The sequence below is a fragment of the Evansella sp. AB-P1 genome (assembly GCF_029688925.1).
GTDB lineage: Bacteria > Bacillota > Bacilli > Bacillales > Salisediminibacteriaceae > Evansella.
In genome coordinates this window covers 115,344-173,014 of sequence record NZ_JARUKY010000007.1, presented here as the reverse complement: position 1 = coordinate 173,014, position 57,671 = coordinate 115,344, and the positions used below count along the sequence as shown (strand labels likewise).

At 34.3% G+C, this 57,671-nt stretch carries 64 protein-coding genes and 1 riboswitch (2 of these 65 cut by a window edge); of the genes, 58 read left to right on the top strand and 6 right to left on the bottom strand.

The genetic code is table 11. From position 1 onward, the window contains the following. The 6 genes from lysA to ribH all read left to right on the top strand — a co-directional run. Window positions 1-715, top strand: partial view of a diaminopimelate decarboxylase gene (gene lysA, locus QA612_RS09185; protein ID WP_278283496.1) — the 3' portion only. It extends 635 nt beyond the left edge of the window; 715 of the gene's 1,350 nt are visible here — the last part of the coding sequence; the start codon falls outside the window, past its left edge; the stop codon is at window positions 713-715. A 128-nt stretch (window positions 716-843) separates the two neighbouring features. Next, a complete protein-coding gene (locus QA612_RS09180; RefSeq protein WP_278283495.1) occupies window positions 844-1,281 on the top strand; it encodes a peptidylprolyl isomerase in 438 nt (145 codons plus the stop codon). A 163-nt stretch (window positions 1,282-1,444) separates the two neighbouring features. Next, window positions 1,445-1,591: riboswitch (FMN riboswitch) on the top strand. Between the two features lie 348 nt (window positions 1,592-1,939). Further along, window positions 1,940-3,022 carry a bifunctional diaminohydroxyphosphoribosylaminopyrimidine deaminase/5-amino-6-(5-phosphoribosylamino)uracil reductase RibD gene (gene ribD, locus QA612_RS09175; protein WP_278283494.1) on the top strand — a complete coding sequence of 361 codons (1,083 nt, stop codon included), beginning with the start codon at window positions 1,940-1,942 and terminating at the stop codon, window positions 3,020-3,022. Between the two features lie 5 nt (window positions 3,023-3,027). Then, complete coding sequence (gene ribE, locus QA612_RS09170) at window positions 3,028-3,681, top strand: riboflavin synthase (RefSeq protein ID WP_278283493.1); 654 nt, start codon at window positions 3,028-3,030, stop codon at window positions 3,679-3,681. 22 nt (window positions 3,682-3,703) lie between these two features. Next, window positions 3,704-4,897, top strand: a complete 1,194-nt coding sequence (locus QA612_RS09165; protein ID WP_278283492.1) for a bifunctional 3,4-dihydroxy-2-butanone-4-phosphate synthase/GTP cyclohydrolase II — start codon at window positions 3,704-3,706, stop codon at window positions 4,895-4,897. Between the two features lie 21 nt (window positions 4,898-4,918). Next, on the top strand, window positions 4,919-5,386 hold the full coding sequence (gene ribH / locus QA612_RS09160) for a 6,7-dimethyl-8-ribityllumazine synthase (RefSeq protein ID WP_278283491.1): 468 nt from the start codon (window positions 4,919-4,921) through the stop codon (window positions 5,384-5,386). Between the two features lie 37 nt (window positions 5,387-5,423). Here the strand turns inward: ribH and QA612_RS09155 are convergent, their stop codons facing one another. After that, entirely contained in the window at window positions 5,424-5,948 is a 525-nt protein-coding gene (locus QA612_RS09155; RefSeq protein WP_278283490.1) for a DUF309 domain-containing protein, read from the bottom strand. A 432-nt stretch (window positions 5,949-6,380) separates the two neighbouring features. Between QA612_RS09155 and QA612_RS09150 the strand changes: the two genes are divergently transcribed. The 4 genes from QA612_RS09150 to QA612_RS09135 all read left to right on the top strand — a co-directional run bounded on the left by QA612_RS09150 (window position 6,381) and on the right by QA612_RS09135 (window position 9,328). Beyond that, on the top strand, window positions 6,381-7,154 hold the full coding sequence (locus QA612_RS09150) for a segregation/condensation protein A (protein ID WP_278283557.1): 774 nt from the start codon (window positions 6,381-6,383) through the stop codon (window positions 7,152-7,154). Next, complete coding sequence (scpB, locus tag QA612_RS09145) at window positions 7,135-7,746, top strand: SMC-Scp complex subunit ScpB (RefSeq protein WP_278283489.1); 612 nt, start codon at window positions 7,135-7,137, stop codon at window positions 7,744-7,746. Before QA612_RS09150 ends, scpB begins: the two co-directional genes overlap by 20 nt. A gap of 18 nt (window positions 7,747-7,764) precedes the next feature. After that, the gene (locus QA612_RS09140) at window positions 7,765-8,265 is read left to right on the top strand and encodes a DUF3907 family protein (RefSeq protein WP_278283488.1); all 501 of its coding nucleotides are present in this window, start codon (window positions 7,765-7,767) and stop codon (window positions 8,263-8,265) included. Window positions 8,266-8,443: 178 nt separating this feature from the next. Further along, window positions 8,444-9,328 (top strand): superoxide dismutase, encoded by an 885-nt coding sequence (locus QA612_RS09135; protein ID WP_278283556.1) that lies wholly within the window; start codon window positions 8,444-8,446, stop codon window positions 9,326-9,328. 74 nt (window positions 9,329-9,402) lie between these two features. On the opposite strand, the gene QA612_RS09130 is transcribed toward QA612_RS09135, so the two are convergent. Then, window positions 9,403-9,930 (bottom strand): hypothetical protein, encoded by a 528-nt coding sequence (locus QA612_RS09130; protein WP_278283487.1) that lies wholly within the window; start codon window positions 9,928-9,930, stop codon window positions 9,403-9,405. Window positions 9,931-10,065: 135 nt separating this feature from the next. Here QA612_RS09130 and QA612_RS09125 point away from each other — a divergent pair, with 135 nt between their 5' ends. The 11 genes from QA612_RS09125 to QA612_RS09075 all read left to right on the top strand — a co-directional run bounded on the left by QA612_RS09125 (window position 10,066) and on the right by QA612_RS09075 (window position 20,588). Beyond that, window positions 10,066-10,515: a hypothetical protein gene (locus QA612_RS09125; RefSeq protein ID WP_278283486.1), complete on the top strand. Its 450-nt coding sequence runs from the start codon at window positions 10,066-10,068 to the stop codon at window positions 10,513-10,515. A gap of 46 nt (window positions 10,516-10,561) precedes the next feature. Continuing rightward, window positions 10,562-10,912 (top strand): stage V sporulation protein AE, encoded by a 351-nt coding sequence (gene spoVAE, locus QA612_RS09120; RefSeq protein WP_278283485.1) that lies wholly within the window; start codon window positions 10,562-10,564, stop codon window positions 10,910-10,912. Window positions 10,913-11,138: 226 nt separating this feature from the next. Beyond that, window positions 11,139-12,290, top strand: coding sequence for a D-alanyl-D-alanine carboxypeptidase family protein (locus QA612_RS09115; protein WP_278283484.1), 1,152 nt, complete (start codon window positions 11,139-11,141; stop codon window positions 12,288-12,290). Beyond that, the gene (locus QA612_RS09110) at window positions 12,283-12,876 is read left to right on the top strand and encodes a nucleoside recognition domain-containing protein (protein ID WP_278283483.1); all 594 of its coding nucleotides are present in this window, start codon (window positions 12,283-12,285) and stop codon (window positions 12,874-12,876) included. The genes QA612_RS09115 and QA612_RS09110 overlap by 8 nt, the downstream gene beginning before the upstream one ends. A 6-nt stretch (window positions 12,877-12,882) precedes the next feature. After that, the gene (locus QA612_RS09105) at window positions 12,883-13,413 is read left to right on the top strand and encodes a spore maturation protein (protein ID WP_278283482.1); all 531 of its coding nucleotides are present in this window, start codon (window positions 12,883-12,885) and stop codon (window positions 13,411-13,413) included. 278 nt (window positions 13,414-13,691) lie between these two features. After that, window positions 13,692-14,411 carry a pseudouridine synthase gene (locus tag QA612_RS09100; protein ID WP_278283481.1) on the top strand — a complete coding sequence of 240 codons (720 nt, stop codon included), beginning with the start codon at window positions 13,692-13,694 and terminating at the stop codon, window positions 14,409-14,411. 91 nt (window positions 14,412-14,502) lie between these two features. Then, complete coding sequence (gene resA, locus QA612_RS09095) at window positions 14,503-15,030, top strand: thiol-disulfide oxidoreductase ResA (protein ID WP_278283480.1); 528 nt, start codon at window positions 14,503-14,505, stop codon at window positions 15,028-15,030. Between the two features lie 12 nt (window positions 15,031-15,042). Beyond that, window positions 15,043-16,719, top strand: a complete 1,677-nt coding sequence (resB, locus tag QA612_RS09090; RefSeq protein ID WP_278283479.1) for a cytochrome c biogenesis protein ResB — start codon at window positions 15,043-15,045, stop codon at window positions 16,717-16,719. Between the two features lie 2 nt (window positions 16,720-16,721). Continuing rightward, window positions 16,722-17,909: a cytochrome c biogenesis protein CcsA gene (gene ccsA, locus QA612_RS09085; RefSeq protein WP_278283478.1), complete on the top strand. Its 1,188-nt coding sequence runs from the start codon at window positions 16,722-16,724 to the stop codon at window positions 17,907-17,909. 169 nt (window positions 17,910-18,078) lie between these two features. Next, window positions 18,079-18,795: a response regulator transcription factor gene (locus QA612_RS09080; RefSeq protein ID WP_278283477.1), complete on the top strand. Its 717-nt coding sequence runs from the start codon at window positions 18,079-18,081 to the stop codon at window positions 18,793-18,795. After that, on the top strand, window positions 18,795-20,588 hold the full coding sequence (locus QA612_RS09075) for an ATP-binding protein (RefSeq protein ID WP_278283476.1): 1,794 nt from the start codon (window positions 18,795-18,797) through the stop codon (window positions 20,586-20,588). Before QA612_RS09080 ends, QA612_RS09075 begins: the two co-directional genes overlap by 1 nt. Window positions 20,589-20,828: 240 nt before the next feature. On the opposite strand, the gene QA612_RS09070 is transcribed toward QA612_RS09075, so the two are convergent. Further along, window positions 20,829-21,344: a MogA/MoaB family molybdenum cofactor biosynthesis protein gene (locus QA612_RS09070; protein WP_278283475.1), complete on the bottom strand. Its 516-nt coding sequence runs from the start codon at window positions 21,342-21,344 to the stop codon at window positions 20,829-20,831. A 140-nt stretch (window positions 21,345-21,484) separates the two neighbouring features. On the opposite strand from QA612_RS09070, the gene QA612_RS09065 reads away from it, so the two are divergent. After that, window positions 21,485-22,030: a cob(I)yrinic acid a,c-diamide adenosyltransferase gene (locus QA612_RS09065; protein WP_278283474.1), complete on the top strand. Its 546-nt coding sequence runs from the start codon at window positions 21,485-21,487 to the stop codon at window positions 22,028-22,030. A 45-nt stretch (window positions 22,031-22,075) separates the two neighbouring features. Here QA612_RS09065 and QA612_RS09060 read toward each other — a convergent pair whose 3' ends face one another. Continuing rightward, window positions 22,076-22,735: a SurA N-terminal domain-containing protein gene (locus QA612_RS09060; protein ID WP_278283473.1), complete on the bottom strand. Its 660-nt coding sequence runs from the start codon at window positions 22,733-22,735 to the stop codon at window positions 22,076-22,078. Window positions 22,736-22,978: 243 nt separating this feature from the next. Between QA612_RS09060 and QA612_RS09055 the strand changes: the two genes are divergently transcribed. Continuing rightward, window positions 22,979-24,049, top strand: coding sequence for a M14 family metallopeptidase (locus tag QA612_RS09055; protein ID WP_278283472.1), 1,071 nt, complete (start codon window positions 22,979-22,981; stop codon window positions 24,047-24,049). Window positions 24,050-24,191: 142 nt separating this feature from the next. Further along, complete coding sequence (locus QA612_RS09050; RefSeq protein WP_278283471.1) at window positions 24,192-24,833, top strand: Crp/Fnr family transcriptional regulator; 642 nt, start codon at window positions 24,192-24,194, stop codon at window positions 24,831-24,833. Between the two features lie 76 nt (window positions 24,834-24,909). On the opposite strand, the gene QA612_RS09045 is transcribed toward QA612_RS09050, so the two are convergent. Beyond that, window positions 24,910-25,158, bottom strand: a complete 249-nt coding sequence (locus QA612_RS09045) for a ferredoxin (RefSeq protein WP_278283470.1) — start codon at window positions 25,156-25,158, stop codon at window positions 24,910-24,912. Between the two features lie 255 nt (window positions 25,159-25,413). Here QA612_RS09045 and QA612_RS09040 point away from each other — a divergent pair, with 255 nt between their 5' ends. The 25 genes from QA612_RS09040 to fni all read left to right on the top strand — a co-directional run bounded on the left by QA612_RS09040 (window position 25,414) and on the right by fni (window position 49,193). Continuing rightward, window positions 25,414-26,478, top strand: coding sequence for a YpbB family protein (locus QA612_RS09040; protein ID WP_278283469.1), 1,065 nt, complete (start codon window positions 25,414-25,416; stop codon window positions 26,476-26,478). After that, on the top strand, window positions 26,471-28,009 hold the full coding sequence (locus tag QA612_RS09035; RefSeq protein WP_278283468.1) for a RecQ family ATP-dependent DNA helicase: 1,539 nt from the start codon (window positions 26,471-26,473) through the stop codon (window positions 28,007-28,009). The genes QA612_RS09040 and QA612_RS09035 overlap by 8 nt, the downstream gene beginning before the upstream one ends. A gap of 28 nt (window positions 28,010-28,037) precedes the next feature. Further along, entirely contained in the window at window positions 28,038-28,589 is a 552-nt protein-coding gene (locus tag QA612_RS09030; protein WP_278283467.1) for a CPBP family intramembrane glutamic endopeptidase, read from the top strand. A 22-nt stretch (window positions 28,590-28,611) separates the two neighbouring features. After that, complete coding sequence (locus QA612_RS09025; protein ID WP_278283466.1) at window positions 28,612-28,923, top strand: hypothetical protein; 312 nt, start codon at window positions 28,612-28,614, stop codon at window positions 28,921-28,923. A gap of 75 nt (window positions 28,924-28,998) precedes the next feature. Beyond that, window positions 28,999-29,442: a DUF2663 family protein gene (locus QA612_RS09020; RefSeq protein WP_278283465.1), complete on the top strand. Its 444-nt coding sequence runs from the start codon at window positions 28,999-29,001 to the stop codon at window positions 29,440-29,442. A gap of 144 nt (window positions 29,443-29,586) precedes the next feature. Next, window positions 29,587-30,324, top strand: a complete 738-nt coding sequence (locus QA612_RS09015) for a hypothetical protein (protein WP_278283464.1) — start codon at window positions 29,587-29,589, stop codon at window positions 30,322-30,324. Window positions 30,325-30,336: 12 nt separating this feature from the next. Then, complete coding sequence (locus QA612_RS09010; protein ID WP_278283463.1) at window positions 30,337-30,564, top strand: 4Fe-4S dicluster domain-containing protein; 228 nt, start codon at window positions 30,337-30,339, stop codon at window positions 30,562-30,564. Window positions 30,565-30,582: 18 nt separating this feature from the next. Next, window positions 30,583-31,647, top strand: coding sequence for a 3-methyl-2-oxobutanoate dehydrogenase subunit VorB (locus QA612_RS09005; protein ID WP_278283462.1), 1,065 nt, complete (start codon window positions 30,583-30,585; stop codon window positions 31,645-31,647). Next, the gene (locus tag QA612_RS09000; protein WP_278283461.1) at window positions 31,644-32,405 is read left to right on the top strand and encodes a thiamine pyrophosphate-dependent enzyme; all 762 of its coding nucleotides are present in this window, start codon (window positions 31,644-31,646) and stop codon (window positions 32,403-32,405) included. The genes QA612_RS09005 and QA612_RS09000 overlap by 4 nt, the downstream gene beginning before the upstream one ends. Further along, window positions 32,402-32,941 carry a 2-oxoacid:acceptor oxidoreductase family protein gene (locus tag QA612_RS08995; protein ID WP_278283460.1) on the top strand — a complete coding sequence of 180 codons (540 nt, stop codon included), beginning with the start codon at window positions 32,402-32,404 and terminating at the stop codon, window positions 32,939-32,941. Before QA612_RS09000 ends, QA612_RS08995 begins: the two co-directional genes overlap by 4 nt. Before the next feature lie 12 nt (window positions 32,942-32,953). Next, complete coding sequence (locus QA612_RS08990) at window positions 32,954-34,636, top strand: formate--tetrahydrofolate ligase (RefSeq protein ID WP_278283459.1); 1,683 nt, start codon at window positions 32,954-32,956, stop codon at window positions 34,634-34,636. Between the two features lie 293 nt (window positions 34,637-34,929). Continuing rightward, window positions 34,930-35,298, top strand: a complete 369-nt coding sequence (locus QA612_RS08985; RefSeq protein WP_278283458.1) for a hypothetical protein — start codon at window positions 34,930-34,932, stop codon at window positions 35,296-35,298. A gap of 32 nt (window positions 35,299-35,330) precedes the next feature. Then, the gene (locus QA612_RS08980) at window positions 35,331-36,248 is read left to right on the top strand and encodes a MerR family transcriptional regulator (RefSeq protein WP_278283457.1); all 918 of its coding nucleotides are present in this window, start codon (window positions 35,331-35,333) and stop codon (window positions 36,246-36,248) included. A gap of 107 nt (window positions 36,249-36,355) precedes the next feature. After that, window positions 36,356-36,937 (top strand): genetic competence negative regulator, encoded by a 582-nt coding sequence (locus tag QA612_RS08975; protein ID WP_278283456.1) that lies wholly within the window; start codon window positions 36,356-36,358, stop codon window positions 36,935-36,937. Window positions 36,938-37,165: 228 nt separating this feature from the next. Then, window positions 37,166-38,446 carry a Glu/Leu/Phe/Val family dehydrogenase gene (locus QA612_RS08970; protein WP_278283455.1) on the top strand — a complete coding sequence of 427 codons (1,281 nt, stop codon included), beginning with the start codon at window positions 37,166-37,168 and terminating at the stop codon, window positions 38,444-38,446. Window positions 38,447-38,538: 92 nt separating this feature from the next. Next, window positions 38,539-39,525, top strand: coding sequence for a YpdA family putative bacillithiol disulfide reductase (locus QA612_RS08965; RefSeq protein WP_278283454.1), 987 nt, complete (start codon window positions 38,539-38,541; stop codon window positions 39,523-39,525). A gap of 34 nt (window positions 39,526-39,559) precedes the next feature. Next, window positions 39,560-40,525, top strand: a complete 966-nt coding sequence (locus QA612_RS08960; protein WP_278283453.1) for an asparaginase — start codon at window positions 39,560-39,562, stop codon at window positions 40,523-40,525. A gap of 132 nt (window positions 40,526-40,657) precedes the next feature. Further along, window positions 40,658-41,329: a glutamic-type intramembrane protease PrsW gene (prsW, locus tag QA612_RS08955; protein ID WP_278283452.1), complete on the top strand. Its 672-nt coding sequence runs from the start codon at window positions 40,658-40,660 to the stop codon at window positions 41,327-41,329. A gap of 626 nt (window positions 41,330-41,955) precedes the next feature. Further along, window positions 41,956-43,050, top strand: coding sequence for a spore cortex-lytic enzyme (gene sleB, locus QA612_RS08950; RefSeq protein WP_481804430.1), 1,095 nt, complete (start codon window positions 41,956-41,958; stop codon window positions 43,048-43,050). Between the two features lie 18 nt (window positions 43,051-43,068). Continuing rightward, window positions 43,069-44,415 carry a germination protein YpeB gene (gene ypeB, locus QA612_RS08945; protein WP_278283451.1) on the top strand — a complete coding sequence of 449 codons (1,347 nt, stop codon included), beginning with the start codon at window positions 43,069-43,071 and terminating at the stop codon, window positions 44,413-44,415. 316 nt (window positions 44,416-44,731) lie between these two features. Then, window positions 44,732-45,373 carry a flagellar brake protein gene (locus tag QA612_RS08940; protein ID WP_278283450.1) on the top strand — a complete coding sequence of 214 codons (642 nt, stop codon included), beginning with the start codon at window positions 44,732-44,734 and terminating at the stop codon, window positions 45,371-45,373. Window positions 45,374-45,580: 207 nt separating this feature from the next. Then, window positions 45,581-46,267, top strand: coding sequence for a (d)CMP kinase (gene cmk / locus QA612_RS08935; protein WP_278283449.1), 687 nt, complete (start codon window positions 45,581-45,583; stop codon window positions 46,265-46,267). Further along, the gene (locus tag QA612_RS08930) at window positions 46,264-46,851 is read left to right on the top strand and encodes a lysophospholipid acyltransferase family protein (protein ID WP_278283448.1); all 588 of its coding nucleotides are present in this window, start codon (window positions 46,264-46,266) and stop codon (window positions 46,849-46,851) included. Before cmk ends, QA612_RS08930 begins: the two co-directional genes overlap by 4 nt. A 96-nt stretch (window positions 46,852-46,947) precedes the next feature. Continuing rightward, window positions 46,948-48,105 (top strand): 30S ribosomal protein S1, encoded by a 1,158-nt coding sequence (gene rpsA / locus QA612_RS08925; RefSeq protein WP_278283447.1) that lies wholly within the window; start codon window positions 46,948-46,950, stop codon window positions 48,103-48,105. A 29-nt stretch (window positions 48,106-48,134) separates the two neighbouring features. Continuing rightward, a complete protein-coding gene (gene fni / locus QA612_RS08920; RefSeq protein ID WP_278283446.1) occupies window positions 48,135-49,193 on the top strand; it encodes a type 2 isopentenyl-diphosphate Delta-isomerase in 1,059 nt (352 codons plus the stop codon). Window positions 49,194-49,427: 234 nt separating this feature from the next. Here the strand turns inward: fni and QA612_RS08915 are convergent, their stop codons facing one another. Beyond that, on the bottom strand, window positions 49,428-49,559 hold the full coding sequence (locus QA612_RS08915; protein ID WP_278283445.1) for a YpzI family protein: 132 nt from the start codon (window positions 49,557-49,559) through the stop codon (window positions 49,428-49,430). A 314-nt stretch (window positions 49,560-49,873) separates the two neighbouring features. On the opposite strand from QA612_RS08915, the gene QA612_RS08910 reads away from it, so the two are divergent. From QA612_RS08910 to QA612_RS08870, 9 genes are all read left to right on the top strand, one after another. Further along, entirely contained in the window at window positions 49,874-50,506 is a 633-nt protein-coding gene (locus QA612_RS08910) for a YphA family membrane protein (protein ID WP_278283444.1), read from the top strand. A 161-nt stretch (window positions 50,507-50,667) separates the two neighbouring features. Then, complete coding sequence (gene der / locus QA612_RS08905; RefSeq protein WP_278283443.1) at window positions 50,668-51,984, top strand: ribosome biogenesis GTPase Der; 1,317 nt, start codon at window positions 50,668-50,670, stop codon at window positions 51,982-51,984. A gap of 21 nt (window positions 51,985-52,005) precedes the next feature. Continuing rightward, on the top strand, window positions 52,006-52,617 hold the full coding sequence (gene plsY, locus QA612_RS08900) for a glycerol-3-phosphate 1-O-acyltransferase PlsY (protein WP_278283442.1): 612 nt from the start codon (window positions 52,006-52,008) through the stop codon (window positions 52,615-52,617). 13 nt (window positions 52,618-52,630) lie between these two features. Next, window positions 52,631-53,650: an NAD(P)H-dependent glycerol-3-phosphate dehydrogenase gene (locus tag QA612_RS08895; RefSeq protein ID WP_278283441.1), complete on the top strand. Its 1,020-nt coding sequence runs from the start codon at window positions 52,631-52,633 to the stop codon at window positions 53,648-53,650. A gap of 79 nt (window positions 53,651-53,729) precedes the next feature. Next, window positions 53,730-53,999, top strand: coding sequence for a stage VI sporulation protein F (locus tag QA612_RS08890; RefSeq protein WP_278283440.1), 270 nt, complete (start codon window positions 53,730-53,732; stop codon window positions 53,997-53,999). A gap of 290 nt (window positions 54,000-54,289) precedes the next feature. Next, complete coding sequence (locus QA612_RS08885) at window positions 54,290-54,493, top strand: DUF2768 domain-containing protein (RefSeq protein ID WP_278283439.1); 204 nt, start codon at window positions 54,290-54,292, stop codon at window positions 54,491-54,493. Window positions 54,494-54,525: 32 nt separating this feature from the next. After that, the gene (locus QA612_RS08880; RefSeq protein ID WP_278283438.1) at window positions 54,526-55,254 is read left to right on the top strand and encodes a hypothetical protein; all 729 of its coding nucleotides are present in this window, start codon (window positions 54,526-54,528) and stop codon (window positions 55,252-55,254) included. A 348-nt stretch (window positions 55,255-55,602) separates the two neighbouring features. Then, the gene (gene spoIVA / locus QA612_RS08875; protein ID WP_278283437.1) at window positions 55,603-57,081 is read left to right on the top strand and encodes a stage IV sporulation protein A; all 1,479 of its coding nucleotides are present in this window, start codon (window positions 55,603-55,605) and stop codon (window positions 57,079-57,081) included. A 348-nt stretch (window positions 57,082-57,429) separates the two neighbouring features. Next, a protein-coding gene (locus tag QA612_RS08870; protein WP_278283436.1) for an HU family DNA-binding protein crosses the window boundary here: on the top strand, window positions 57,430-57,671 show its 5' portion. The gene runs 31 nt beyond the window's last position; only the first 242 of its 273 coding nucleotides appear in the window; its start codon is at window positions 57,430-57,432; the stop codon falls past the right edge of the window.

Sequence of the window (57,671 nt, the reverse complement as noted above, 5' to 3'; positions counted from 1 at the left end):
ATTTGAAACAGATGGCTTTACTTCAGCAATTAATGAAATTTATAAGTACCTTATAGAGTGGAAGAATACGTTAGGCTTTGAACCACGAGTTCTGAATTTAGGGGGAGGCTTCGGAATTCGTTACACAAAAGAGGATCGTCCATTACCATTAGAGCAATATGTAAACGCAATGATAGATGCTGTAGAACAACATACGAAAAAAAATGAATTAAGTACTCCGGAAATCTGGATTGAACCAGGGAGAGCACTTGTTGGAGAAGCAGGGACAACTATTTATTCTATTGGTTCAAGAAAGGATATTCCAGGGGTTCGATCTTATGTCTCTGTTGATGGAGGCATGACTGACAATATCAGACCGGCTTTATATCAGGCGAAATACGAAGCATTCGTTGCGAACAAAATGAATGAACAAAATGAAGAAAAAGTATCTATAGCTGGAAAATGTTGTGAAAGTGGCGATATGCTTATTTGGGATATAGAATTACCTAAAGTGGAAATTGGAGATTTATTAGCAGTCTCATCTACAGGGGCTTACGGCTATTCCATGTCCAATAATTATAATCGTATACTTCGACCTGCTGTTGTTTTTGTTGAAAACAGTGAAGAACAATGTGTTATTCAAAGAGAATCTTTTGAGGATTTAGTTAAAAATGAAACATCTTATCAAAAAAAAAGTAGCTCTAAATCTTTAAAAAAAGATTCGATCAAATTTTAATAAACAAAGATTATAATTATAGGGAAAGAAAACAAGTCGTATTTTTTCGTCTTGTTTTCTTTCTGTAATAATTTATTGTACAATTAGATAGGCTTAGAAATTGAAACTACATAGGAGGATAAATTAGTATGAAAAAAGGTACAATTACTATGGAAAATGGAGAAAAAATTCAAATTGAATTTTTTCCAAATGAAGCACCAGGAACAGTAGCTAATTTTGAAAAACTAGCTAACGAAGGATTCTATAACGGGATAACATTTCACCGTGTCATTCCGGGATTTGTTGCACAAGGTGGATGTCCTTATGGAACAGGTACTGGTGGAAGTGGTACGAACATTAAATGTGAAACAGAAGGTAATCCTCATAAGCATGTAGCTGGATCCTTATCTATGGCCCATGCTGGGAAAGATACAGGAAGTAGTCAATTTTTTATTGTTCATGAACCACAACCACACTTAGACGGAGTTCATACTGTTTTTGGACAAGTTACAGAAGGAATGGAAACGGTATTAAGAATTAAGCAAGGTGATGTTATGGAACAAGTAAAGGTTTTTGACGAAGAATAAATAAATGCATTATTTATAAAACACCTTACAGCTGATGTTTTAGTTATGAGGTGTTTTTTATTTTTTGCAGCTTATTCAAAGTAAGCTAAATAAAAGCGAAATTACAACATTCATTTCAACCTTTGTGATATAATAAACATAATCAAATATGGATATTATTTATCGTAACCTTCGGGGTCGGGTGCAATTCCCAACCGGCGGTGATGAAGCAATGAAGCTTCTAAGCCCGTGACCCGTTGCTTATTTAAGGAACGGTGGATCTGGTGCAAAACCAGGGCCGACAGTATAGTCTGGATGGGAGAAGGATTTTCGGTAAAAATGAAGTAGATTATAATTGGAGTAGTTTGTCCATTTTTAAAGGAAGAATGCTATTTTCTTTTAGAATGAAATATTTCAGAATATGTATTGGAATGGACAAAGGAAACAATTGTTATTATCTGGTAGCTAAGTTCATGGTTATCAGTTGGTTTTGCTATGCAAAAAGTTCTATACTTCGTTTTTCTGATTATATTTCTTTCCTGGAGGATTTCTATACCTTCAGGTTTTTTTGCGCTTTACGATTTCTTTTACGTAAAAGTATACATTGTTCACCAAAAACAACTTTCTATTAAAGTAGTACTATCCTTTTACAAGGGGAAATGAAAAGAGGTGTGATTAGTTGGAAAATACATTCATGAAAATGGCTATTGATTTAGCTCGTTCAACACATGGTCAAACGTCTCCCAATCCTGTAGTTGGTGCTATTATTGTAAGAAATAATCAAATTGTTGGAATGGGAGCACATTTGAAAGCTGGTGAGCCACATGCTGAACGGCATGCACTACAAATGGCTGGAGAAAAAGCGAAAAATGCAACGATGTATGTTACTTTAGAACCTTGCTCCCATTTTGGAAAAACCCCACCTTGTGCAGATGCAGTGATAGAAGCAGGGATAAAAAAAGTATATATTGCGTCTACAGACCCTAACCCTAAGGTTGCAGGAAATGGAATAGATAGACTACGTCAAGCTGGAATTGATGTAGAGGTGGATATTATGAAAGAGGAGGCAGATCGTCTAAATCAAGTGTTTTTTCATTATATACAAACAGGTAAGCCTTTTGTCACCTTAAAATCAGCAACTAGCTTGGATGGGAAAATTGCAACTAGTAAAGGGGAAAGTCAGTGGATTACATGTGAAGAATCAAGGTACGATTCTCACCAACTTAGACACATAAACGATGCTATTCTCGTTGGGGTAAATACTATTCTTGCAGACAATCCTTCTTTAACTACAAGATTAAATGAAGGGGGAAAGAATCCAATACGAATAGTGTTAGATCATAAGCTGAGAACACCTGAAACTGCAAAAGTAGTAACAGACCAACTGGCTCCTACATGGATATTTACTACAAATCATACAAATGCACAAAAAATACAAAAGTTAGAAGACGCAGGAGTAAAAGTTATTGTATTAAATAGTAAAAAGATTATCATTTCAGACCTCCTTACATATTTAGGGGAAAATCAGATTTCCTCTTTATTAGTAGAAGGAGGAAGTACAATAAATGATGCTTTTCTTCAAAACGGTGATTTTCAACAAGTTATTGTCTATTTAGCCCCTCTTATAATTGGAGGGAAAGATGCTTTAACCTCTTTTTCGGGAAAAGGTATTTTACATTTGAAAGACGCGACTATGTTAAAAATTAACTCTGTTGAAAGAACTGGAAATGATGTGAAGCTTGTTCTTACGAAAGGAGAGTAATATACATGTTTACAGGGATCATTGAAGAAAAAGGCACGATTCAGAAAATGAAACAGACAGGTGATTCTATCGTAATGAATATTCGTGCAAAGCATATTTTATCAGATGTACAATTAGGCGATAGTATAGCTGTAAATGGGGTATGTTTAACAGTAACAGCCTTTGATAAGAACTCATTTTCTGTTGACATTATGCCAGAAACAGTAAAAGGAACTAGCCTTCGAGAATTAACAGTAGGGTCTACTGTTAATTTAGAGAGAGCTATGTCAGCGAACGGACGATTTGGAGGACATTTTGTAACCGGTCATGTAGATGGTATTGGAAAAATTTTATCTAAACACCAGGAACATAATGCTGTTTATTACGAAATTGAAGTAGATCCTTCATTAAGAAAATATATGATGATGAAGGGTAGTGTTGCAGTTGACGGAACGAGTTTAACCATTTTTGGTTTAACTGATAAATCTTTTACTATTTCGATCATTCCACATACGATACAAGAGACTATTATCGGTAACAAAGGACAAGGAGATATTGTGAATGTAGAATGTGACATGCTAGCAAAATATATAGAAGAATTAATCTCACAAAGAACTATCAGTTCAGAGAATTTATCTGGGAAGTTATCAGAAAGCTTTCTAAAAGAAAACGGCTTTTAATTTATAGATAGGAGGAACGACGATGTTTGATTCAATTGAAGAAGCAATATACGAATTAATGCAAGGTAAATCTGTCATTGTCTGTGATGATGAAGATAGAGAAAACGAAGGGGATTTTATTGCTCTTGCAGAGAAAGCAACTCCAGAAGTAATTAACTTTATGATTACCCATGGACGTGGACTTGTTTGCGCACCTATAACAAGAGAAAGGGCAGAAGAGCTGGAGTTAGTACCAATGGTAGATAATAATACAGACCCTCATGGAACTGCTTTTACAGTGAGTATAGATCACAAGGACATTGCAACAGGTATTTCTGCACATGAACGATCCTTAACAGTGATGAGTCTAATTGATGAAAATACAAAGCCAGGTGATTATAAAAAACCAGGTCATATCTTCCCACTCATTGCAAAGGATGGGGGTGTATTAAGACGAGCAGGGCACACGGAAGCAGCAGTAGACCTTGCGAGAATGTGTGGTGCAAAGCCTGCAGGTGTCATTTGTGAAATTATCAAGGAAGATGGTTCCATGGCTCGTGTACCCGATCTTCGAAAGATAGCAGATGAGCACGATCTTAAAATGATCACAATTAAAGATCTTATTCAGTATCGAAATCGAAAGGATAAACTCATACAAAGGGAAGTGGAAATTGAATTACCTACGGAGTTTGGAGAATTTCGTGCAGTTGGATATAGCAATATTGTTGATGGAAAGGAGCACGTTGCTCTCATTAAAGGTGAAATAAGTAGTGAAATGCCTACTCTTGTTCGCGTGCATTCTGAATGCTTAACTGGGGATGTATTTGGATCGCAAAGGTGTGATTGTGGACCACAATTACATGCTGCTTTAAAGCAAATTGAGGAGGCTGGGTCAGGTGTGCTTCTTTATATGCGACAAGAAGGTCGTGGCATAGGGTTGTTAAATAAAATGAAAGCTTATAAACTACAGGAAGAAGGCTATGATACGGTAGAGGCAAATGAAAAACTTGGTTTTGCCCCAGATTTAAGAGATTACGGAATTGGAGCTCAAATCCTTCAAGATCTTGGGATAAGAAAAATGTGTTTATTAACAAATAACCCTAGAAAAATAACAGGGCTAAAGGGATATGATTTAGAAATTGTTGAACGAATCCAATTACAACTCCCTTATTCAAAGGATAATGAAAATTATTTAAAAGCAAAAAAAAATAAACTAGGACATATACTACATTTTTAATAATTTGAGGAGGAAAATGAAATGGGAAAAGTATTTGAAGGACATTTAGTTGGAACAGGATTAAAGGTTGGTATTGTAGTAGGTAGATTTAATGAATTTATTACTAGTAAATTACTCGGTGGGGCTCAGGATGCATTAATACGCCATGGAATTGAAGATGCAGATGTAGATATTGCTTGGGTTCCTGGAGCTTTTGAAATTCCAATTATCGCGAAAAAAATGGCGGAATCAGGTAACTATGATGCTGTCATTACATTAGGGACAGTTATCCGTGGATCCACACCTCATTTCGATTATGTATGTAGTGAGGTTTCAAAAGGTGTTGCTGCTTTATCCCTATCAACTGGAATTCCGGTTATCTTTGGTGTACTTACTACAGATACAATTGAGCAAGCTGTTGAAAGAGCAGGTACAAAAGCAGGGAACAAAGGATGGGAAGCTGGTGTTTCAGCTATTGAAATGGCTAATTTATCGAAGAGCTTTAATTAAGGTTTTGAACATAAAAAGAGAAAGAAAAGGTATGATCTTATCCTTTTCTTTCTCTTTCCTTTTGTTTTAATGAAGATAATCTTTCATGAATTACGTCTGTTCTATCTCTAAGCTTATGTCTAAAGATTAAGGATTTGTCCTCCATATCTTCTACGTAACACCATGTTAGATTTTGCTCACCACATTGCTTCTTACAAAGATCAATTAAGTCTTTGTCTGCTAATGGAATATTTAGAGGTTCATATGGACCACCTTTTTTTAAATTATTCAACCTTTTGTTTACAATGCTTTCTAGTGTACCAACATCAATTCCAATTTGTGAAAGGGCTACCTTATCAACCTGAAGGTAAGCAAGTACTTTTTGAAACATACGAAGGCTTCCCTTTATATTCCCTTGTCTTTCATGATATGTAGCTACAGCTAATTGAATTAATGCTAACCAATGTTTTTGAAAACCAGTTTCCTTCCAATACTCTTCCATAATTTCATGACATTCAAAATAATCTCTCGTTCCGTGAAAGTGAAGTAAGTACTCAATATAGGCTTTAGGGTAATGTTTCATCGAATCCTCCTAATTTAATTTTTAAAGAAAAGGTCATGTTACTAAATTTTAGGGTAGACCACCCATGCAAGTGGAATTTGCACCATGGAGGATGAAAATGATTTTAATCCAAATGGAACGAATGATTAACATAACCTTTATTTGTTAATACTGCTAAGTTCGATAACACTTATTTTCAGGATAGATCTCCATACAATTGGTAATTTATACCATAAGTATAAGGATTTCTTTTCAAGGGTTGATTCATCCGTTTCAAGCGATCGCTTGAAACGGATTATTATTTCTATTTCCAGGGTAGCCAATAAAATAGGGTACTTTAAGATTAACATATATTTATTTTCTAAGCTTGTAATAAATCCATAGAACACCATCTATTAAAATTTTTTGTTTATGATATAATTTTTGTTGAGAACAAAGAAAATGGTGAGACAAATGGAGTATAGTGTTAAGCTACAAACGTTTGAAGGCCCCTTAGATTTACTGTTACATTTAATTCAGAAAAATGATTTAGATTTATACGACATTCCTGTAAAAGATATTACTGAACAATATATGGTTTATATTCATACGATGCAAGTTCTACAATTAGATATAGCAAGTGAATATTTAATTATGGCAGCTACACTTTTACATATGAAGAGTAAAATGCTTTTACCTGCTCAAGAAGAAGAGTTATTGGAAGACGAGTTTGAATTTGATGGTGTGGAAGACCCCAAAGAAGAATTAATGTATCGGTTAATTGAATACAAGAAGTACAAAGAAGCAGCGGGAGAATTAAAAGAAAGAGAAAGGGCAAGGAGTGATTTATTTTCAAAGCCTATGTCTGATCTCACTCCACTTTTAAAGGATACTCTAAAATCTGATGAAACACCTAATTTAAATGTAACCATTTATGACATGTTAACAGCCTTTCAAAAGCTGCAAAGTAGAAAAAAGGACAAACCAACATATTCTAGAATACAAAGACAAGAAATACCCATTGATGAAAAAATGACACAAATAATGGAACAGCTAAATTTTCATCATGGGAAACGTAGATTTTCTGAGTTATTTGAAAAGGAAGATAGAAATCATATTGTCATTACATTTTTAGCACTGTTAGAATTAATGAAAACAGATTCAATTATCTGTAAACAAGAGCAAAATTTTGACGATATAATGATTTATCAAAAGGAGGTGTATGCTTTTGAAGTCACATCAGATTAAAGCTGTTATTGAAGGCCTTTTATTCGTATCAGGGGAAGAAGGAATTGATGAAAAGCAAATAATGGACGTTTTACAATTAGATCGTAAAACAGTAAAATTTTATATGGCAGAATTAATAGAAGCATACGCCTCCGATTCTAGAGGTATTCAAGTTGTAGAAATTGCCGGAGGCTACCAATTTACTACAAAAGCTGAGCATGCACCCTACTTTAAACGTTTGGTCCAATCACCATCAACGACTACATTGTCACAAGCTGCATTAGAAGCATTAGCAATTGTAGCTTATAAACAACCTATTTCTAGAATAGAAATAGAGGATATAAGAGGAGTAAAATCAGAACGACCTCTTAGAACATTAATTGCAAAGTCGCTAATTAAGGAAGTTGGCAGAGTCGAGGGTGCAGGTCGAGCAATCCTTTATGGGACAACAAAAGACTTTTTAGAACAATTTGGTTTACGTTCCATAAAAGAGTTACCTCCTTTACCAGAAAAAGTATCCGAGGATGACGTAGAAGAAGAAGTAGATTTATTTTTCTCAAGGTTTCAAGAACAGTTAGCATCAACTCAAGAAGAGAGTTCAAATACAAATTAGAAGGGATGACATTTTTTTATGGGGAATGATTTAGTACAACAACAGCTTTCTTTTACAATTAAACAATTAGAGAGGGCTGCTGAAGAGATTAGAAGTTTTTTAAATTCAACAACTTTAGAATCAATTGTTCAAGAGGGGGAGAGCAATTCTAAAGGGGATTATACAGATATATTAGATCAATTACGTAGAATTCTTGTTTTTTTTGATGACGGACGAGAATCAGGATATTTATTATTAAGAAGTGAAACGTTCCGAAAAAGTGCTGCTGAAAAGACATTATATTGGATTTTTCATCAGTGCATAGAAGAATTCTTTCAACCTAAATTAGACGTATGGTATGAAGATAGCCGTGCTGCATATACCGGAAAAAATGCAATTCAGTTTCGTGTACCAGTTTCGGAGCAACTGAAAGGGCTTGTAAAGACAATTGAAGGTCCGCTACAAGAGGTTAGAGAAGAACTAGAATATTATGAAACAGATTATCGAACAAAAATGCGTCAACGTGAAAATGAATATTAATACTGTAAAAAAACCGTATCCAATTTGATACGGTTTTTTTGTTACAAAATAGCGTTGGAATTACTTATGCTATAAAGTATAATCTAAGCTATTTTCATAAAACCATTCTTTTTTTCATTCCTTCTTATCTCTCGCATAGTAATAGAAAGAGTAAATAAAGGAGGGAATGAATGTGTCTATGGAGAGGCAATATAGTCACGACTTAATGAAATGGTTAGAAAAGTTTTCAAACGAGCTTAAGGTGAATGAGAATGTAACTAGAAATTCTTCTGATGTAGTTGGAAAGGTAGAAGGATTATTACATCAATTAAAGGAAAGGTCTTATATAGATGCAGCATATTTACGCCAATTAGAAAAAGAAGCAGAGCAGTTATATTATGATTATTTAAAAATAAAGACAAGTAGTGGACAACGTTCTGCACTAAATGAATCTACAAGTAGAATTCCAATTGGCAGTCATAGCCTACCAAAATTGCCTTATCAATACGATTCACTAGAGCCTTATATTCATCGAAGAATTATGGAATTACACCATAAAAAACATCATCAGTCTTATGTCGATGGATTAAATAAAGCAGAAAAAAATCTACAGGAGCAAAGGAAAAAGAATAAATTCGAAAATATAAAACATTGGGAGAGGGAATTAGCCTTCCATGGAGCAGGTCATTATTTGCATTCTTTATTTTGGCAAGTACTGTCACCTAAAGGTGGAGGAAAACCTAAAGGAGAATTAGCAAATCAAATAGATCTCGATTTTGAAGGATTTCACTCCTTTAAAAATCATTTCTCTGAAGCTGCAAACGGTGTGGAAGGAAGCGGCTGGGCAATTCTAGTATGGTCACCTAGAGTAGGGAGGCTAGAAATATTAACAGCAGAAAAGCATCAAAACTTAACGCAATGGGATGTAATTCCATTACTTCCACTGGATGTATGGGAGCATGCATATTACTTACAGTATGAAAATGAACGGCATCGATATGTTAATAATTGGTGGAACATTATCAATTGGCCATATGTAGAAGAGAGGTATAAAACAGCGAAAAGGAATATATGGTTACCCTGAAAATAAACCGCCATCGTCTTTGTTAAAAAGACGATGGCGGTCAAATTCATTTGGAATCAACTTGAATTATAATACTAATTTTCTAAAATTTCTTTTAACCAAGTATTCATTTTTTTTGTTAGTATTTCAGATTCCCTCATTATTTGGTTAATTTCTGACGTTGGATCGTCTTTTTCTCCTTTAAAAACAGTTTTTATGCTTTTATTTTTTTTGAGCCAAAAAGAGTCTAGATAAAGATTATATTCTCTCCAAAATTCAGTTAAAATTAATATTTTGCTTTTATTATATACAGTTTCCAAAAACTCCATAGGAATAGTTAAAGATCGTGGAGCTAGTTCAATTTGTTTTTTATGTAAATCATTAGTTTGTTTATGTACAGCGTTTCTTACAGTCATACACTGTAATTCCACAGTTCTTTTAACTTCTTCTTTCCACTCATTCTTTTCGTCGTTCTCCAAAAAAAATGTATTTTCCTCTCGTATAGAATCCTTGGATTGTTCTATTTTGAAAAATAAATAGTTAAATTTTCGATTTAAATAAATAAAAATAAAAACTTGGCAAATGATTAAAATAAATAAAAAGCTAAGTACCACATAAAGCATTGTCTTCCCTCCTTTTCCATTATCATATCAAATTTTAAAGACACGTCCTAAAAACAATTAAATAAGAATTACTATGACATGTACATAATTTAGTGTAGTTATTTAATACTAACTTCATGAAAGGAGTGCACCTTTGTGATGATGAGGAAATCAATATATTTTTGTTCGTTTATAATCGTAATAATTACCCTTTTTTCTGGATGTCAATTTGCTGATAACAACGAGAAAAATTCTGTTTCCCCGTATAATGTTCAATCAAAAATACCGCAAAATTTAGCATTGGAGATGGAAAAAGAAATTGAAAAGTTTGAAGAGGTTGATCGAGTAACAGCTGTCTCACATAACAAAAGTGTGTACATTTCTTTGAGGGTTTCAGGTTTCGATCGTTTTTTTCTTAAACAGATAAGACAAAAAGCTTACAAGCGTGCATCTTCTAAAAATGAAGAAGCCACTATTTACTTATCAACAGATAGAAAAGTCGATATGGAGCTTAATAAAATTAAATCAGAAATAAAACATCGGTCTATTACAAAAAAGGAATTAGAAAAGGAATTAAAAAAGGTTGAAAAGGATATGAATGGATAGTCATTTCTCGATGGATATAAATACAATAATGAGGAGGTGCCATTACATGGCATTCGTATGGGCTTTTATCGTTGGAGGCATTATATGTGTTATTGGTCAATTGCTTATGGACGTTATGAAGCTTACACCAGGACACACAATGAGTACATTAGTTGTTTCTGGTGCAATATTGGATGGTTTAGGATTATACGAACCACTCATTGATTTTGCTGGTGCGGGCGCTACGGTACCAATTACAAGTTTTGGTAACTCCTTAGTTCACGGAGCATTAGCAGAAGCAGAGCAGCACGGAATGATAGGTATTATGACTGGTATTTTTGAAGTGACTAGTGCAGGTATTTCAGCAGCGATAATTTTTAGTTTTTTAGCCGCATTAATTTTTAAACCAAAAGGATGAAATAATTATTTCCCTTTGCCAACCTCCATGAATAATAGATAGAACTGGTTTTTATTCACAGAAGGTGTATAGGTTGTACGGATAAATGGAAGTGTTAAGCAGAGGGTGCAGGCTCTGTAAAGAGTAACTAGATCAAATCTCCAAATCCTTATTAAAATGTGAAGATGTACATATCTTTTGATAAACTGCATAGACTTGTACAAAACATATAGTACGGAGGCATACTATGAAGAAAAATATGGTCATTGTTTTACTTACAGCAATCTTGTTTGTTTTTACAACAAATTTTAATAGTCACGCAGCAACCTATCAAAGTAATGTATCTGCTAAAGGTGCCATTTTAATGGAGCAAGAAAGTGGACGAGTACTTTATGAAAAAGAAGCACATACACCTATGAGAATAGCTAGTATTACAAAAATAATGACAGCAATTTTAGCGATAGAATCAGGTAAATTAGATGAATGGGTAACCATTTCAAAAAATGCTGAAGGTACGGAAGGTTCATCTATTTATTTACAAGCAGGTGAAAAAATAAAGCTTGAGGATTTAGTATATGGACTAATGCTACGTTCTGGTAATGATTCCGCAGTGGCCATAGCAGAGCATGTTGGCGGAAGTCTAGAGGGTTTTATTTATATGATGAATGAAAAAAGAAAAGAGTTAGGTATGGATAATACGATGTTCTCTAATCCACATGGCTTAGATGATCATGAGGAGCACTATTCTACTGCGTATGATATGGCACTCTTAACAAAATACGCCATGAAAAATGACATTTATAGGGAGATATCATCTACTGAATCTTATCGATCCGTAAGTAAAGAGGAAAGATACCGTGTTTTTAATAATAAGAATCGACTTCTTACCCAACTATATAAGAATTCTACAGGCGGAAAAACTGGTTACACAAAAAGAGCAAAACGAACGTTAGTATCAACTGCACAAAAAAATGAGGTTGACCTAATAGCTGTAACAATAAATGCTCCTAGTGACTGGCATGATCATATGAATCTATTTGAATGGGCTTTTAAAACCTTTGAACTTGTACCAATTGTGAAAGAAGGAAAAGTGAACGAAGTAGTAGATGATTATTATCAAGATAAGCTAATAGCAAATTATTCCTTTGAATATCCTTTGTCAGAAGAAGAGAAAGAGGAAGTGAATAAAAAGTTTGTTTTATATCGTCCGCCAACAGATGATCGATGGGAGAGAAATGGTCACCCTAATCCTATCGGGACAATTCAAATTCAAATTAGTAACGATGTAATTGGGGTTGTACCTTTAGAGTATATAGAGGAGGTAGTAGAGGAAAAATCATTTTGGAAAAAATGGTTTGAGCAACTGTTCATGGTTGTAGGAGTGAAAGCTAATGGTTAATATAATTTGGGTTGCACTATTTGTAATTGGACTTGTTTTCGCTGGAATTAATGGAACGATGGATCAAGTGAATGAAGCTATTTTTAGTGGTGCAGCAGAAGCAGTTACTATTTGTATTGGTTTAATAAGTGTTTTGACCTTTTGGTTAGGATTAATGAGAATTGCGGAAAAAGCAGGATTATTACGGGGCCTAAGTAAGCTTCTTCAGCCTATCGCCAAGAGACTTTTCCCGGACATACCAAAAGGTCACCCTGCAATGGGGTATATTTTATCGAATATGAGTGCAAATATGTTTGGGTTGGGAAATGCTGCAACACCAATGGGGATTAAAGCAATGGAAGAATTAAAGAGACTAAATGGAAATAGGGATGAAGCGAGTCGTTCTATGATCACTTTACTAGCTATAAACACAGCTAGTATTACGTTAATCCCAACAACTGTAATATCTATACGAATTCAATATGATTCTGTTGCTCCAACAGAAATAGTAGCCACTACTATAATGGCTACTACTATATCAACTGTAGGTGCTATATTAATAGATCGCTATTTTTATTATCGACGTATTAGAAAAAAAAGGGCGTGAGGTGACTTGGGATGGATAACGACTATTTCTATTTGGATTATTCCGACTATCATTGCATTCGTACTAATTTCAGGTACCGTAAAAAGAGTTCCGACTTATGAGACCTTCGTTGAAGGGGCGAAGGAAGGGGTAAAAATGTCTTTTTCTATCATTCCATATTTAGTAGGAATGCTAGTTGCAATTACAGTATTTCGAGCATCTGGAGCCATGGAATACTTTATCTCCTTATTACGTCCTTTCCTTCAAATGATAGGAATACCAGCAGACATTGTTCCTTTAGCATTAATTCGTCCATTGTCAGGAACTGGCGCATTAGGAATGACAACGGATTTAATCTCTACACATGGACCGGACTCATTTATAGGTCGGTTAGCTTCAACGATGCAGGGAAGTACAGATACAACCTTTTATGTTTTAACTGTTTATTTTGGTGCGGTAGGTATTAGAAAAATGGGTGATGCTTTAAAGGTTGGTTTATTAGCTGATTTAATAGGTGTTATCGCATCTATTATTATTGTTACAATTATTTTTATGTAAATTTTGTTAATGTTGTATCGTTTAAATATCATACAATAATAAATAGCATTACAAATATTCATTATCGTTAAGGTTATATTACCCTAACGATTTTTTCTTATTCATAAATCAAGATTAGACTTTGCGATTTTCAGGGTAGCTATTAAATAAATATTACATGCAATAAATGCTTTTCATTGTCTATATGAGAAAAAAAAGATAAAATTAATGTTTGAAAACGATTTAAAGTCGTCGAAACTGTTATATAGAAAAAATTGTTATATACTAGAGGTGAAATTGTGGAACGTTTACAGAAAGTTATTGCCCAATCTGGAATTACTTCAAGGCGGAAGGCAGAACAATTAATAGTTGATGGGAAGGTTCTTGTTAACGGAAAGAAGATCACAGAATTAGGTACGAAGGTTGATCCAAACCATGATAAAATTATTGTGGAAGGAGTTCCTTTAGAAAAAGAGGAACCTGTTTATTATTTGTTATATAAACCTACAGGAGTAATATCAAGTGTTAATGATGAACATAACCGTAAAGTGGTTACTGATTTTATTGAGACGGATAAGCGTATATTTCCTGTTGGAAGATTGGATTACGATACATCTGGATTAATCTTGTTGACGAATGATGGTGATTTTGCAAATTTGTTAATGCATCCTAAGCATAAGGTAGTAAAGACGTACATTGCTAAAGTAGAAGGAATTCCATTAAGGGAATCATTAAAGAAGTTAGAAAGAGGAGTTATGTTAGAGGACGGGAAGACAGCACCAGCTCAAGTAAAGGTTAAGCGTTCAGATAAAAAGAAAGGTACGTCCATTGTTGAGATTTCAATTCATGAAGGTAGAAATCGACAAGTTCGTCGTATGTTTGATGCTATCGGCCATCCAGTAGTTAAGTTAAAGAGGGAGCAATATGGTTTCTTACATCTTAAGGGATTAAATGCAGGGGAATATAGAGAATTGAAGCCCCATGAAATAAAACAGTTAAGAGAATTAGTTGTCACATAAATTTCACATTTTTAATGACATACCCTATATAAACAACACGAATGTAGTGATAACATGAGATTATAATGAAATAGTAAATTGGGGGATAAGGATGAAACGTAATAGACTTATCATCCGGTCTATGATATTACTCGTTATGGTCGCAGCAATTGGTTATACATTCTATAACCATTTTTCTGAGGAAAGAGGAATCGTAGATCGTGACGACGAAGCTCCAAATTTTATATTAGAAGATATTAATGGGAATCAAATAGAATTGGAACAACTCCGTGGACAAGGTGTCTATTTAAATTTTTGGCAGACTTATTGTGTATGGTGTAGAGAAAAAATGCAATATTTAAGAGATCATTATGAGGAATATAAGGAAAAAGGCGTTGAAATTGTTGCAGTGAATGTAGATGAAGGTAGAGGTTCCGTAGAAAGACATCAGGAAAGGTTTAATATAAATTACGGTCTCTATCTTGATCGAGGAAGCTTAGTAACGAACGCATATGGTGTTACAAGCTTACCTACCGTGTTTTTAATTGATGAAAATGGTGTCGTAATTGAAAAACAAGTAGGGGGTAAGACAGAAAATCAAGTACTAGCTTCATTAGATAAACTAGTACCTAGTCAATAGTGGGGGATACAAATGGAAAAAGTTAAATGTGAATGTGGCCATGTAAACCCTTATGGAACATATTTATGTGAATCATGTGGAAAGCCTTTAATTGAAGAAGACGATTCATTAGTAAATATGAGATACGAAGGTGTTGCTAGACGTTCACAAACGTATAAAAAAACAATAGTAGATAAAATTTGGAATTTCTTTTCATCCGTTAAAGTAGGGATTTGGATTATTGTCATTCTTTTACTGGCTTCAGCATTAGGAACGATATTTCCTCAAGAAATGTATATCCCTCCTGGAGAGAATCCTACCATCTTTTATGAACAAGAATATGGGACTTTAGGAAAATTGTATTATCAACTAGGTTTTCATAATTTATATAGCTCTTGGTGGTATATGCTATTAATTGCTGCACTAGGGGTATCGCTAGTTATCTGTAGCTTAGATAGAGTAGTTCCATTACATCGTGCATTAAAAACGCAACGTGTTACTAGACACACAAAATTTTTAGAAAAACAACGTTTTTTTGCTACTTCTGAAGAAGCTATTGAGAATGCAGAAGAAGTAATGCAAAAAGCAGAAAAAGCTTTACGAGAAAAGAAATATAAAATTTATAACGAAAACGGGAATCTACTGGCGGAAAAAGGAAGATTCTCCCGTTGGGGACCTTATGTAAATCATATAGGTATTATTATTTTTTTAATAGGTGCCATGCTTCGATTTTTCCCAGAAATGTATATCGATGAATACATATGGGTTCGAGATGGACAAGAAACGGTAATTAAAGGTACTGATGGAGAGTATTTCTTAAGAAATGATCAATTCATAATAGAATTATATGATGAAGAGGATGAACGGTTTCGAGAAGCATTAGAACGTACTGGTTCCCCTGTGGTGCAAACATATCAAACCTCAGCAACATTACTTCGTAGAGTGGATAACGGTGCAGTGGGACTAGGTACAGAACTAGAAGAAGTAAAACAGCATGATATTCGCGTGAACGATCCGTTAACGTTTGATGGCTTTTCCTTATATCAAGTAGATTACAAATTAAATGAACTTTCAGAGTTTACATTTACGTTAGAAGCGGTGCAAGACGAAGTAGAAGAAGATCTATCAGAAATAGAATTTACCGTTAATTTATATGAGCCAGAAATGGTCTATGAATTTGATAACGGCTTTCGTATAGAAATAATGCAATATTTTCCTAACTACCGAATGAATGATGGTGTTCCAGAAACGATTAATCGTATTCCTGATAATCCAAGAATCATTTTTGAAGTATTTACACCAGAGATGGATCCAGAAACAGATACAGGGGAAATTAGTTTAATTGGAGTTCAAGTTAATGAACCATTAAATGAACAAATTAACGGAGAAAACCAGTATCGAATTCGTATGATTGGTGTGGATATGAATAATGTTACAGCCTTAACAGTAAGACGTGATCGGACACTTCCAATATTAGCTGTTGGTGGAGCAATTTTTATGATTGGTTTGATTCAAGGTTCCTATTGGTATCACAGAAGGTTGTGGATACAAAATAGAAATGGAGTTCTTTGGGTAGCGGGACATGCAAATAAAAATTGGCACGGATTGGAAAAAGACTTTGACTATGTTGCATCTAAATCGCAAATTCCAGTCCCAGTTGATCAATTAGATAAAGATATGTCAGATGAGACAGAAAGTAGGAATGATTAAAGATGGTTCAATTAAGTAGTAACTTTTTATTAGTTTCATTTTTTATGTTTTTAGCTGCTACTATCTTTTTTACTGTATCTATTACTGGGAAAAAATTTGAGAATCGACAAGGACAATTAAAAAATAAAGCAGGATTATTAGGCTACATTTCGTCAGTCGTAGCAGTTGTAGCAGCAATTACATACTTTATATTAAGATGGATTGCTGCTGGACATGCTCCAGTAAGTAACATGTTTGAATACACAACCTTTTTAGGTATTGCTATGGCATTAGCTTTTGTAATTATTTATCCTATATATAAAAACAACTATATAGGATTAATTACGATGCCAATAGTTATGTTAATTATTGTATATGCTTCTATGTTTCCAACAGAGGTACAGCCTCTTATTCCTGCTTTACAGTCCATTTGGTTAGAGATTCATGTAATTACAGTGGCTCTTGGACAAGGAATTTTAGCAATAGGATTTGTTGGTGGTTTACTTTATTTGCTAAGGGTAATTGACTTTAAAAAAGTTACGAAGAAAGTAATAGGTGTAGAATTTATACTTTTTACAATTTTCTGCGTTGTTGGGTATATTCTGTTTAGCATTAGCTTTGGTGCTATGAATTACGAGGCAACTTTTGATTATATTAATGAAAGAGGAAACGAAGCTAATATGGTGTATAATAAGCCACCATTGGTGGGGCCAAATGAAGGTGTATTGACATCTGATACAGGTTTTAATCCTCTAGTTTCAACCCCTGCAATTATCGTAAGTAACGATTTAAATACCGTTATTTGGTCGATTTTAGGTGGTTTGCTACTTTACGGTTTATTATTATTATTATTTCGAAAGCCTATAGGTGGTGCAATTCAACCACTACTTAAAAATGTAAATCCACGTTCGGTTGATGAATTAAGCTATAGAGCTATTGCAATTGGATTCCCTGTCTTCACTTTAGGGGGACTAATTTTTGCAATGATTTGGGCACAAATAGCTTGGACAAGATTTTGGGGTTGGGATCCTAAAGAAGTATGGGCGTTAATAACTTTTTTGTTTTATGCTGCCTATCTTCATCTACGCTTATCAAAAGGTTGGCATGGAGAGAGAAGTGCATGGTTATGTGTCATAGGATTCGCCCTCATTATGTTTAACTTAATTTTTGTTAACTTAGTAATTGCAGGCTTACATTCTTATGCATTATAAAATTTAGAGGAACAAATAATTAGTTGCTGCTAAGTATAACATGTAGCTTTCTGTTGGAATTGTGTTGGAACTTGTTACAATTGAACGATTTAACATGGTACAATAAATGGAGAAATAACTGCTTGGAAAAGCTTTAAATAAGATCAAGTTCAAGAGGGGGAGTTTAAGAATGCCAAAGGAAGCAAAAATTCTTGTAGTAGATGATGAGGAAAGAATTCGTCGACTAATTAAAATGTATTTAGAACGAGAAGAATATGATGTAGACGATGCAGAAAATGGTGAAATAGCATTACAAATGGCATTAGATCAAGATTACGATTTAATCGTTTTAGATTTAATGATGCCAGGTATGGATGGAATTGAAGTATGTGAAGAGATTAGGAAACATAAAGCAACTCCAATTATTATGCTTACTGCTAAAGGTGAAGAAGCAAATCGTGTTCAAGGATTTGAAGCAGGGACAGATGATTATATCGTTAAGCCTTTTAGTCCTAGAGAAGTAGTGCTACGAGTAAAAGCACTTTTACGCCGTTCTTCATCTACTAAATTTTTGCAAACCGAAACTACAACGAAGGATGTCTTAGTTTTTCCTCATTTGACAATAGATAATGATGCTCATCGAGTTACAGCAGATGGAAAGCATATTAATTTAACACCGAAGGAATATGAATTGTTACACTATTTGGCTCAATCTCCAGATAAAGTTTTCGCAAGAGAACAGCTTTTAAAGGATGTATGGAACTATGAGTTTTTCGGAGATTTAAGAACAGTTGATACACACATAAAGCGTTTGAGAGAAAAATTAAATAAAGTTTCACCAGAAGCAGCAAATATGATTTCGACCGTATGGGGAGTCGGTTACAAGTTTGAGGCAGTGAAGGAATAATGTGGCTTTGGAGAAGTGTTGTTGGTAAGCTTTGGTTAACCATCTTACTTTTAGTTTCTGTTGTATTAACAGTATTAACTATATTGTTATTACAATATTTCGAACATTTTCATACAGAACAAGCTGAAAACCAATTGTTAAATCAAGCAACATTAATCGCCTCTTTACTAGAGAATGATGAAGTGGAAGATGTTGCTATGTCATTGATTAATACAAATTTTTCAGATACATATGCTACGAAAGCCATTCTTATTGTAGATGAAGAGCAGTATTGGTTTACAGAAGATGGAATAAAACAAGACTTACCAATCTCGATCTTTTTTGAAGATCGAGATCTTTCACTTGTACTAGAGGAAAGGGAAACTATTGTTACACAGGGTAGCTTTCCTTTATCGGGAGATGGTGAGGAAGAGCTGGACGATATCATGATTGTAGGGGTTCCAGTAGATAGTTCAATTGGTGATACTGCATCTCTCTTTATGTATCAATCTCTTGAAGTAGTAGAACGAGCATCTAGTCAAACAAAAAATATTATATTTCTTTCAGCTGGAATTGCTATTGTTTTAACTACAATCTTTGCATTCTTTTTAACATCAAGAATTACTTCTCCCTTAAGAAGAATGCGTAAGGCATCCCTGGAAGTTGCAAAAGGTAATTTTGATATGAAAGTACCGATCCTTACAAATGATGAGATAGGATTATTAGGAATCGCATTCAATCGAATGGCTAAGGCATTAAATACTAATTTAAATGCTCTTAATCAAGAGAAAGAACAACTGTCTCGAATATTAAGTTCAATGGCAGATGGTGTAATTACATTAGATCGGGAAGGTGGAGTTATGGTAACGAATCCACCTGCTACAGAATTTATTAGTGCCTGGTTGTATGAACAAGGGTATGAGGTTGAGGAATCTGGAAGTTTACCAAAAGAATTAGCAGAACTGTTCGACTTAGTAGTGAAAGAAGAAAAGGAACAAATGGGTGAAGTTGATGTACAAGGGCGGAGCTGGGCAATTTTAATGACGCCATTGTATGATCAAAACCATGTGAGAGGTGCTGTAGCTGTTTTACGAGATATGACAGAGGAACGTCTCCATGATAAATTAAGAAAAGACTTTATTGCAAATGTATCCCATGAGCTTCGAACACCAATTTCTATGCTCCAGGGCTATAGTGAAGCGATTATAGATGGGATAGCAAGTACGGAAGAAGAAAAAACGGAATTAGCACAAATAATATATGAAGAATCGCTACGTATGGGGAGGCTCGTTAATGAACTATTAGATCTAGCTAGAATGGAAGCTGGACATATTCAATTAAATGTAGAGTCAGTTAACATATCGGAATTTTGTAGTCGGGTATTTAGAAAATTCCAGGGAGTAGCGAAGGAGCATAGTATAGAATTAATAGATCAAATATCTTCCATTGATGAAGAGATATACATTGATGAAGATCGAATAGAACAAGTGCTTACGAATTTAATAGATAATGCTATTCGTTACACATCTATTGATGGTAGCGTTACGTTAAGAGTGGAAACGTTTCATAAAGGTGTAAAAATTGATATTGAGGATACTGGATCAGGAATTCCAGAAGAGGATTTACCATTTGTTTTTGAAAGATTTTACAAGGCTGATAAAGCACGTACTCGTGGAAGAGCAGGTACAGGATTAGGATTAGCAATAGTTAAAAATATCGTAGAGGCTCACTACGGCAAAGTATCGGCTCACAGTAAATTAAACGAAGGAACGACATTTTCTGTATTTTTGCCGTATAAAAATGAACGAATTTGACGTATTTAAAAGAAAGATCTTGTTCCACAGGAAACAAACGAGGCTGTCCTATAATGGTCAACTAATGACTATGAAAGGCAGCCTCTCTTTATTTAAAGGTAAGAATTTATAATTTTTTTTCTAACGTTGTCTAGGAGACAGGACGTCGATGATTTAACCTTTGCCCACAGGACGTGGGCTGTACTTAGGCGTAATTGGGGCGCCTTGCACTTTTCTTAATATGTTTTTTACGATTACAATTTATTGATAATCCTTATAAATTTCCCTCATAATATGACTTAATTCAGGAATTATTAAGTCCTCCATTGCAAGCTTAACGGCTCCTGAAGAACCAGGGGTAGAAAATATAACTGTTTTTCCTCTAACACCTGCAATTGCTCGGCTAAGGATAGCAGCAGCTCCAATATCCTTATCATAGCTTAAGTAGCGAAAAAGCTCGCCAAAACCAGTTAACTCTTTATCAAGCATACTAGATACTGCTTCATAGGTTGTATCACGAAATGAGATACCTGTGCCACCATTTATTAATAATGCTTCTATCTTTTCATCTTCACAAGCACTATGAATAATATGTCTAATTGCTGAATAATCATCCTTAACTAACTGGTGATTAACAACTGTATATCCATTCATTTCTAACAGGTCCTTCATTAAATGACCACTCTTATCTGTTTCAAATGTACGAGTGTCGGAAACCGTTAGTATCATACAAGATACGGTTGATGGTGCTTGTTGTTTATGCTCTTGCACACTCATGAATAAAATCAACTCCTTCATAAATAGATAGTTATAGTTTATCATAATGTAATAACAATCACTTTACATGACGTTATGGAGTGGCGAAGTTTTGGTTTATTGTATAAATATTTTTTGATAAAGAAATGGAGGAGATTAGGATGAAAATTTACACAAAAAAGGGAGATAAGGGAGAAACACAATTAATAGGGAAAAGGGTTAGTAAAACAAATGAAAGAGTAGAAGCATATGGAACCGTGGATGAATTAAATAGTTTTATTGGTATTGTAATTACATATTTAGAACAAGAGAAATTTAACGATATACGAAACGATTTATTAAAAATTCAACATGAACTCTTTGATCTCGGTGGAGATTTAGCAAATGTATCCTTAAATCATGATTGGGCATTAAAAGAGGAGTATGTTGACTATTTGGAGAAAAGGATAGATGTATACTGGAATGAAGCGCCACCGTTAAATTCTTTTATATTGCCAGGGGGTTCAAAAGGTGCGGCCTATTTACATGTGTGTCGAACGGTTACTAGAAGAGCAGAAAGGCTAGTTGTCCAAATTAATGACGAGTTCAACCTACCATCTGTAGGAATAAAATATTTAAATCGTTTATCAGATTATTTTTTTGCAGTAGCAAGAGCAGTTAATACGAGGTGTAATCATCAGGATATAAATTATAAACGAAATAAATAAAAAAACCGGGTGATTTCCCGGTTTTTTCATACATTAACCTATTGATTAAATAAATGTTTCAATATCTGCATTATCATGTAAACTTTCTAAGAAGTTCACTTGACGCAAATAATTTTCAATTGGAGCTTGTAATACTTCATAATCATCTAGATCTTCATCTTCTGCTGCCCACTGGTCGTAATAATCCTGGACCTCTTCTTCTGACACTGCAATGAAAGCATCATCTTCTAGATGGTTAAACTCCAATAACCTTTCAATTTTTAAGGAAGATCGGATGTCTTCACGAAGCATTTCTTCTGTTAAATTATCCATTTCAAGTGCTTCTTCAAAAGTCATACCTTCAGGAAGCTGTGAGGATGCCTGCTCCTTCATCTGCTCAAAATAAACATCAACCTCTTCAGAATCAATTGTTATATTTTGTCTTTCCGCTTCTTGTACGAGAAGATGCCTGTCTATCATATCTGATAAAACCATTGGCTCCAATTGTGGCGCTAATTCAGCATTTTGATCATCACTTAAATCAATACCATAATCTCGTAGAGCTTCTTCGTGAAGGTCACTTCTGTAAATATTTTCACCATTAATTGTAGCAACAACCTCAACTTCATTATTACTGTTTCCGTCTGATTCATTGTTTCCACCGCACGCAGCTAGTAAGAGAAGTGTTAAGAATGTTACTACAATTACGAGGTTTCGCCTCATCATATTCAATTTCCACCTTTCTAATCATAAACCCATAAGTATTTGGACTAGTTACAACTTTAACATAGAATTGAATAGCAATTCAATTTATTAAATATAAAAAATTATGTATTACATATTAAAACAGTACTTAGGTAAGTGTATAACTAATAAAGTTAATAATTGTAAAATTGAAATTTTATAAATCATGTTCCTTTTCATTATTTCATACATTTAGTTATGAGAATAATTTAAGGATGTGAAGAAATGAAAAAGTATGTGGTACAAAAAGAAGATACTTTATACAAAGTAGCTTGGGAAAATCAAATTTATGTTAAAGATATTATAGATTATAATCCTCATTTAATTGATGATCAGTTATATCTTCCACCTGGAAAAGAAATTTTAATTCCACATATTTACGTAGGAGAAAAAAGGGTAGAAAGGTTTGGGGAATGCTTAAAAGAATTTTCCCATAAAGACTTAGAACAATATATAACAAAGTGGACAAATTTTCATTATAAAATCCCTATTAACATAACTGTTATTGGACATAGTGTGTTAGGAAAGGAAATTTATAGTATAAAAATTGGGACAGGAAACAAAAAAATATTTTATTCAGGTGGATGGCATGCAAATGAATGGATGACAAGTAAATTTTTAACAGAGTGGATTGATTATGCAATGTCTAAAACAGAAAATAAGGAAGACTTCTTTGGGGAAAATTTATCTGAACTCTTCAAAGAAGTATCCTTATATGTTGTCCCAATGGTAAATCCTGACGGAATAGCACTTGTTCAACAGGGAAATTATCCAGCTCATCCTTATTATCATTTTATAGATAAAACAAATAAAGGATGTCCAACATTTGATCATTGGTCAGCAAACATTAGAGGGGTAGACTTAAACCACCAATGGCCTGCAGGATGGAAAAAGGAAGCTGATGAAAGTCCTAGAGAACCTTGGCCAAGACATTATAGCGGTATAGCACCTTTAACAGAACCAGAAGCGAAAGCTATTTATAAGCTATCAGTGGAGAATGATTTTTCATATGTCCTTGCATTTCATTCCCAAGGTCAATTAATTTATTGGGGATATAGAGATATGGAACCGAAAGTAAGTAAAGAAATGGTAGAAAGACTTTCGTTAAAGAGTTCCTATGTACCTGTTAAAACAGCGGATAGTGATGGTGGATATAAGGACTGGTTTATTCAAGAAACAAAAAAACCAGGCTTTACGATTGAAATGGGAGTAGGAACAAACCCACTACCTTTTCGTTCATACGGTGAGATATGGTCGAATAATATTTTACTAGCCCTTGAAGGATTACGATTATAATGTTAGTGTCCCAGAGTATAGTGATTGTTGTGTCGTTATTTCCTCATTTGTATATGACAATATTTTATAGAGATATGAAAAACTCTCCATACAATATGATATTATAGAATGTAGTTGCTAATTTTCTAGGGGGAATATAAGGATGAAGGAATGGCGAGCTCATTTGAAGGAAATGCCTTTTTTTGAAGGATTAACAGAGGAAGAATTATATCCTATCCTTCAATTAAGTCGAGTGAGAACATTAAGAGATAAAGAAATTTTGTTTTTAGAAGGGGAGACGAAAACACATATATATATATTAGGGGAAGGTACTATCTTAATTAGTAAGCTTACAGAAACTGGTGAAGAGAGTTTAATTAATGTTTTAGGTGAAGGTGAAATTTTTCCTCATACAGGCTTTTTTGATCATTCACCCTATCCAGGAACAGCAAAAGCAAAAAAGAATGTTACGGTTTTAGCAGTGCCAATCAGTGGATTTGAGCAGTTGATAAAGAGTCATCCAGAAATGGCATTTCGAATGATTAAGGTAATGAACTCAAAAATTATATATTTACAGAAAAAATTAAATGAAATTCTATCATTGAATGTGGAATCTCGTTTAAAGGGAGCAATGAGTCACCTTCAAGACACACAAGGTACTACTATTCGTTTAACTCATCAAGAAATAAGTAATATTATCGGCTCTACTAGAGAAACTGTCAGTAGACAATTAAAGAAATGGGAGCAAAGTGGATGGGTAGAGGTAAAAAAAGATAGGATAATATTAAAAAAGGATTTTTCCTAGTATTAATCATAAAACGTATGATAAAAGGTGTCTCAAAGATAGTTGCTACCATTTGAGACACCTTATTATTTTTTATCTATTCAAACTTTAGTGCATCTCCATCAAATGACTCTTCAGCAATTTTAATTGAATCTGTAGGACAGCCATCTAATGCATCTTCCATATCTTCATAAAGCTCTTCTGGTACTTCCGCTGTACCTTGATTATCGTCAAGGATTACCCAAGCGATACCGTCATCATCATAATCATAAATATCTGGTGCTGCTGCGCCACATGCTCCACAAGCGATACATGTGTCTTTGTCTACAATTGTGTACTTTGCCATAACAAAAACCTCCCATTGAATTTAATATAGAATCCCTTTACTTTTCTCTATTTATACTAAAAGGGTATTTTTATAAAGAACAGCTTCCATTTGTGAAGAATGTTCTTTCTTTATTTATTGTATATGTTCCATTGTCACATTTCAATAAAAAAATAAATGAGAATACTTATCATATAAGGAGTTTTAGTAGAAACATCTCCTGTTCTCTCTTATAATTAAAATTAAAAGATTCTTGTCGAATAAAGGAGTATTATTGTGAATACTTTACATTGGATTGTATTATTTATAATAGATAAATTAAATGGCCAACGAACTACTTCAGGAGTGTATCACCTTATTAAAGGGAAGCGGTCAGCCCAAACAATTCAAGATGCGTATATTTTTCATTGTGCTCCTTACGTTAGCTCTATAAAAGATCTAAAAAAAGAAGAGTTTTATCAAATAATTAATGAACTAGTAGAAAAAAATTTTATATTAGTAAAGACACAAGATGTTGGAGTAATCACAAATACGGGGAAACAAAAATTAGTGAATTTACAAGGATTACCAATCCTTCCAAAAGAATTTAATGGTTCAAAACATGAATGGAACGGTTCAGCCCAATTTTTTTGGGAGAGATACTCGTTAGCTATACAAACATTATCATATCTACAACATGGGAAAAATAACTTTATACCTGTTTGCTATCATTTAGAAGTTCAGAGATGGTTAAAGTTATTGTTTCAACAATATTTAATGGATACGAAAATAATGAGTGATAACATATACGTAGAGACAACAGAATTATTAAGGAAGGTTTCAAATCAACATGCAAATTTATTTGTTAATAGACTAACAAGCCCATATGGAACCGGTAAAACATATGATCAATTGTGTAAAGATTTTAATGATGATCCGATAAAAACCAAATTAATATTTCAATCAGTCATTCATCAATTTCTTGATACAATAGAAAAAAAGCCAAAGAAATATCCTTTTTTAATGAACTTTGTCATCAAAACAAAAGGAGATTCCATAACGAATTCAGCAAAAGAAACGAACTACTATTTAAGATTAGGGAAAACAATAAACGAGATTAGTAATATTCGAAAGCTACGTGTTAGCACCATTGAAGATCATTTAATTGAATTGGCTTTATTTGACGCAGAATTCAATTATACTCCCTTTATTTCTGACGAAGAAATAAAGAATATATTAATTACAGCAAAGGATCTAAAAACGAAACGCTTAAGAGTTTTAAAAGATCATTTCAATCCTACCTATACCTATTTTCAACTACGTTTAGCATTAACAAAAGAGAAAGGAGCAGATAGTGAATAATTTGGATCAAATACTCCATAAACAGTTTGGCTATAAGGACTTTCTACCAGGGCAAAAAGAAATTATCACCTCTGTTATACAAAAAAAAGATGTAGTAGCTATCTTACCTACTGGTGGAGGTAAAACATTATGTTATCACCTATCTGCGAAGCTATTAAAAGGGTTAACAATAGTTATCACACCACTACTTTCATTGATGGAAGATCAGGTTCATCAATTACGAGCTAAAGGTGATAAAACAGTAATGCAAATTAATGGGTTGTTAACATTTCAAGAGAAGAAGCGGGTTTTATCTAATATAAATGAAGACACCATTTTGTTTCTTTCTCCAGAAATGCTTTCTAATGAAAATATTATGAATAAATTATGTAAATTGAGAATTGGTTTATTTGTTGTTGACGAGGCACATTGTATTTCTCAATGGGGGCATGAATTCCGTACAGATTATCTTCGTCTTCATAGTATTCGAAGTGCGTTAGGAAATCCACCTTGTTTTGCATTAACTGCAACAGCTACAAAGGCAGTGGAAGAAGACATAATTAAGCAACTCGGTATGGAAAGCCCAATCATTCACCGTAATTCAGTTAACCGAAAACAAATTAAATTTATTGTTGAAAAAGTAGATAACAATACTGAAAAAAAAGCATTATTTAAAAACTACCTTTCTAAAATTCAGAAACCTGCTATTATATATACAGCTACTAGAAAAGAAGCTATCATGTTATCCAATGAGATAAAAAAAGAAGGGTATGAAGACGTAGCTTTTTATCATGGTGGTATGGTAAAGGAAGACCGATTACTCGTTCAGCATCAGTTTATTAATAATGAAATAAATTATATTTGCTCAACAAATGCTTTTGGTATGGGAATCAATAAGCCGAATGTTCGAACGGTAATTCATTATCATCTACCAAGCTCTGTTGAACAGTATGTACAAGAGGTTGGTAGAGCTGGGAGAGATGGTAATGAAAGTATAGCAATACTGCTCTATAATAAAGAAGATCGGATTATTCCATTATCATTTATAGATCGTGAATTTCCATCTAAAATAGAATTAAAAACTTGGTTCGATGCAATGAAGAATTCTCGAAGAAGTGAAGGTATAGGATTTAAACTGGAAACGATGAAAGAACTTTTTCAAATTGATGATAACCGGTGGAAAATGCTTTTATATTATTTAGAAAAATCAGGTGTCATTCAAGAAAAAGAGTTGCAAATTGAGCTTTTAAACAATAAACTAGTTCTCATGTTAAATGAACGTTTCTCTACTAGAAAAAAAACGAAACAAAAAAGGCTAATACAATTGGAACAGATGATGAATAGTGATACTTGTATTCGTGGTAGTATTCTTCATTATTTCGACGAGCTGACAGAGGAACAGGTAGCTCCATGTTGTTCATCCTGTGGCTTTACTATGAATCAAGCTAAGGTTCAACTTTTCCCTAAGGAGAAAAATGAAGTGGTGGACGTGAGCAACACATGGGAGTCTAAGCTACGGAAAATGCTATTTCCATATGAAGGACGGTTATAGAATGAAGCAAGGAGAAATAATCAAACGTTTGACAGATAAAGAGCTATTACTGAATTTATATCTTACTCAAGTGATAATACTTATCATTGCTTTTTTATTAAGCTTTTTCATTTACGGGAGCTGGTTCTTTCCTTTTACGTTAATACAATGGGATATATATCATATAGGATTAGGTATTATATTAGCTCTAATTGTTGTGGTAATAGAATTAATATTAGCTAAATGTTTACCTAAAACTTGGTTTGACGATGGTGGAATTAATGAAAGAGTATTTAAAAAACGATCACCATTCCACATAGTTATCATAGCTGGTTTTGTTGGATTTTCAGAAGAAATTCTATTTCGAGGAGTTCTTCAAACTACTATTGGTTATATTCCAGCGTCTATAATTTTTGCAATCATTCATATCCGTTATTTGTATAATCCATTTTTATTTTTATTTACAGTCGGTTTAAGCTTTGGCCTTGGGGCTATATATATGTATACCGGTAATTTATTAACAGTTATTATTTGTCATATATTTATCGATATGTTACTTGGACTATTTATACGATATAATGTATTAAATTTACAAAAATAACATTTTGAGAGAGGTGAAGAAGATGAATTACCCTTCTCGTAGTCAGGTAAAGTTAAAACGTACTCATAAAAAAGAGAGTATTGAAAAGCAGGACCTATATGAAAGAGAGAGTTATGAGGAACGAGAAAAACCTTATGTTGATAAAGTAGATGTACTGAAACTTCCTTCTAGGAAAGACATACATCAAACAAACCGAAAAGAAAAGGAAAAAAAGAAAAGTGATGGAGGAGCAAAGAAAGTACGTATACAATTTCCTTTAGTTCGTATCTTATTACTACTTTTTTTCATTATGGTCTCTTCCATTTTTATCTATTCCATATTCTTTAGTAGTTAAATTTAAAATAATAGATGTATAACCTGTCTTTCTTGCATATAAATTATATATAAGTTTAGTCAAGGGGGATATGGTATGGGTGTCGAAGAAAATCAATCGACTGATTATAAAGAGTACCATGAAGTCGTAATTGAAGCATTGATCAAAGCAAAAGAGAAAGAGGAGAAGGCAGAAAAAGCGTTATTTAGAACAGGGCTATTTTTTCTAGTCATATTATTATGTGGCGTTGCTTATATTTTTTTAAAACTATCATCTGGAGATAGCGTTTCATCCTATTTGAGGTTACTAATATCAGATGGAATTATACTAACTTGGCTAGTAGCATTATTCATTAGCTTTTATTTTTTCGAAGGAAGATCAAAAAAATATGAAAAAGCTGAAAAAGATTTTGAAGAATTAAAAGAAGATATTATTGATCGTTCATCTGATATATGGAATTCTAATCAGCTAGAAGTAAAACGTATCGCACAATACCATGAATTAAAGAATAAATACGATATTAATTTATACCATAAATAATTTCATTTCTTTGTTACAACAATAAGGGAATATATTAAATATTCAGTGTTAGACTCGTAAACAATGTGTTACGGGTTTTTTGTTTTTAACTAGACAAGCTCCAATTATTTTTCTAATTTTGACGTTTTTATGAAGTGCTATAAGGTGTTGCTTTCTTCGTTTATAATAAAATTGGATGGAAAGGGGAGAGATAAAATCAAACGGATTACGATTATTACAGGACATTTTGGAAGTGGTAAAACGGAGTTAGCAATATTTTTAGCAAGTAAAATGAGTTTCCAGTCTGATTCGAAAATTGCCCTGTGCGATTTAGATGTTATAAACCCTTATTTTCGATCAAGAGATTATGAGAAAGACTTACATAATAATGACATAGAGTTTATTGGACCTAAAAAAGAATTATTAAAAACTGATTTGCCCATTGTTTCTGGAAAAGTTGCTAGTTGTATACACGATACGAAGAAAAAAGTTGTTATTGATGTTGGGGGAGATAAAGAGGGTGCATTATCAATAGGACAATTTTCTCGTGTTATATCTAATTACGACTATGAATGTATTTTCGTATTAAATGCTAATCGTCCATATGTATCTAGTTTATCTGGTGTAAAAAATACAATAAAGAATATTGAAAGCGCTTCAAAAGTTAAGGTTACAGGAATAGTGAACAATACTCATCTAGGAAATACAGATTTTGAACCTTCTGATTTAATAGAAGGCGATAAATTAGCTAAACAAATTTCCAACGAGCTAAAGCTTACTTATTTGTTTTCATTTGTGGAACGAAAAACATGGAAACGTTGGGTTGATGAAGGGATAACTCCTGAATTAGAAAACATTGAAATATTTGAAAGGAAATTATTAACCCCTTGGGAGGAAGAGTAAGGAGGGAAGCTCTTGAAGGTTGTATTCAATGAAAATTATTGTAAAGGCTGTAGCTTATGCATTGCTTTTTGTCCACAAGAAATTATTTCATTAGCAAAGCGAATAAACAATAAAGGATATCGTCCTGCTGAGGTTAAAGATCAAAATAAATGTACCAGCTGTACAGCTTGTGCGGTCATGTGTCCTGATAATGTAATAACTGTTTATCGGCCTATAAAAAAGAGATCAAGTGTGTCTTAAAAAGGAGAGAAATAATAGATGGGGAAAGTATTGATGAAGGGGAACGAAGTTATTGGAGAGTCTGCCATACAAGCGGGATGCAAGTATTTTTTTGGCTATCCTATAACACCGCAAAGTGAACTTGTTGCATATATGGCACAAAGGCTTCCTGAAGTAGAGGGTCTTTTTTTACAAGCAGAAAGTGAAGTGGCAGCAATAAATATGGTTTACGGTGCATCATCAGCAGGTGTTCGTGTCATGACATCTTCCTCAAGTCCTGGATTTAGCTTGAAGCAAGAGGGGATATCTTTTTTAGCTTCTGCTGAATTACCTGCAGTAATAGTGAATATAGCAAGGGGCGGACCAGGATTAGGTAACATTCAACCGTCTCAATCCGATTACTTTCAAGCTACGAAGGGTGGAGGGCACGGTGATTATAATACCCCAGTTTTAGCTCCAAGTAGTTTGCAGGAAATAGTTGAATTAACAGATGAAGCTTTTCGGATTGCTGATGAATATCGAACGCCTGTCATTCTTCTTGGTGATGGCATGTTAGGACAAATGATGGAGCCAGTTGATTTTGAAGTTACGAAAGATAATAAAGAGTTCCAAAAAGACTGGGCAACAACTGGAACAGTTGGAGATGGTCCCCCTAAAACAATTACTTCTCTCGACTTAGATGATGTTCGATTGGAGGAAAGGAACAAACAGTTACAAATAAAATATAAAAAAATTAAGGCAACGGAAACGAAGGTAGAGTGTTATTTGATGGATGATGCAGAAGTTGCTGTCGTTGCTTATGGAACAGTTAGCAGAATTGTCCGTAGTGCAATAAAAAGAGCAAGGGACAACGGAATAAAAGTCGGTCTTATACGTCCAATTTCCCTTTGGCCATTTCCAGTTGAAAAAATCGCTTATTATAGTAACAAAGTAAAATCTATAATCACAGTTGAAATGAACGCTGGTCAAATGGTAGAAGATGTTAGGCTAGCTGTTGAAGGAAAAGTACCTGTTACTTTTTATGGTCGTACTGGCGGAGTAATTCCATCCATAAATGAAGTACATGAGCAAATATTGAGTATGGTAAATGAGGTGGCAAAATGAAGGTTGTTTTTGAACGGACGAAAGGTTTAACGAATGAAGAGACTCATTACTGTCCAGGTTGTACTCATGGAATTGTTCATCGTCTTGTAGGTGAAACTTTAGAAGAATTAGGTGTATTAGAAAACACTGTTGGTGTTGCTTCTGTAGGTTGTTCTGTACTTTCTTATCACTACTTTAATTGCGATATGACTCAAGCTGCACACGGAAGGGCTCCAGCTGTTGCAACAGGTTTAAAAAGAGTTCTTCCTCAAGATAGAATTGTATTCACATATCAAGGTGATGGTGATTTAGCGTCTATTGGAATGGGCGAAGTAGTCCATGCAGCTGCAAGAGGAGAAAATATTACAGTCATTTTTGTAAATAACGCTATTTATGGTATGACTGGAGGGCAAATGGCACCTACAACATTAATTGGACAAAGAACAGCAACCTCTCCACAGGGAAGAGATATTCAATCACATGGTCTACCTATTCGAGTGTCTGAAATGCTTGCAACTATAGATGGAGCTTCCTATATTGAACGTGTATCTACTCATAATGTTAAGCAAGTTGTTCGTGCTAAAAAAGCTATAAAAAACGCATTTAAAAATCAACAGGAAAAGAAAGGTTTTTCAATGGTTGAAGTGCTGTCAAGCTGTCCGACAAATTGGGGATTAACACCAGAGGAATCTTTACAGTGGATAGAAGAACAAATGGTTCCTTACTACCCTCTCGGTATACTTAAGAATTCATCTGTAATAACGGAGGATATAAGATGAAAGAGGAAATTATTATTGCAGGGTTCGGAGGACAAGGGGTTATGTCTATGGGACAATTTCTTACCTATGCCGGGTTGAAGGAGGGGAAAGAAGTAACATGGTTCCCTTCTTACGGTCCAGAACAAAGAGGAGGAACTGCAAATGTATCTGTTGTCATTAGTGATCAACCAGTTGATTCACCCGTTATCGACGAACCAACTGCTTTTCTTGCTCTTAATAAGCCATCCTTTAATAAATTCTACTCCCATGTGAAAGAGTCAGGTAACATATTTATTAATTCAGATTTAATTACAAACTATGCAAAGCGAAATGATGTAGTTATTCATGAAATAACAGCAACTCAAATAGCACAACATATAGGAAATGAACGTATTGCTGGAATGGTTTTGTTAGGTGCGTTTATTGAGAAAACTGGTATACTATCAAAGGAGAGTTTATATTCTGCGTTAAAAGATGTATTAGGAGAGTCAAAAAAGCATCTTATCCCAATGAATAAGAAAGCAATATTAGAAGGAATTCACGTAATGCAGGATTGAAGGAGTGGAATAATGAGTCGACATGTAAAGTCAGATATAGAAATTGCACAACATGCTAAAATGAAACGAATAAAGGATATTGTATCTGGTTTAGGTATTTTATTTGAAGAGTGGGAGCCATTTGGTCATTTTAAAGCGAAGCTTTCCTTATCCATTTTTGATAGACTTGAAAAAAAAGAAAATGGAAAAGTAATTTTAGTAACGGCAATTAATCCAACACCAGCTGGTGAGGGGAAATCGACAGTTACAGTTGGATTAGGGCAGGCTCTGAATAAAATCAATAAAAAAGCAATCATTACATTACGAGAACCATCTTTAGGTCCAACGATGGGAATGAAAGGTGGAGCAGCGGGAGGTGGCTATTCTCAGGTTGTTCCGATGGAGGATATTAACCTACATTTTACTGGGGATATTCATGCCATTACAACTGCTCATAACGCACTTGCAGCCCTCTTGGATAATCATATACAGCGTGGTAATGAATTAAATATAGATGTTAGACGAATAGTTTGGAAACGGGTATTAGACTTGAATGATCGGGCTTTACGAAATGTCGTTATTGGGTTAGGGGGTGCAATGCAAGGTGTACCTCGAGAGGATGGTTTTGATATTACTGTAGCGTCAGAAATAATGGCAATTTTATGCCTTTCAAAGAACTTAGATGATTTAAAACATCGATTATCCCAAATTGTTGTTGCCTATACAATCAATCAAGACCCTATCACGGTGAAGGATTTAAAGGTTGAAGGAGCTTTAACATTATTACTCAAGGATGCTTTAAAACCTAATCTTGTACAAACATTAGAGAACACACCTGCCATTATTCATGGTGGTCCCTTTGCAAATATTGCACACGGATGTAATAGTGTAATTGCAACAAAAATGGCAGCAAAATTAGCTGATTACGTGGTGACAGAAGCAGGTTTTGGGGCAGACTTAGGTGCAGAAAAATTCTTAAATATAAAAACGAGAGCTGGTGAAATTAATCCTGATCTCGTTGTTATTGTAGCAACGATCCGTGCTCTTAAAATGCATGGTGGTGTGGCTAAGGACCAGTTACAGGATGAAAATCTAGATGCGTTAAAAAATGGTCTAGAAAATTTACAAAAGCATGTAGAAACCATTCGTCATTTCGGACTTCCTCATGTAGTCGCAATTAATCGGTTTGTACACGATACAGAAAGAGAAATTAATACATTAAAACTCTGGTGTGTTGAACAGGGTATAACTGTAGAACTTGCAAATGTATGGGAGCAAGGGGGAGATGGTGGTGTTGAATTAGCACACCGTGTCGTTACTGAGCTAGAAAAAGTAAAAAGTAATTTTAAACGTACGTATGAATTAACGGACAGTTTAGAAGAAAAAATACAAAAAATCGCAACTAATATATATGGAGCACAGGATGTTCATTTTTCTGATAAAGCGAAAAAGCAACTTGAAGAATTTCACAATTTAGGTTGGGGAAGTCTCCCTGTATGTATGGCGAAAACACAATATTCATTATCAGATGATCCCAAAAAGCTTGGTAGACCTTCAGACTTTACTATATCCGTTCGTGAATTAAAACCATCAATTGGAGCTGGATTTATTGTTGCACTTACTGGTGACGTCATGACAATGCCAGGACTACCTAAAGAACCAGCAGCATTAAAAATGGATATTGATGAACGGGGAAGAGCAATAGGCCTATTTTAAGAGATAATTGGTGTATCGAGGAGCATAAATTAGCAATGAAGATTACCAGAGACTAATAAAAAACTATATTATTATGACCGGGACCCTTCCCGGTTTTGTTTTTGTATAGAAAATTACATTAGCGTTGCATAAAGGGCGTAGGCTGTACTTAGGCGTAATTGTGGCGCCTTACGCTTTTCTTATGTAAACAGCTAAAACCGTAAAAAAACAAGTAATTAGAAAATTATTAGGCTAGTCATGTTCCTTTTTCAGCATATTCATAAAACATCACGAAAAATAGAGGTGTTTTATTCTTGAAAAATAGAGCATTATGGCTACTAAGTGGTTTGGTTAGTCTTCACATTGTAAATAATAATTGGAATGAGTATCGAAGGTTATCAAAAATTTTATTAATTGAGTCTTTCGTTTTTGAACCTTTTACTTGGTTTTTTACGATTCTTTTTTTTATAGTAGCTTTTTTGTCTTTTTCGAAGGTAATTTTTTATAGCTTTTTCCCTTTAATAAATAAATATGAAAGGTTCTTTATTTGGTTCATATTCCTTTTATCAATAATTTTATATAAATTAGTTGCAATTCTCATTATTATTATTGCTTTTGTGTATGCTATCATGGATGCTGCTGACTATTCAAGAAGGATGCACCGCTATAGTAAAGGGGAATAAGGCTATATAACACATTTTAGGTGGTGATAATAGTGTCTTTTGAAGGTGGTATTTATAATATAAAAGCTGTTTCTACGAAATTAGGAATTCAGCCAGGTACCCTACGAGCATGGGAAAGACGTTACAAAATAATTGAACCTGTAAGAAATCAAGCTGGGCATCGTCTTTACACTGAAAAACAGGTTTCTATATTAAAATGGTTAATTACAAAGGTCAATAGCGGATTTACCATTAGTCAAGCAGTTGATCTATTGGAAAAGCAGGATATAGAACATATAAGTAGTAATTTTGAAATCAATAATGATCAAGTAATAAATATTAAAGATGAGTTATTGAATTCTTTATTAAAATTTGAAGAAAATCAAGCAAATCAATTATTAGATAAAGCCTTTTCCCTTTATACAATTGAAAATGTCGTTATTCATATTATTGGAGAATTGTTGATCGAAATAGGAGATATGTGGGAAAAACAAGAGATAACGGTTGCTCACGAACATTATATTACCTCCTATTTAAGAACTAAAATTGGTATGATTTTTCACCATCTTCCGGTTAATGGATTTTTACCTAAAGTTATTTGCACTTGTCCTCCAAAAGAATTACACGAAACAGGATTACTTATTTTCACATTATTTTTAAAAAGAAAAGGATATGAAACGATTTATTTAGGGAGTGGTATTCCTAAATCAGATTTGGAGAGTGTTGTCAAAGAAGTTAACCCAACTATCTTATTCTTTTCAGCTACTTTATCAGAGAGCTTGCAAGAGTCATATGAACTTGCGTCTAAATTCTCCAATCAATTTAATACGTTAACAATTGGTATCGGTGGACAAGCATTAGCACATTTATCATCACGAGAGAAGGCGAATTACAAACAATTTATAGTAGGAAAAAATGAAGAAGAATGGAGTCATTGGCTTAAATCATTTCATGAAAATAATCGTTCTTAGGCATTAGGTCGAACCAAAAACATGCTGTAAACATACTTTATCAGTAAAGAACATTTCATAAGCGGAAAAAATATATACACTTATGACAACATCAAGGAGGACCGACCATGCGTCTGGAACGGTTAGCATCTGATAAAATAAAAATATTTTTATCCTTTGATGATCTGAGAGATAGGGGAATCTCAAAAGACGAAATCTGGATGGATGTTCCTAAAATACACGATTTATTTCGTGATATGATCTCAGAAGCTAGTGAGGAACTAGGCTTTGATGCCGATGGACCTGTTATAGTGGAAGTTTTTGCACTACCTTCACAAGGGATGGTAGTAATTGTAACAATATCTGATGAAAGTGACGAATCCTTTGATGAATCATTTATAGAATTACAAATTACATTAGATGTAAATGATCGTTTATTATTTAGGTTTGATGAAATTGATGATGTTATTCAACTTGCAATGGAATTAGAAAGGTTAAACATTCATCAAGGAATTCTATATTATTTTGAAGGTGACTATTATCTATCATTTGAGAAAAAAGATGCCTTTCCATTAGATGTAGATACTTTTATCTCTATTATTGTAGAATATGGAGACACAGCTACTGTTACTGGTTATCGATTAGAAGAGTACGGGAAAATCATTATGGAAAAAGAAGCGGTAAAACAATTAACCAACTATTTTTCATAGATCTTCAATACAACTAGTTCACTTTCCATTATAATATTTATTATCATATGTATAAAAAACTCCCAGTTAATGAGGAGTTTTTTAAATATGCTAATAATAATATTTTCTTTACGGAGTAGTGGAAAATTTCGGTTTTTTTCTTTATAGTTAGAAGTGTAGGAAATATGTCCCTTATCCTTGAAAGATTCGTATGACGTTGAGGTGAATGCAATGGGAGGAAAAGAAAGAATGGATAACAAAAAAGAGGGAAGTTCAACTAATAATCAAGAAAATAGTATAGATGTACTTCATTCCACTAGAACTGTAATAAAAAGAGCATTGGATCGTCTAGGGTATCCACAAGAAGTTTATGAATTAATGAAGGAACCACTAAGAATGATGACTGTTCGAATCCCTGTTCGAATGGATGATGGATCTATTGAAATTTTTACAGGGTATAGAGCTCAGCATAATGACGCTGTTGGACCAACAAAAGGAGGAGTACGTTTTCATCCAGAAGTTTCAGAAACAGAAGTGAAAGCGCTGTCAATTTGGATGAGTTTAAAAGCTGGAATTGTAGATTTACCTTATGGAGGAGGAAAAGGTGGGATTGTTTGTGATCCCCGTGAAATGTCCTTTCCAGAATTAGAACGGTTAAGTCGAGGATACGTAAGGGCTATAAGTCAAATTGTTGGTCCTACAAAGGACATTCCAGCACCAGATGTCTTTACAAATTCCCAAATAATGGCTTGGATGATGGATGAATATAGTAGAATGAAGGAATTTGATTCTCCTGGATTTATAACAGGTAAGCCAATAGTGCTTGGTGGTTCTCATGGTAGAGAATCAGCAACTGCAAAAGGCGTTACAATATGTATTAAAGAAGCAGCAAAGAAAAAAGGTATTAATATAGAAGGTGCAAGAATTGTTATACAAGGATTTGGAAATGCCGGAAGCTTTCTAGCTAAGTTTATGCATGATGCTGGCGCGAAAGTTGTTGGGATTTCAGACGTTTATGGTGGATTACATGATCCAGATGGTCTGGACATTGATTATTTATTAGATCGCCGTGATAGCTTCGGTACTGTGACTAAATTATTTAAAAATACTATTTCAAATCAAGAGCTTTTAGAACTAGATTGCGACATATTAGTTCCAGCTGCGATAGAGAACCAAATTACGATTGAAAATGCACATAAAATTAAAGCAAATATTATTGTTGAGGCTGCGAATGGTCCAACAACCATTGAGGCAACTGAGGAACTAAGTAATCGAGGAGTATTGTTGGTACCAGACGTTTTAGCAAGTGCTGGTGGAGTTACAGTATCCTACTTTGAATGGGTACAAAATAATCAAGGCTTTTATTGGACGGAAGAAGAAGTAGGGGAAAGATTAGAAAAGGTAATGGTCACATCGTTTGAAAATGTATATCGAGTAGCTACTTCCCGACGAGTCGATATGCGTCTTGCTGCATATATGGTTGGTGTTAGAAAGATGGCAGAGGCTAGTAGGTTCAGAGGATGGATTTAACAAATAGTTAAGGTTACAATAATATATATTAAGTATCTAATCCCTTTCACATGAGAGGGGTTTTTTACAGTGAAATTTGAGGTGCAAATAAGATGGAAAAGGAAAAAGTAATCATTATTGGGGCAGGTCCATGTGGACTTTCCGCTGCTATAGCATTACAAAATGAAGGAATTGATCCATTAATTATTGAAAAAGGAAATATTGTTAATGCTCTTTATAATTATCCAACACATCAACAGTTTTTTAGTACAAGCGAAAAACTGTCTATTGGTGATATTCCATTTTACAGTACAGAAAGAAAACCAAAAAGGAATGAAGCTTTAGTATACTATCGAGAAGTCGTGCAAAGGAAGAATCTAAGAATCAATGCCTTTGAAAAGGTTACTCAGGTTGAGAAGCAGTCAAATGAAAAATATGTTATCTCATCTATAAATAAAGAAGGAACGAACACAAATTATATATGTGATTATCTCATAGTAGCGACAGGCTATTATGATTCACCTAATACAATGGGGTTAAAAGGTGAAAAACAACAGCATGTATATCATTATTTTAAAGAAGCTCATCCCTTTTTTGATCAAGATGTAGCTGTAATCGGTGGGAAAAATTCTGCTGTAGATGCTGCATTGGAATTAGAGAAAGCCGGAGCAAGGGTTTCCGTTTATTACAGAGGTTTAGATTACTCTCCTAATATTAAACCATGGATATTACCTGAATTTGAATCTTTAGTTAAACATGGAAAAATAAATATGTATTTTGAAACAAATGTCATTGAGATTAAAAAAAACTCAATTATTGTGCAACAAGTAGGAGAAAATAAAGTAGAAAAAAAGGCTGATTTTGTATTTGCTATGACAGGTTATCATCCTGATCATTCATTTATAAAAAGTATGGGTGTAAAAGTTGATAATGAAACAGGTCGGCCTTATTTTAACGAAAATACGATGGAAACGAATGTTAACAATATATTTATTGCTGGTGTCATCGCAGCTGGAAATAACGCTAATGAAATTTTTATAGAAGACGGCCGATTCCATGGAGATTTAATTGCGAATGCAATTACAAAAAAGGAAAGATAGGCAATAAATTAATACTTTCTTTAGGAGGTTGACAATGAAAAAGGTTGCGGTTATTACAACAGGTGGTACGATAGCAAGTAAACACAATGAACAAGGTAGACTTCACTCTGGTGCCCTGACTGGTGAAGAGTTGAAGGACGTTCTAGAACTTCCTAAAGATATTCAAATAGACATTTATTCTATGATACAAAAACCTAGTATGCATATTACTTTTGAAGACCTTCAAGAAATCCGTGAAAAAATTATAGAACTATTTACAAAAGACGATATTGACGGGGTTGTAGTGACACACGGAACCGATTCTTTAGAAGAAACAGCTTATTATTTTGATTTAACAATAGATGTATCCAAACCTATTGTTGTAACTGGATCTCAACGTTCTCCAGAACAATTAGGAAGCGATGCATATATAAACTTGAGACATGCTATTTACTCTGCGTGCGATGGACAGTTGCTTGACTGTGGAACTGTTGTTGTATTCAATGAACGTGTTTTTACAGCTAGAAATGTAAAAAAAGAGCATGCTTCTAACATACAGGGCTTTAACTCTTTTGGATTTGGGTATTTAGGGATTATTGATAATGATACACTTCATGTATACCAAAAGCCTGTCCGAAAAGAGAAGTATATCCCTACAAAAAAGGAAATACCAACAGTAGAAATCATTAAATGTTATTTAGGATCTGATGATAAATTAATTAAGGCATGTATTGAAGCGAAGGTTGATGGGATTATTTTAGAAGGTGTAGGAAGAGGACAAGTATCTCCATTCATGATGCCAGCCATAAAAAAAGCGATAAAAACAGGTATTAAGATTATTGTGACAACTGCAGCAGAAGAAGGGGAAGTGTATACAACCTATGATTATTTAGGTAGCGCTTTTGATTTGTATGAAGCAGGTGTAATTTTGGGGAAAGACTATGACAGTAAAAAGGCTAGAATTAAGTTAATGGCATTACTGTCATCAGAAAGTAACATTCAGGAGTCCTTCAAATATTAAGATCACTTAGGGAGTAGTGGTTCAATTTGTTATTTCCATGTGAAAGGAAATTAAATGTATGTATTGTTATGAATTTCATATATACTTATTATAAAAATGAATAAGATTATGTAATGAAAGGCGTTGAGCCTTATGATTTCATTAATTGCTGTTGGAATTGCTCCTTCTCTTGCTCTTCTTTGTTTTTTCTATTTGAAGGATGATTTTGAACAAGAGCCAGTCTATATGGTTATTAGAAGTTTTTTCTTTGGAGCATTACTTGTATTTCCAATTCTATTTGTTCAATATGCATTACAAGAAGAAGGCTATGTTCATTCACTATTCATAGAAGTGTTTATTCAGACTGCATTTATAGAAGAATTTTTAAAATGGTTTATTGTTTTACTCATTGTGTATCATCATATAGATTTTAATAAACGATACGATGGAATAGTCTATGCTACAGCCGTATCTTTAGGATTTGCTTCTGCTGAAAATGTATTGTATTTATTCGTTAATGGATTAGAAACTGCTTTTTTACGTGCATTATTTCCCGTAAGTAGTCATGCACTGTTTGGTGTTGTAATGGGATATTATCTTGGAAAAGCAAAATTTAATCCAAATAGAAAAGTTTTATATTTTTCTTTAGCGTTTGTTTTTCCTTACATGCTTCACAGTTTGTATAATTTAATCTTATTAACTCAAAACCAATGGGTTTATTTCTTAATTCCATTTATGGTATTTCTATGGTTCCTTGGGCTTTGGAAGGTGAAAAAAGCAAATAAAAAGCATGAAACTAGTTTTAAGAATAGAGTTGCTAGTTAAGAATATAGAGGATATATCTTGATGATATTCAAAGCTCTGTAGGAGAAGCGATCAAGACGAGACTCCGTAACGACGTACAAGCCAGGATTGCAGGATTACGCCGTTGCCACAGGACGTGGATACACTTAGGCGTCATCATGCTCGAGGTCTCCATTATGAAAACTGTGTTTACATCCACATGGATACAATTTGATTTTACGAAATTATAAATGAATAGTTAAATAACTAAAGGAGTGATTATTTTTGCCTGATACGAAGCCCCGATATAAAGTGACTATCCGCTGTTATGAATGTGGGGAAAAATTTATTCTTCGTGGTCGTCCTAATGGTGAGGGGGGATTTGACACAGGTTTTAAGAAGTGTATATGTGGAAATGAGTCTAACTTAAAAGTTGATATTTCCCCTGAATAATGACTTAAAGAGGGAGATTTAAAAGGGTTTTAACCTTTAAATCTTCCTCTTTTTTTATGTGAAAAAAATCCTCAGTCTCTTTTTATATTTCTTGTATTTGATTTGTATAGGAGAAAGTTTTTGCGAGGTTTGTATAAAATAAGCTCGAAAGATAAAACTATCCATATTGAAAGATGAAGTGTGAATCATAGAGTAATAAATGAGGAGGATGTCACATGCAGAACAGCAGGATCAATGCCAACAAAAAATTGTGCATCATGATCTCGATGTTTATTTATGTCACGCTTTTAATCGTACCACAGCCTATAGGAGCATTTTCTGAACAAGTCATCCAAAAAGGAGCAACAGGAGATGATGTTGTAGAATTACAGAGTCGTTTACAGTATATAGGTTTTTACAATGAACAAATTGATGGTGTTTTCGGATGGAGTACGTATTGGGCTGTTCGAAATTACCAAGAAGAATTCGGAATGGATGTAGATGGACTTGTTGGTGAACAAACAAAAGCAATGTTAGAGAGATCCACTGATTTTGATAAAGAATGGGTACATCGAATGATCAGAGAAGGTAGAAAGTTTACGTATTACGGTAGCACTCCAAAGGACATTCAAAAGGGTCCAAAAGGAAGCAGTGATGCAAAACAAGCTCCAGGTCAAGGAGAACAAGCAGGGGAACAACAAGAAACTGATCAAACAACTCCTGATCAAACTGAGCCTCCTGCTGAACAACCTAGTCCAGGTGGTGATGCTGGCCAACAGCCAGGTGAAGGTATAGACCAACAAACTCCTCCACAAGAGCAAGAAGATAGTCCAATACCACAGGAACAGCCAGCAGAACAGGTTCCACCTGCAGATCAAGGTGAACAAGGTAGTCCTGAACCACCTGCGGAAGAGGAGGTTCACCAAGAAGATAATGACACAGGTATTGAAAGTGCCATTAATGTTCCAGAAGGATTTACTGATAATGATATTCAAATAATGGCGCAAGCAGTATATGGAGAAGCAAGAGGAGAGCCATATGTAGGACAAGTTGCAGTGGCTGCAGTAATTCTTAATAGAATTCAAAGTCCAACTTTTCCTAACACAGCATCAGGTGTTATTTTTGAACCGAGAGCATTTACAGCGGTAGCAGATGGACAAATTTATATGGAACCAAATGAAACAGCAAGAAAAGCTGTACTAGATGCGATTAATGGACAAGACCCATCAGGAAATGCGTTATATTATTTTAATCCTGACACAGCAACTTCTGGTTGGATATGGACTAGACCACAAATTAAAAAAATCGGAAAACACATTTTTTGTAAATAAAAGGACGGAGGTGTAACTATGATTCGATCTGTGATCATTGGCGTTTTAGCTGTAGCATTAATAGGAACAGGTTATTGGGGGTATCAAGAACAACAAGAAAAAAATGCTATTCTTATAAAAGCAGAAAACAATTATCAAAGAGCATTTCATGATTTAACATACCACATCGACCTTTTACATGATGAGTTAGGTTCCACATTAGCGATGAACTCTAAGGATCGATTATCACCGTCATTAGCTGAAGTGTGGCGCATTACATCCGAAGCACAAAATGAATTAGGACAATTACCGTTATCTCTCATGCCCTTTAGTAAAACAGAGGAGTATTTATTTAAAATTGGTAGCTTTTCCTATCAAAATGCCATACGTGACTTAGATCAAGATCCACTAACAGATGATGAATATGAAACGTTGCAAACATTGTATGAACAATCTGGTGAAATTCAAAATGAAATGAGAAATGTACAATCAATGGTGTTAAGGGAAAAACTTCAATGGATGGATGTAGAGACAGCTTTAGCTTCTGAAGAAGAGCCACTTGATAATTCTATTGTAAATGGGTTCCATATTATAGATGAAAAAGTTGATGGATTTTCAGAAGTTGATTTTGGTGCAGGGGCTTCAGAGCTCTCTACAAGTGATCAAGATATCGCTGAAAATTTAACAGGTTCACCTATTTCTGAGGAAGAATCCATAGCTATAGCAAAAGATTTTCTTGATTTACCTCAATTAAATAATGCAGAAATTACTGAAACAGGAGATGGTTTAGCTTATGAAGCATATAGCTTAACAATTCCTGATGATAAGCATGGAACAAATATCGTGATGGATATTACAAAAAAAGGTGGACATCCCCTTTGGATGTTAAATGAACGTGATATTGACCAACAAGTTATTAGTTTAAATGAAGCTTCTGAAAACGCAAAGGCATTTATAGAAGAAAACGGATTTGATAATATGCAGATCGTTGACAGCAAGCAATATGATAACATAGGTGTTTTTAATTTTGCAGGTTTATTTGAGAACGCAAGAGTTTATTCTGACTCAATCGTTGTTGAAGTGGCACTTGATGAGGGAGATATTATTGGATTTGAAGGGTTTGCATATTATGATAAGCCTGGTGATCGAGAGTCTTTTACTCAAGAACTATCAGTAGAAGAAGCTCGTGAACGCTTAAATCCAAATCTTGAAGTGATGGAGCATCATCTAGCAATAATCGAGAATCAGCTTGAAGAGGAAGTTCTATGTCATGAATTTTATGGTGTCATTAAACAGGATACGTTCCGAATATTTATTAATGCTGAAAATGGAAAAGAGGAACAGGTTGAAAAATTAGCTAATGCAGAACCAAAGTATCGATATTAATAAGAAAGGTAAGCCCATGTCCTCTTACTGGCATGGGTTTCCTTATGTTTCCAGATTTTTTTAAATATGAAAGCCTTTAAATAAAAAACATGCTATACTTTAAATTGCTAGGACAAAAAAGAAGGAATTTTGAAATTTATAACGAATAAAATTTCCTAGTATATGTAATATGAAAAGTTCAAGAGTCTCAATTTATTTTAAGTAAGACCATCACGTTTTGTAGACATGGGTAGATTATGGTGTGATTACTTTAAGACAGGAATTGTTGTTTAAGGTTGGTTATACATTCTTATCTTTTTAAGAAAGGAAGGTTATCTTGATTAAAGTAGGAAGTACATTATTTTTAGAAGTTAATGATGGGGATGACACAAGAAAACGTTATCGAAGTAAAGTGTTGGATATTGAAGATAATCATTTATTCATTGACTATCCAGTGGATGAACAGAAGAAAAAAGCTCATTTTTTTGGATCTGGAACAGAGTTTCGTGCTTGGTTTTTAGCCGATAATGGAATCTTTTTATTTAATACAGAAGTTATAGGTAAGGCACATCGAAATCTTCCAATGCTTTATTTAAAAGATCCAGGTGGAGATAACTATATACGAATTCAACGACGTCAATATGTTAGAGTTGATTGCTCTGTTGATGTTGCCATCCATGCATTAAATGAAAATTTTGATCCTTTTACATCAATTTCTCTAGACTTAAGTGGAGGAGGATTCGCTTTATTATTACCAAATAATCACCCACTTGAAGTTTCAGATGAAATTTCAGCATGGTTTGCTTTAAATTATCAATCTGGTGAAATATTATATATAAATACAGAAGCGAAGATTGTTCGGATATATCAAGAAAACGGAAAACCTAGGGCATCCTTTCAGTTTAATAAGGTAAATGAAACAGATAGACAGAAGATTGTTCGTTTTTGTTTTGAAAAACAATTAGCCCATCGAAAGTAAGAATTATACATAGAGTTACTATCGTTATATTAGGATAAACTGAATATAAAATGGTTCAGTAGTGAGAGCTGGCGAATTTAGCAACAAGCATTCACTAGAAAAGGAAATTTGAATTTAAATTGAAAGAATAGACCTAATTTGTCATAGTGTGATAAGATAATTTCATAAAATGAAAATGAAAACGAATGCAAAGAAAGGGCTTACAGCATGACAATAAGACGAATGAATATAGCTATTGATGGACCAGCTGGTGCTGGAAAGAGTACTGTTGCAAAAATGGTTGCAGACAAACTTACATATATTTATATAGACACAGGGGCTATGTATCGGGCCCTTACATTTGAAGTACTAAAAGAAAATGTTGATATTCACCATGAACAGGATATTTTTAATGTCCTACAAAAAACAAATATACGTTTAGCAAATGATAATGGAAAACAAAAGATTTTAATAAACGAACAAGATGTAACGGAAGACATCCGTTCTTCTGCAGTCACAAGTCAAGTTTCGTATGTTGCTAAACATTCTAAAATTAGAGAAGAGATGGTCAAAAGACAACAACTTTTAGCCGATGATGGTGGAGTTGTTATGGATGGAAGGGACATTGGTACAACAGTACTTCCTAAAGCAGAACTTAAAATTTTCTTAACTGCAACTGTAGAGGAACGTGCTAGAAGACGTCACGAAGAACATCTTTCAAAGGGACAACCATCTGATTTAGAAAAATTAAAAGATGATATTAGTATGAGAGATAAATTAGATTCTGAAAGGGAAATTGCCCCTTTAAAAAAAGCAAATGATGCTATTGAAATCAATTCAACATCTATGAGTATTAATGAAGTGGTAGAAGCAATTCTTTTAATGGTAAAGGAAAGAAGGGAAAAGGTGAAGTGAGCAAATTATATAGTGTAGGGCAATTTTTATGCCGTACTTACTTTCGTATATTTTACCGGGTTAAGTTAATCGGTGTAGAGAACATTCCTTCAAATGGTGGTGTTTTACTATGTAGTAATCATATCCATCAATTAGATCCTCCACTTGTAGGAGCATTTTTAAAGAGACAAACACGTTTTATGGCGAAATCAGAATTATTCGAAACACCTATTTTAAAGGGATTATTACCTAAATTAGGGGCATTTCCAATTAGAAGAGGGATGAGTGATCGCCAAGCTTTAAGAACGGGTCTAAAATTATTAGGGGAAGAAGAAATGATTGGTGTTTTTCCTGAAGGTACAAGAAGTAAAACAGGTGAACTTGGTAAAGGGTTGACAGGTGTTGGTTTTTTTGCACTTCGTTCTAACGCACATATTGTTCCTTGTGCTGTTATTGGTAATTATAAATTATTTTCTAAAATTCTTCTTGTTTATGGTAAACCCATTAATATGACCCCGTTAAGAGAAGAAAAAGCATCTGCAGATGAAGCAACGGAAAAAATTATGGAAGGGATACAGCAACTGCTTGACGAATATCATAAATAGATCCTTTTTATAAAATGTTATTTAATCTTTTTAAGAATTATCATTAAAATATGTTTCATGCCCGCTATAGATTGGGGATGTAGGGAGGTATTGTCAATGGTAGAGGAAATGAATAACGAAATGGCCGATGTGAAGTCGTTCTCAGTAGGTGAGGTTGTTACAGGAACGATCACAAAGGTGGAGGAAAAACAGGCGTTTGTAAACGTAGGGTTTAAAACAGATGGAGTAATTCCAATAAGTGAATTATCTAGTTTACACGTGGAAAAAGTAAGTGATGTTCTTACAGAAGGTGAAGAAGTAGAATTAAAGGTAATAAAGGCATCTGATGATGAACTGGTATTATCTAAGCGAGCTGTTGCAGCTGAAAAAGCATGGGATGATATTACCGGTAAATTTTCTTCTGGTGAAGTGTTTGAAGCTGAGGTTGCAGATGTAGTTAAAGGTGGATTAGTGGTTGACGTTGGAGTTAGGGGTTTTATACCTGCCTCATTAGTTGAACGTCATTTTGTTGAAGATTTTTCAGATTATAAAGGAAAAACCTTACGCTTAAAGGTAGTTGAAATGGATAAAGATAAGAACAAGCTAATCCTCTCTCAACGTGCTGTATTAGATGAGGAAGCAACTGCAAAAAAACGAGACACTTTAAGTGCCATTAAACCAGGAGATGTATTAGAAGGTACAGTGCAAAGATTGACTGACTTTGGTGCATTTGTAGATATTGGTGGTGTGGATGGTCTTGTTCATATTTCGCAGATGGCCCATCATCACGTTGAAACTCCGTCTGAAATTCTAAATGAAGGTGATTCCATTAAGGTAAAGGTGTTAGGGGTAGATCCTGATAATGAACGAATTTCTTTATCTATTAAAGATACTTTACCTGGTCCATGGGAATTACTTGATGGGAAGGTTAAACAAGGCGACATCGTTGAAGGTACTGTGAAACGTTTAGTCTCATTCGGAGCCTTTATTGAAATTGCTCCTGGTGTCGAAGGTCTTGTTCATATTTCTCAAATTGCAAATCGTCATATCGGAACTCCAGGTGAAGTGTTGAAAGAAGGAGAAACTATTCAAGCAAAAGTATTAGATATAAACTTAGCTGACAAAAGAATATCACTAAGTATTCGTGCTATAGAAGAAGAAGAGCAAGCAAAGATTGAAAATGAAGCAAAACAAGAGTATCAAAAAGAAGATGACCATGCAGGCTTCTCTTTAGGAGATGTTATTGGAGATCAATTAAAGAAATATAAAAACTAATTAAACGTACTTAATGTAGGTGATGATAAGTGACCCGTTCGAAAAGAAAGCTTGAGCACATAGACCAGGCAATTGTAACTGGGCAAAATCGTGACACAGGTTTCGATGATATTCGCTTTATCCACCAAAGTCTACCAGATACTAATGTTTCTGATGTTTCATTGGACTCATCTATCGGCGAACTGAGATTCAGTTCGCCGGTTTTTATCAACGCAATGACAGGTGGAGGCGGTAAGGAGACCGAGAATATCAATTCTAAACTATCAGAAATAGCTAATAGCCTTGATATTCCAATGGCAGTTGGATCACAAATGGCAGCTATTAAAGACAATAATGAGCTTAAATCTTATGAAGTAGTCAGGAAAAATCATAATGGCTTGTTATTTGCTAATATTGGTAGTGAGGCAACAGTAGACGAAGCGAAAAGAGTTGTAGATATTATTGAAGCGAATGCACTACAAATTCATCTAAACGTTATTCAAGAATTAGTCATGCCTGAGGGAGATCGGGAATTTAAAGGTGCATTGGAACGGATTGGGGCAATATGTGAACAGATTCAAGTGCCTGTGATTGTTAAAGAAGTAGGGTTTGGTATGTCAAAAGAAACGGTGTGGAAACTATCAAATGTAGGTGCATCAGCAGTGGATATAGGTGGATATGGAGGTACTAATTTTTCGAAAATAGAAAATAGACGTCGAAATCAACCCTATTCTTTTTTTAATGACTGGGGCATCCCTACTGCAGTTTCTATCGTTGAAGCAAAACATAGTAATGCTAAAATTCCTATCATTGCTAGCGGTGGCATACAAAATGCACTTGATATTGCCAAATCAATATCATTAGGTGCTTCTGCTACAGGAATAGCAGGGGCAATTTTAAAGCTTGTTATAGAAGAAGGGGTTAGTAATACTGTCCTATATATTCAAAATATATTAAAAGAGTTAACATTGATTATGACAGCAATAGGGGCTCAATCAATATCTAAATTACAGGAGACACCAATACTTATCCAAGGATCAACGAAAGAATGGTTAAGTCAACGAAACGTACAAATAGAGAATTATGCTAATAGACCTCCGTGTAATTAAAAATTTTACCATTGGGTCATTTTTAAGGTAGCTTAATTTTTTACATAATATGTTAAAGAGCTTTGGTAACTCTTGTAACAAAGAAAAAAGACTGAAGGGTTTATTCCTTTAGTCTTTTTTCTTTGTCTTAAAAGATAATTTATTGACGCCGGAGACAGGATGTCGATATTACGCCGTTGCCTACAGGACGTAGGCTGTACTTAGGCGGAATTGGGGCGCCTTGCGCTTTTCTTATTATCTTTGTCTTTTGCGAGCTTCATCGGAAGACTCTAGTTTCGAGCTTCCTGGATAATGTAAGTTTTGGTCACGATCAGATTCTACCTGTTCTTCTTTTCTTAATTTTTTTTCTTGGCGATCTTTACCCATAATAGATCAACTCCTTATCTTTTTGGCTATGTTAAAAGGATAGTGTTGATTTTGATTAGAATGTGATTATTGCAGATGATACGAAACTCCTCGAAAATACTATTACATTTTTCACATTCTTCGTGAATGGATTATTATAGGATGCACATTCAAAGTCCTGTTGAAAAGCAATAGCTACGAAACTTACTTCACGGTGTAATTGGAGCATCAAGGAGCAAAAAATCAACAATGAAGATTAACAGAGCCTATCTTTTAAACATATATGTATATTTTTCCTATAATTTTGACGATTATGTAAAGGGGAGGAGATTTTTATGAACGGTTTTTGGTATTATTGGGTTTTATGGTTACTAATAATATATTTTTGCTTTTTTGATGAAAACAATGTAAGAAGGAAAAAATGGATATATATAAGTTTATTTCTAATTATTTCTTCTTACATCGTCATTCCATTTCTAACTGTTTCTTTGAGGATATCCATTCTTATGATCGCTTTTTTAGCATTTTATTTTATTGCTAAAATGATGATAAAGGATATTATATATGCTTATGTAATGGCTTCCTTTGTATCATTTGTATTTTTATCAATTAAATATTTTGTTTACTTTGAACCAATATGGCTATACATATCCCCATTTGTAATGATAATTTCGATAATTGTTTTTTCTGTGATTGTATTTGTAAAAAAACATATTAATCGCCTTACTATTACTGTAGTAGGTATTGTTCAAGGAGAGTTATTATTATTAATTCTATTGTGGCAAAAAGATCATCCATCTTATAGGAGTTTTATGATTGGGGATTTTACCTTCTTAAATATTGTTTCTGTTTCTCTTTTATGTATATTATGTTGGAACAGTATTGAAACCATAGTAGAAATGATAAAAACGAAGGGCTTATCACGTAAACCTAACATTGTATTAAGCCAACGGAATATAAATACGTGAGGATAATAATACCAAAATTTATTTGTCCTAGGTGAACTTAGTTTGTTATAATGTTGTAGCTATGAATTCCTTTCCATTCATTGGCGGAAAGGTTTTTTTAAAAGTCCCTTAAAGTATTGCATTTGAGGAATATATGGAGATCTGAAAGTGAGGAATAATACATGCCTAAACCGGTGTTAGCAATAGTAGGTAGACCAAATGTAGGAAAGTCAACCATTTTTAACCGAATTGTAGGAGAACGAATTGCCATTGTAGAAGATAAGCCAGGAGTAACGCGTGATCGTATTTATAGTTCAGCTGAGTGGTTAAATAAAGAATTTAATGTCATTGATACTGGTGGTATTGAGGTTAACGATGAACCACTGATGGTTCAAATGCGATTTCAAGCAGAGCTAGCCATTGAAGAAGCAGATGTAATTTGTTTCATTGTTAATGGACGAGAAGGTATTACTAGTGCAGATGAAGAAGTTGCTCAAATTCTATTTCGTTCAAAAAAACCTATTGTCATAGGTGTGAACAAGATGGATGATCCTTCCATGCATGAGAAGTTATATGAATTTTATAGTCTAGGCATCGGAGATCCTATTCCAATTTCTGGATCTCATGGCCTTGGTTTAGGTGATCTTTTGGATCAGGTTGTAAAAAATTTTCCGGTAGAAGATGAAGAAATTTATGATGAGGAAACGATAAAATTTAGTTTAATTGGCCGTCCAAATGTAGGGAAGTCTTCTCTTGTAAATGCAATTCTAGGAGAGGAACGGGTTATTGTAAGTGATATTCCTGGTACAACAAGAGATGCGATTGATACTCCATTTACAAAAGATGGACAAGAATATGTCGTTATTGATACAGCAGGAATGAGAAAAAAAGGGAAAGTCTATGAAAGCACGGAAAAATATTCTGTTCTGAGGGCATTGAGAGCTATTGAACGGTCTGATGTGGTATTAATGGTCATAAATGCTGAAGAAGGAATGATTGAGCAAGATAAAAAAATAGCAGGATATGCTCATGAAGCAGGAAGAGCTGTTATTATTGTTGTGAATAAATGGGACGCTGTGGAAAAAGACGATAAAACGATGCAACTTTTCGAGCAGAAGCTAAGAGAAGAGTTTTTATATTTGAGCTATGCTCCAATTATCTTCTTATCTGCAAAAACAAAAAGAAGGTTACAAAATCTATTACCTCTTGTAAATAAAGTAATAGAATATCACAATCTCCGTGTTCAAACACATGTGTTAAACGACGTAATTGTAGACGCAGTTACGATGAATCCAACTCCAACTGATCACGGTGGGAAGAGATTAAGAATAAGCTATGCAACACAGGTATCAGTTGGTCCACCAACATTTGTTTTATTTGTTAATGATCCAGAGTTACTTCATTTTTCATACAAAAGATATTTAGAAAATAAAATCCGTGACACATTTGATTTTATAGGTACACCAATTCGAATTATTGCGAGAAAGAAGAGTGAATAAAATTATTTACGGAGGTTTGATATGTTTGCGTTTATTTCAATACTAATATCGTATTTATTAGGTTCCGTTAGTTTTAGTTACTTAATAGCAAAAAAAATTAAAAAGGTTGATATTCGCCAACATGGAAGTGGTAATGCAGGAGCTACAAATACATTACGTGTACTTGGAATAGGTCCTGCAATTGCAGTTCTATTATTAGATTGTGCCAAAGGAATTGTAGCGGTAGTATTAGCCTTTAACTTAACAAGTGATCCAACAATTGCTGCTGCTAGTGGTTTAGCCTCAATAATTGGACATAATTGGCCAATATATTATGGCTTTCGTGGAGGGAAAGGAGTCGCTACAACAATTGGAGTTCTAGCTTCACTAGTATTATTCGCTGCATTAATTTCAGGGGTTATTGCTATTATAACGATAATTATTAGTCGGTATGTTTCTTTAGGATCCATTATTTTTATCACAGGGACAACTGTAATTACTGTGTTTTTTAGTTCGTTTTTTAGTTATCCAGTCTCCTTTTCTTACTTCACCGTCGCAATCGCAATTTTATCCATTTGGCGCCATCGAACAAATATTGTTCGATTAGTAAAGGGAAATGAAAGTAAAATAGGTGAAAAAGTTAAAGCTGAATAATGGAGGGGTTAATATGGCAAAAATTGCAGTGCTAGGTGCCGGGAGCTGGGGAACAGCCCTGTCAATTGTTTTAGCAGATAATAATCATGAGGTAAGCTTGTGGGGGCGGTTTGAAGACCAAGTAAGGGAAATTAACGAACAGCATCATAATAGTCGATACCTACCAAATGTTGATTTGCCAAAAAGTATTAAAGCTAACACAAGTTTAGAGGAGGTTCTACACCTTGCAGAAGCGGTTGTACTTGTTGTTCCAACAAATGCAATGCGGGATGTGTTAAAACAAGTAAATGAACTGTTAAAAAAACCTACTGTTATTGTTCATGCAAGCAAAGGGGTTGAACCAGAAACTCACCTACGTATCTCTGAAATTATTGAAGAGGAAATCGATTCTTCATTACGGAGTTCTGTTGTTGTATTATCTGGTCCGAGTCATGCTGAGGAAGTAAGTCTTCGTCAACCAACAACGATTACAAGCTCTTCGTTAAACATGGACGGAGCTAAATATGTACAAGATTTATTTATGAATAAACAGTTTAGAGTGTATACCAATCCTGATTTAATAGGCGTAGAAATTGGAGGAGCATTAAAAAATATTATTGCTCTTTGTGCAGGCATGACTAATGGATTAGGATTTGGTGACAACGCAAAGGCAGCCCTTATGACAAGGGGTTTAGCAGAGATTGCTAGACTAGGAATGAAGCTTGGAGCCAATCCCTTAACCTTTGCTGGGTTATCTGGACTCGGAGATCTTATTGTTACATGTACAAGCGTCCATAGTCGAAATTGGAGAGCTGGGAATATGCTAGGAAAAGGGAAAACCTTAGATGAAGTATTAAATGAAATGGATATGGCTGTTGAAGGAATTCGTACCACAAAAGCAGCTCATCAATTGGCAAAACACTTAAATGTGGAAATGCCTATCACAAGTGTCCTATATGACGTTTTATTCAATCAAAAGACTCCTGAAGACGGTGTAATAGAATTAATGGGACGTGTAAAAAAACATGAGGTTGAGGATTTAAATTTTAAGTAATTCTTTATGGGAATTACATTCACACCATTCCTCCAAGTGCATATTATATCATGACATCTTGCATGAGGAGGGCTCTACCTTGGACGAAAAAAACAACAATAATATTTTTGATCAGGTGGCAAAGAACACAAACGTAAAGCAGCAAGACTTATTTAAGCTAGCAAATTCAGTCAATTCTTCTGATTTGAAGGATGAGGAAAATGTTCGAAAGTTAATTCATCAAGTTGCCCAACTAGCCAATGTCTCTGTATCAAAACAGAAAGAAGACGAACTTGTAAAAGCAATTACATCAAATAATGTACCAACAGATTTTGCAAGCTTGGCAAAAATGTTTAAGCAAAATAAGTAATATTTGGGCAGATGTTCTCATCGAACCCTTTTTCTCAAGCATATACTAAAACGGAACGTACTATAAAATTAGGGTTGTCTTTTATACAGATAGTATTTAGTTTGCAAGGTTGAAGGAAGTGCCCCTTTTCTTCAACCTTTTATTCTATTTATATTTTGGACAACCAATTAGAATAGTTATATGGATATACACTACAGAAAAGTGGTTAACAATGCATTCTATGCCATCAGTATGCTATAATAATTCGGTAATTGACATCAAGATTCGAGAAATTGAATGGGGTGAACAGAATGCTTGAGGATGGTATGATGAAAATGTGGATATCCTTTATTGCCATGGGTTTAATGTTTATTTCTGTTATCGTTACAATAGTTACGAAAGAAAAATTAAGAGGATTCTTCAGGTATACATTATTAACATTTAGTTTTATTTGTATGATGGTGGCAGGTTTAATTATTTTTCTAGTCGTGTTTACAGGACCTGTTCCAGAATAATTGAAAGAAAAAAAAGTAAGGTAGGTATCGTCATGGGACATAAATGGACAAGCCTATTATTTTTAATATGCTTAATTTTTTTATCAGGATGCTTATATCCTAATGAACGAAGAGTAGAGAATCAAATTCCTTATGCAGATCAAATACAATCGGTACAATCTGCCATTATTCAGTATCGATTAGATCATGGGGTATTACCTGTTCTACCTCGTGATGAAGGAACACCAATCTTCAGAAAATATCCTATTGATTTTTCTAGATTGATACCTGATTATATGCAGCATGCACCTGGAAACTCTTTTGAAAATGGAGGGACTTTTCAATACGTCCTCATCTATCCAGAAGAAATTCCAGAAGTGAAACTTATTGATCTTTCAACAGTAAGACAAATTCAGGAGTTTCAACGGAGAATTCAAATACATCAAAGAGAAAATAGATATGCACCTGTAGATGAGATAGTAGGAACAGGATTGTTTAGACTTGATTATGAAGCTCTAAATTATGATGAAGAACCAACAGTAAATAGTCCTTTCCATCCTACACATAGGTTACCCCTTCTTATGCGTGCTAATGGTGATATTGTAATAGATTACTCCATTGATATTATCTACTATATAGATGAATATGGAATGGGTCCTTATGAAATAGGTGATGACCTACGATGGCTTTTAGTAGATCACTCTCCCTTCGTCCCGGTTTATTCGATACCCCAAACGATGAATGAAGATCAAACCCTTGATTTTACTGAAGAAACGGAATAACAGATGAATAACAGAAAAAAATATAAGTAATGTTCTAATTTGCCTCCCTTCTCATATACATACAAGAGAAAGGGAGGCTTTTTTCATGAAATAGAAAATTTTTTTCCCTTCAAATAAGTGTAGTAGTAATAAATCTAATATAGGATGTGGTAACTATAACAACAACTAGTAATCTGTATTTTATGGAAAACTAGCTTTTAAATAGGACAAATTTACATCAAATAAAAGTCTAATTTTGATATCTTGTCATATTTGATGGACAACATCATAAATATATACTGTCTTTCTATTGTAGCGTACAAGGTTGCTTTGGATAATCTATTTTGAAATTGATCGGGAGGGGATTTTGTGGAGAAGTTTGATATTTTTAAAGATATTGCAGAACGAACTGGTGGTGACATTTACTTAGGGGTTGTTGGTTCAGTTCGCACAGGTAAATCGACTTTTATTAAGAAATTCATGGAGCTAGCAGTTATTCCTAATATTGAAAATGAAGCTGATCGAGCAAGAGCACAGGATGAATTACCTCAGAGTGCAGCTGGTAAACAAATCATGACAACAGAGCCTAAATTTGTACCTAACCAAGCTGTAACAATTCATGTAGATGATGGATTAGATGTAAATGTCCGTGTTGTAGACAGTGTTGGTTATGCAGTACCTGGTGCTAGGGGGTATGAGGATGAAAATGGCCCTCGAATGATTAATACACCTTGGTATGAAGATCCAATTCCATTCCATGAAGCTGCAGAAATAGGAACTAGGAAAGTTATTCAAGAACACTCGACATTAGGGGTAGTGGTGACGACAGATGGGTCTATTGGTGAAATAGATAGACAAGATTATGTAGAGTCTGAAGAAAGAGTTATTGAAGAATTAAAAGAGGTTGGGAAGCCGTTTATAGTAATTGTTAATAGTGTTCATCCACAGCATCCTGAAACGGAACAGCTACGCCAAGAGATACAGGAGAGACATGATGTTCCAGCGGTAGCAATGAATATTGAAGGGATGGGTGAGCAGGAAATAAATCTTGTCATGAAAGAGGTTTTATTTGAGTTCCCTGTTCATGAAGTGAATGTAAACCTCCCTAGCTGGGTCATGGTACTAAAAGAAGATCATTGGTTAAGAGAGAATTATGAAGTTGCTGTAAGAGACACTGTAAAAGATATAAAGCGTTTAAGAGACGTAGATCGTGTTGTGGGTCATTTCTATGAGTATGAATTTATTGAGCAAGCAAGGTTAGCTGGAATTGAAATGGGGCAAGGAGTAGCAGAAATTGATTTACATGCACCTGATGATCTATACGATCAGATTTTAAAAGAGGTTGTAGGTGTTGAAATTAGAGGAAAAGACCATCTATTAGAACTCATGCAAGATTTTGCTATTGCGAAAGCTGAGTATGATCAAGTGTCAGATGCATTAAAAATGGTAAGACAAACAGGATATGGTATTGCTGCTCCATCTATTGAAGATATGAGCTTGGATGAACCAGAAATAATTAGACAAGGTTCAAGATTTGGAGTACGTTTAAAAGCAGTTGCTCCGTCCATTCATATGATTAAGGTAGATGTTGAATCTGAATTTGCTCCTATTATCGGTACAGAAAAACAAAGCGAGGAGCTTGTTCGTTACCTCATGCAGGACTTTGAAGAAAATCCATTATCTATTTGGAATTCTGATATCTTTGGAAGATCGCTTAACTCTATCGTTAGAGAGGGGATCTCAGCTAAGTTATCACTAATGCCTGAAAACGCAAGGTACAAATTAAAAGAAACATTAGAAAGAATCATAAATGAAGGATCTGGCGGACTAATCGCCATTATTCTATAACTCTCCAATTGGAGGGTTATTTTTCTTTTGAAATCGATTCAAATAAGTATGTGAGAATGTAGAATGATGGTTTATTTCTTGTCTTACTAAGGAAAAGAGACTTTAACCTAATCAAAAAAGGCATCAAAAAATGGAATTAAATGGTTTTGAAAGCGTGATTTATTGGCAATAAAAGTGAAAAAGTCATAAAAATAGTAACAATTACGCAAAAATTGTTGAATTATTTGCTTGTATCGTTTAAGATTAGCCTTGTTATCCCATGAATTCAAGGGATACAAGTATAAAAAGCTGATGAATGTGAAACAAAAGAAATAAGAGGCTTGTAATTTATGGGAGGAGGTGAATGGTATGAATAAGACAGAACTTATCAATGCGGTTGCTGAGAAAACAGATCTTTCTAAGAAGGATGCTACTAGTGCCGTAGATGCAGTCTTTGACGTCATCACTGGTTCTCTTCAAGAAGGAGAAAAAGTACAATTGATTGGTTTCGGTAACTTTGAGGTTCGTGAACGTGCTGCCCGTAAAGGTCGTAACCCACAAACAGGAGAGGAAATCGAAATCCCAGCAAGTAATGTACCAGCTTTCAAACC

Coding starts and splice junctions, on each gene's coding strand:
- QA612_RS09055 (WP_278283472.1), top strand. CDS start 22,979: ATGAAAAAGTATGTGGTACAAAAAGAAGATACTTTATACAAAGTAGCT.
- QA612_RS09045 (WP_278283470.1), bottom strand. CDS start 25,158: ATGGCAAAGTACACAATTGTAGACAAAGACACATGTATCGCTTGTGGA.
- ypeB (WP_278283451.1), top strand. CDS start 43,069: ATGATTCGATCTGTGATCATTGGCGTTTTAGCTGTAGCATTAATAGGA.
- rpsA (WP_278283447.1), top strand. CDS start 46,948: ATGGTAGAGGAAATGAATAACGAAATGGCCGATGTGAAGTCGTTCTCA.
- QA612_RS08885 (WP_278283439.1), top strand. CDS start 54,290: ATGCTTGAGGATGGTATGATGAAAATGTGGATATCCTTTATTGCCATG.
- QA612_RS09165 (WP_278283492.1), top strand. CDS start 3,704: ATGTTTGATTCAATTGAAGAAGCAATATACGAATTAATGCAAGGTAAA.
- QA612_RS09140 (WP_278283488.1), top strand. CDS start 7,765: ATGGGGAATGATTTAGTACAACAACAGCTTTCTTTTACAATTAAACAA.
- QA612_RS09020 (WP_278283465.1), top strand. CDS start 28,999: ATGGGTGTCGAAGAAAATCAATCGACTGATTATAAAGAGTACCATGAA.
- QA612_RS08965 (WP_278283454.1), top strand. CDS start 38,539: ATGGAAAAGGAAAAAGTAATCATTATTGGGGCAGGTCCATGTGGACTT.
- QA612_RS09130 (WP_278283487.1), bottom strand. CDS start 9,930: ATGCTTTATGTGGTACTTAGCTTTTTATTTATTTTAATCATTTGCCAA.
- QA612_RS08895 (WP_278283441.1), top strand. CDS start 52,631: ATGGCAAAAATTGCAGTGCTAGGTGCCGGGAGCTGGGGAACAGCCCTG.
- ccsA (WP_278283478.1), top strand. CDS start 16,722: ATGGTTCAATTAAGTAGTAACTTTTTATTAGTTTCATTTTTTATGTTT.
- QA612_RS09005 (WP_278283462.1), top strand. CDS start 30,583: ATGGGGAAAGTATTGATGAAGGGGAACGAAGTTATTGGAGAGTCTGCC.
- QA612_RS09075 (WP_278283476.1), top strand. CDS start 18,795: ATGTGGCTTTGGAGAAGTGTTGTTGGTAAGCTTTGGTTAACCATCTTA.
- resA (WP_278283480.1), top strand. CDS start 14,503: ATGAAACGTAATAGACTTATCATCCGGTCTATGATATTACTCGTTATG.
- QA612_RS08995 (WP_278283460.1), top strand. CDS start 32,402: ATGAAAGAGGAAATTATTATTGCAGGGTTCGGAGGACAAGGGGTTATG.
- cmk (WP_278283449.1), top strand. CDS start 45,581: ATGACAATAAGACGAATGAATATAGCTATTGATGGACCAGCTGGTGCT.
- QA612_RS09080 (WP_278283477.1), top strand. CDS start 18,079: ATGCCAAAGGAAGCAAAAATTCTTGTAGTAGATGATGAGGAAAGAATT.
- prsW (WP_278283452.1), top strand. CDS start 40,658: ATGATTTCATTAATTGCTGTTGGAATTGCTCCTTCTCTTGCTCTTCTT.
- QA612_RS09070 (WP_278283475.1), bottom strand. CDS start 21,344: ATGAGTGTGCAAGAGCATAAACAACAAGCACCATCAACCGTATCTTGT.
- QA612_RS08910 (WP_278283444.1), top strand. CDS start 49,874: ATGAACGGTTTTTGGTATTATTGGGTTTTATGGTTACTAATAATATAT.
- QA612_RS09000 (WP_278283461.1), top strand. CDS start 31,644: ATGAAGGTTGTTTTTGAACGGACGAAAGGTTTAACGAATGAAGAGACT.
- QA612_RS09150 (WP_278283557.1), top strand. CDS start 6,381: ATGGAGTATAGTGTTAAGCTACAAACGTTTGAAGGCCCCTTAGATTTA.
- QA612_RS08880 (WP_278283438.1), top strand. CDS start 54,526: ATGGGACATAAATGGACAAGCCTATTATTTTTAATATGCTTAATTTTT.
- spoVAE (WP_278283485.1), top strand. CDS start 10,562: ATGGCATTCGTATGGGCTTTTATCGTTGGAGGCATTATATGTGTTATT.
- sleB (WP_481804430.1), top strand. CDS start 41,956: ATGCAGAACAGCAGGATCAATGCCAACAAAAAATTGTGCATCATGATC.
- QA612_RS09060 (WP_278283473.1), bottom strand. CDS start 22,735: ATGATGAGGCGAAACCTCGTAATTGTAGTAACATTCTTAACACTTCTC.
- QA612_RS08975 (WP_278283456.1), top strand. CDS start 36,356: ATGCGTCTGGAACGGTTAGCATCTGATAAAATAAAAATATTTTTATCC.
- ribE (WP_278283493.1), top strand. CDS start 3,028: ATGTTTACAGGGATCATTGAAGAAAAAGGCACGATTCAGAAAATGAAA.
- QA612_RS09065 (WP_278283474.1), top strand. CDS start 21,485: ATGAAAATTTACACAAAAAAGGGAGATAAGGGAGAAACACAATTAATA.
- QA612_RS09115 (WP_278283484.1), top strand. CDS start 11,139: ATGAAGAAAAATATGGTCATTGTTTTACTTACAGCAATCTTGTTTGTT.
- QA612_RS08915 (WP_278283445.1), bottom strand. CDS start 49,559: ATGGGTAAAGATCGCCAAGAAAAAAAATTAAGAAAAGAAGAACAGGTA.
- QA612_RS08970 (WP_278283455.1), top strand. CDS start 37,166: ATGGATAACAAAAAAGAGGGAAGTTCAACTAATAATCAAGAAAATAGT.
- der (WP_278283443.1), top strand. CDS start 50,668: ATGCCTAAACCGGTGTTAGCAATAGTAGGTAGACCAAATGTAGGAAAG.
- ribH (WP_278283491.1), top strand. CDS start 4,919: ATGGGAAAAGTATTTGAAGGACATTTAGTTGGAACAGGATTAAAGGTT.
- QA612_RS09135 (WP_278283556.1), top strand. CDS start 8,444: ATGGAGAGGCAATATAGTCACGACTTAATGAAATGGTTAGAAAAGTTT.
- resB (WP_278283479.1), top strand. CDS start 15,043: ATGGAAAAAGTTAAATGTGAATGTGGCCATGTAAACCCTTATGGAACA.
- plsY (WP_278283442.1), top strand. CDS start 52,006: ATGTTTGCGTTTATTTCAATACTAATATCGTATTTATTAGGTTCCGTT.
- QA612_RS08990 (WP_278283459.1), top strand. CDS start 32,954: ATGAGTCGACATGTAAAGTCAGATATAGAAATTGCACAACATGCTAAA.
- QA612_RS09155 (WP_278283490.1), bottom strand. CDS start 5,948: ATGAAACATTACCCTAAAGCCTATATTGAGTACTTACTTCACTTTCAC.
- QA612_RS09050 (WP_278283471.1), top strand. CDS start 24,192: ATGAAGGAATGGCGAGCTCATTTGAAGGAAATGCCTTTTTTTGAAGGA.
- QA612_RS09110 (WP_278283483.1), top strand. CDS start 12,283: ATGGTTAATATAATTTGGGTTGCACTATTTGTAATTGGACTTGTTTTC.
- QA612_RS09025 (WP_278283466.1), top strand. CDS start 28,612: ATGAATTACCCTTCTCGTAGTCAGGTAAAGTTAAAACGTACTCATAAA.
- QA612_RS08960 (WP_278283453.1), top strand. CDS start 39,560: ATGAAAAAGGTTGCGGTTATTACAACAGGTGGTACGATAGCAAGTAAA.
- QA612_RS09180 (WP_278283495.1), top strand. CDS start 844: ATGAAAAAAGGTACAATTACTATGGAAAATGGAGAAAAAATTCAAATT.